The sequence below is a fragment of the Alloalcanivorax xenomutans genome, from assembly GCF_900217905.1.
Taxonomy (GTDB): Bacteria; Pseudomonadota; Gammaproteobacteria; order Pseudomonadales; family Alcanivoracaceae; genus Alloalcanivorax; species Alloalcanivorax xenomutans.
The window spans coordinates 112,424-170,094 of the sequence record NZ_OBMO01000010.1; the positions used below are offsets into that span (position 1 = coordinate 112,424).

Sequence of the window (57,671 nt, forward strand, 5' to 3'; positions counted from 1 at the left end):
GTCCTCATCGCTGGCCTCGATCAGACCGCTGGCGCGCAATCCCTGATAAATCTGCAACCCGCGCTCCATGCCATCTTGCACGAACTGCGTGTATTCGGCGCGCAACTCCGGATCCTGGTGGAGAAAATGCGGCAAATCCCGATGTAGAAACCGGCCCTGCCACATCGACTCCAGAATCCCCTGCAGGTAGTGCATCTTGTCCTGCCAGGTCAACGCTCCCTTGGGCGGCGGCAGCCATTCCCAGATTTGTTGGCGGTAACGTTGGAACAGCGCCGCCACGATCGCCGTCTTGTTGCGGAAGTGATAATACAGGTTGCCGGGACTGATCCCGAGGGCTTCGGCGATGTGGTTGGTGGTGACATTGCGCTCGCCATGGCGATTAAACAAGTCCAGGGCGGTGTCCAGAATGCGCGTTTTGGTGCCAGTCATACGGGGCCAATCCAGTCAAAGGGGAAACAGAGGGTTGACCTCTAGAGTAATTACTCTAAAAATCCCAATCAGTCCAATAACAATCCAGGAGGCGCATTATGGTCGCCGAAATCAAGGAGCTCAAAACCGATCAGGCGCGGATCACGCGCATGAACACCTTGTTCGAAGCCCAGCGGGCCGCTTTCCGTCGTCAGCCTTACCCTTCCGTGGAGGAACGCCGGGAAGCCATCCTGCGCCTCAAACCCATGTTGCTGGATCACCAGGATGAGATCATCGAAGCGCTGCGCCAGGATTTCGGCAACCGCGCCGCCGATGAAACCAAGCTGGCCGAGCTGCTCACCAGCGTCGAAGGCATCAAATACCACGCCAAGAAAGTCGCCAAATGGATGAAACCCAGCCGTCGTAAGGTCGGCGCGCCGCAATGGCCGGGCAAGGCCTGGGTGGAATATCAGCCGGTGGGCGTGGTCGGTGTGATCGTGCCCTGGAACTATCCGGTGTACCTGGCCATCGGTCCGCTACTGGCGGCGCTGGCGGCGGGCAACCGGGTGATGATCAAGATGAGCGAATCCACCCCGGCCACCGGGGCTCTGCTGCAGCGTCTGATCGCGGATACTTTTCCGGAGGATCAGGTGGCGGTGGTCAACGGCGAAGTGGATGTGGCGGCGGCGTTCTCGGCGCTGCCGTTCGATCATCTGCTGTTCACCGGTTCCACTTCCGTGGGCCGCCATATCCTGCGCGCCGCGGCGGAAAATCTGACACCGGTGACGTTGGAGCTGGGCGGCAAGAGCCCCTGCATCATCGGCGAGGATTTCCCGATGAACGAAGCGGTGGAGCGTATCGCCTTTGGAAAATGCCTGAACAGCGGCCAGACCTGTGTGGCGCCGGATTATATTCTTTGCCCCGAACAGCGGGTGGAGGAATTCGTCGAACAGTGGCGCGCGCAAATCGGCAAGCTGTATCCGACCATGGCGGAAAACCCGGACTATACCAGCATCATCAACGATCGTCAGTACCAGCGTCTGCAGGGATACCTGCGCGACGCGGAAGAAAGAGGCGCCCGTATCATCAGCATCAATCCCGCCAATGAGGGCCTCGGCGACAGCCGCAAGCTACCGCACACTCTGGTGCTGAATGTCACCGACGACATGAAAATCGCCCAGGACGAAATCTTCGGCCCCTTGATGTTGGTGATTCCGTATAAAGGGCTCGATCAGGCCCTGAACTACGTCAATGACCGTCCCCGCCCGCTGGCGTTGTATTACTTCGACTGGAACAGCGGCAATGCGCAATACGTGCTGCGCAATACCCACGCCGGCGGCGTCTGCCTCAACGACACCGTCAGTCACGTGGGTGTGGATGACATGCCGTTCGGCGGTGTCGGCCCCTCGGGGATGGGCCATTACCACGGCCACGAAGGCTTCCTGACCTTCTCCAAGGCCAAAGGGGTCTACCGCAAGGGCAAGTTCAACGGCACCAAGCATATCCTGCCGCCCTACGGCCGGGGCATGCACCGTTTCATCTATAAGTATCTGCTCAAATAGCCGGCCCGGCGGGCGTGACTTTTCGGTGACGCCCGTCCGGTCGTGATAACAAGCACAACAACACAATCAGGATGGAAAACGGGAATGGATCGTCGCGACTTTCTCAAACTCAGCGCCGGCGCCAGTGTCATGCTGACGGCGGGATCAAGCCTGGCCCTGCTGACCGGCTGCAGCCGCAACGACGGACCGGCCCATGGCTATCGACACCTGCGTTCCCAGGACGTCACCTTGCTCAGGCCGCTGGCCCGGGTGCTGCTGGCCCCGGCCCTGGCCGCGGCGGACGCCACCGCCGACCAGGCGCTGCTGGCTTTCGATGACCTTCTTGACGGCGGCATGCCCGGCACCCGTGGCGCGGTATTCGAGTTGCTCGATCTGCTGCAACTGGCCCCAGGGCGCTGGTATCTCACCGGCACCTGGAAACATTTCGCCGAGCAAACCGAAGAACAGCTCAGCGCGACCCTGGATCACTGGTCACGCAGTCAAAGCGAGTTGCCGCGAGCCGCCTTCCGCGGCCTCACCCAGCCGTTTCACATGGCCTGGTACGTGAAACCGGATGCCGCCCGCACCACCGGTTATCCCGGCCCGCCGAACAAGATCATCGGTTGAACCACGCCAGCCCACCTGAAAACAAAAAGCGTAAGGGTATCGCCATGCAGGATTTATCCGCTTTGCCGATCAGCGGCATCAAGGATCTCTGGAAAACCGGTATCGCCGAAGGCTGGCAGGCCTTGAATGGCCAGACCATCACGGAAGACCGCACACTGGAAGCCGATGTAATCATTGTCGGCACCGGGGCCGGCGGCGGTGTCAGCGCGGAAGTGCTCACTGAGCACGGCCTCAAGGTCATTCTGCTGGAAGCCGGCCAGTTGCGCAGCTCCGACGATTTCATTCTTGATGAGGGCAAGGCCTACCACGACCTCTATCAAGAGGGGGCAATGCGCGCCACCAAGGACGCCGGCATGACCATCCTGCAAGGCCGCACCGTGGGCGGCACCACCGTGGTCAACTGGACCAGCAGTTTCCGCACACCACGCCAGACCCTGGATTACTGGCGTGACCGTTTCGGCGTCAGCGACCTGGACCGGGAAGCGCTCAACCCCTGGTTCGACCGAATGGAGCAGCGCCTTAACATCAGCAAATGGGCCATGCCACCAAACGCCAACAATGCCGTGATCAAGAAAGGGTGCGAGAAACTGGGGTGGCACTGGGGCATCATTCCACGCAACGTCAGCGGCTGCTGGAATATTGGCTATTGCGGCATGGGCTGTCCCACCGACGCCAAGCAATCCATGCTGGTCACCACACTGCCGGCGGCAATGAAGAAAGGCGCCACCTTGCTCTACAGCACCCGCGCCGAGCGACTGCTGATGGAAGGCGATCAGGTCGTGGGGGTGGAAGCGCGGCCTTTGAATCAGGCCAAGGAGCCCACCGGCGCCACCCTGACCCTGAAAGCGCGGGCCGTGGTGGTTTCCGGCGGCGGCATTCAGAGCCCGGCGTTGCTGTTGCGCTCGGAGGCGCCGGATCCGGAAAAACGGATAGGCAAACGCACCTTCCTGCACCCCACCAGTTTCACTTTTGGTCGGTACCAAGAGGAAGTGGCCCCCTACTATGGCGCGCCCCAGTCCTTGTATTCCGACGAGTTCATCTTCAAATACGGCGTGGACGGCCCCGGCGGCTACAAGCTGGAGATGATGCCGCTGCATCCGGGGCTGGCCAGCGCGCTCATCGGTGGCACCGGCGAACAGGCACGGCAGCAGATCACCGGTTTGCCGCATCTGGCGGCCTCCATCGCGCTGGTCCGCGACGGCTTCCATGACAATAGCGAAGGCGGCTCGGTGGAATTACGTGACAACGGCGAGCCCGTGCTGGACTACCCGGTGAATGGGTATCTGCTGGAAGCGGTGAAACGATCCCATCTGACCCAGGTGGAAATGCAGTTCGCCGCCGGTGCCAAGGCAGTGCGGCCCGGTCATTCCCATGCTCCGTACTACCGCAACTGGGATGAGGCCCGGCAAGGCATCGAAACCCTGGAATACGCGCCTTTTATTACCTCGCTGGGCAGTGCTCATGTGATGGGCGGGTGCGCCATGGGCGACGACGAAAAACACTGTCTGGTAAACCACGACGGCAGCTACAAATATCTGGACAATCTCTACGTCATTGATGGCTCGGTGTTTCCCACCAGTCTCGGGGTCAATCCGCAATTAAGCATCTATGCAATCAGCGCGCGCAACGCCACCGCCCTGGCGGAAAAGCTCAGCGCCTGAAGGAGCCAACCACAAACGCGCTCAGGTGCCGCGTGATCGCGCGGCACTTTCCTCCAGCTTTCGCTGCTCCCGCGCCAGCAGATCACGCACCTCGGACAGCTCCGCCATGCGCCGCTCCACCGCTTCCCGTTTTTCCGCCATCAACGCCGCCCCCCGGGCACAATCAATACGATCGTCACGTAGCGCGTCCAGCACCTCGCGGATTTCCCTGAGGGAGAACCCCAGCTCTTTCAGTTGCCTCACCATGGCTACCCGCTCCACCGCCGGTTCCGGGTAATCACGGTAATTGTTACCACGGCGGTCCACTTCCCGCAGCAGCCCCTGTTTCTCGTAATAACGCAGCGTGTGGCGACTCACTCCGGTTCTTTGTTCCAGTTCCGCGATGCGCACCTTTCTCTCCGATCAATATTGACCTTAGAGCATACTCTACACTTTACAGTGGCGGGCCACTCATCAGGGAGAACCGTCATGACGCTACTGATCACCGGCGCCACCGGCTTTATCGGCCGTCACCTGTGCGCCCGGCTCACCGCCGGGGAGCAGCCCGTTCTGGCGCTGATGCGCCACCCGCAAGCCCTCGCCAAGCTCCGCGCCACCGTGGACCGGCTCGGAGGAAACAGCCACTACCTCGATGCTCTGCCCGGAGACCTGGATGCCCCCGATCTAGGCCTTACCGGCAGCCCGCCGCCACTGGACGCGGTGGTGCATCTGGGCGCCCGCTTCGGTTGGCGGTTACCAGCGGAAGCCGCACGCCGGACCAACGTTTCCGGCAGTCTGGCGGTGGCGCGGCTGGCGCGGCATCAGCATTGCCGGCTGGTCTTCATCAGCGGCTTCATGCTGGAAAACCAGCGCCACCTGAAACGCCTGGGAATTGACGGAGAGGATCCGGCGGCCATCGACTGGCAACGGGTGTACCGTCATGCCGGAGCCTATGAAGCCAGCAAAATGGAAGCGGCAATCACCGTGCGCTGGCGGCTGCGCAACGAGGACTGGGTGGAAGTACAGCCCGCCACGGTGGCGGGCCACAGCCTCAATGGCGATCTGGATCCGGCGCAACCCCTGCACGCTCTGATCGACAATCTGGCCCGGGGGCGACTGGCGGTGGTCCCCGGCGGGCCCGAACATTGGCTGCCGTTGATTCCGGTGGATACCCTGGCCGCGATCATCGATCACGCCATCCGGGATCCGGCGCCGCCACGGCGAATCCTTGGGCTGGACCCGGGCACGCCAAACCTGAAGCCGATGCTGAACCTGATCGCCGAAACCCTGGGATGCCGCGCCCCCGGACTCCATTTCCCCATTCCGCTGCTCGCTCACTTGCTGCGGTTGCCCGCCCTGGCTCGATTCGCCAACACCGAACCGGAAGCGCTCCATTTCATCCAGCCGGAGCGGTTCGATCTGAGTGACACCACGCCCTTCCTGGAACGCACCGGCGTGCGCCTCCCGCCAATGCCGCAAGTGCTTCGGGCCAGCGCCGGCCACTATCTGGAAAGTCACGGCCGGACATCGGAAAAACGGCAAGGTTCCCGGTAATGTGCGTGCGCGCATGGATCGCGTTATGCTTGGCGCCCCATTTCAAGGACAAAGCGAGCCGAACATGACCAATCGCGTTGTTTACCCGGGCACCTTCGATCCCATTACCAACGGCCATAAAGACCTTATCGAACGGGCCGCCGACATGTTCGATGAAGTGATCGTGGCGGTGGCCGCCAGTGAAAAGAAACGCCCCCTGTTCACGCTGGAGGAGCGCGTCGGGCTGGTGGAAGAATGCATTCAGGAACGCGATAACGTCCGTGTGGTAGGGTTTTCCCAGCTGCTGGCGCACTTCTGCCAGGACCAGGAAGCCAACATCCTGCTGCGGGGCCTGCGAGCGGTCAGTGACTTCGAATACGAATTCCAGCTCGCCAACATGAATCGCAAGCTGGCGCCGGAACTGGAGACCGTGTTCCTCACACCGGCCGAGCATTTGTCCTTTATTTCCAGCTCCCTGGTTCGGGAAATCGCGCTGCTGGATGGCGATGTCAGAGAGTTCGTGCCGGACAACGTGGCCATCGCGCTGGAGCGCCGCAAGAAAGAACTGGCCGGCGAGTAACACCGCCGGCCTGCTCGTTGGTGAAGATGCTTGGTGAAGAGAAGAGCCCACCGGTACGGATTGAATCAGGAGCCTCCTTATGACACCGCGTGCCTTGCTGCTGTCCCTGCTCGCCGGCTTGGCCTTGCTGTGCGGCACCACCGCCGCCGTGGCCGGCACCCCCGATAAAGCGGCCATCGCCAGTGCCCACCCTCTCGCCACCGAGGCCGGTTTTGAGGTGCTGGATCAGGGGGGTAACGCTTTTGACGCCGCCATCGCCGTGGCCGCCGCCTTGGCGGTAGTGGAACCTTACTCCGCCGGCATGGGCGGTGGCGGTTTCTGGTTGCTGCATCGCCAGAAGGATGGCTATGAAACCATGGTGGACGCCCGGGAAACCGCGCCCGCCGCTGCCACCGAAACGCTGTTTCAGGATGACCAGGGCAAAGTCGTGCGCGACCGAGCCATCAATGGTCCCCTGGCCGCCGGCATCCCCGGCCAGGCCGCGGCCTTCGTCCACCTGAGCGAGCGCTACGGGCGTCTGCCGTTGGCCCGGACCCTGGCCCCGGCGATCCGTCTGGCCCGCGATGGCTTCCCAGTGGAAGACCACTATCGGACCCTGGCCGGCTACCGCGTTGACGTCCTCAATCGCTACCCGGAAGCGGCCTCCATCTTTCTGCGCGACGGCAAGATTCCCGAGGCCGGCACGACGATCCGTCAGCCGGATCTGGCCAAGGTTCTGCAGGCCATCGCCGACCAGGGCTTCGACGGTTTCTACCGTGGCCCGCTGGCCAAGAAGATGGTTTCAGGGGTTCGCGAAGCCGGGGGTATCTGGACCCTGGAAGACTTGGAAAACTATCGGGTGAAAGAGCGCCCCCCCATCATTGGCGAGTACCGGGGAGCCCGTATCGTTTCCGCGCCGCCGCCTTCCTCCGGCGGGCTGGTGATGATGGAGACGCTCAATATCCTCAGCAATTTCAATGGCGGCGAGATTAGTAAGGACTTACTTCCTCATCTTGCGGTGGAAGCCATGCGGCGCGGATATCAGGATCGCGCCCGCTATATGGGTGATCCGGATTTTGTGGATATGCCTGTGGATAAGTTGGTGAGTAAGTCCTACGCCAAAGCGCGCGCCGCTGGCATTGAACTGGACAAAGCCACACCCAGCGCCAGCCTCGGTGATCCGGTGACGGTGGAGGAGGGCTTCCATACCACCCACCTGTCCGTACTCGATGGCGAAGGTAACCGGGTCGCCGCCACGCTCAGCATCAATCTGCCCTTCGGCAGCGCTTTCGTGCCCCCCGGCACCGGAGTCCTGCTCAACAATGAGATGGACGATTTTTCCGCCAAACCGGGCAGCCCCAACGCCTATGGCCTGGTCGGCAGCAAGGCCAACGCCATCGCTCCCGGCAAGCGCCCCCTCTCCTCGATGACGCCGACCTTCGTGGAAATGAAGGACGGCGTCGCCATTCTCGGGACCCCTGGTGGCAGCCGCATTATCTCCATGGTACTGCTCGGCGTGCTGGAAGCGGTGGATGGCAAACCGGTGGAAGACTGGGTCTCACGGGTTCGTTTTCACCATCAATACCTGCCTGACGAAGTGGAAGTGGAGCCGGACTTCCTGGACACCGCTGAGGCCCGTGGGCTGGCGTTACGCGGCCATACCCTGAAATCCACCGGCCGCCGCTACGGCAACATGCAGGCGATTTATTGGAATAAGCGTACCGGCGAGGTCACCGCCGCCAGTGATCCACGAGGCATTGGCGCCGCTCGGGTGCGAGCGCCGGATTCTTGAGACGGTCCGGCGCGTGACGGCACGGATCAACCGGGTAAGATAGGGTTGATCCGTCTCACAATGGGAGGCCTCGACGGTGGACCTGTTGATGCCGCTCGCACCGCATCCCCGGTTGCGGCGTTACATCAGCCATTACTGGCTTAGCCGGAACAGTAGTGCCGGTGACCACCGCATCCTGCCCGATGGCTGTGTGGATCTGGTCCTGGCCGCCGGTCACGACCTCACCGTCACCGCCTACGGTTCCACCACCGCCCCGGGAACCGCCCGCGTACAGGCCGGCCATCACTATCTCGGCATTCGTTTTCATCCGGGACAGCACCGTCATTTTCTGCCTCTGCCGGCGGCGGAACTGCGCGATCGCGCCCTCCCTTTGCCAGACAATCGAGGACTGATCGCGACATTAGGTTCCCAAGTTTTTACCCATCCGCACCCATGTCGGATCCTCGATCAGCTGCTACTGGACTGGCTGGGGCATTATCCGGCGGAGACCGACGCCCTGGATCGTTGGCTGCTCCACGCGCCCTGGAAGAGCGGTATCGCCCCTGTTTGTCATGCCTTCGGAGTGAGCAAGCGCCAACTACAAAGGCAATTTCAGCAGCGCCTGGGTATCAGTCCCGGGACCTTTCTGACCATCCGCCGCTGCCAATGGCTGATCCGAACCCTGACCCAAGAAGGCGTGCCGCCCCTGGCGGCGCTGGCCCAGGACGCCGGCTTCAGTGACCAGAGCCATATGACCCGTACCCTGAAACGGGTGATGGGCGTGACCCCCGCCGCCGCCATCTTGCCCGATCACGATGTCGCTTTTATTCAAGACGCGATGCGCGCCGCCCCCTAATCTGACACCTCCCGGAGCCTGTTCAGGGGCTCCTATCTGACGGAGATCGACGATGAAACTATGGTCAGGTCTGGTGGTGAAGGATCCCACGGCGGCACGGGACTTTTACGTGAGCCACTTCGGCAGCGAGGTTCTGTTCGACAGCGACTGGTTCGTTTTGTTGACCCTGGGGGGCGGCGAGCTAGGCTTCCTGAAGCCCGATCAGGCGGCACAAGCCCCCATGTTCCGGCAAACGGTAACCAGCGGCGCCTGGGTCGCCGTGGATGTGGACGATGTGGATGCGCAGTACCAACGATTCCGCGACGCCGGGGTCGACATCGAGGTGCCACTGCGGGACGAACCCTGGGGCGACCGTCACTTCGTCGTCCGTGATCCCAACGGTATCCCGGTGGATGTCGTGCGCCATGGATGATGGCGCCACCGCCACGGCGGGGAGTATCCTTGAGCGGAAATCGATGGCACGGTTGGTTCATGAAGTCTTTTTTTCCTACCCTGGCGATAGGTTTGTGTTTGCTGCTGATCGCTTGCGATGAGGGCCCCTCCCGGCCCGCGCCGCCGCCGCCTTTCTCCCACCCTCCGGGACCACCGGCGGTGGCCGGTGTACCCGTGGAAACACATCAGAGCACGGTGCGGCTGTTTCTGGACCATCTGGCCCGGAGGGAATCCGAAGCCGGCTGGGATCTACTCAGCCGGGAAAGCCGGGCGCTTTACCCCGACATCATGGCCTTCGCCCGTCAGACTTCGGAACTGGCGGAACTGGCCGCGGACCTGCTCGCCGACCCCGCCCTGACCTGGACCACCCGGGCCGTGGCGCCGGGAGCCCAGGTCGGGGTGACCACGGTGTCCGGCGAGACCCGGCGTGAGGGGATGACGGATAATGTGGCGTTCAGTTGGATCACCCGTTTCCAGCAAGGACGTCTGGCCATCGAGCTGCCGCCCCAGGCGGATGACACCCTCTACCGTTGGGAAAATCCCAGCGGCACCGGACCCGGCGGTCTTTACCAAAGCGACACCCCCCTAACCATAGCCTTTCCGGCAAACGAGGAGGGAGACGATAATGGCGTGGAAAGGGTGCACATCAGCCTGGACCAGCGTCTAAGCGTGGCGCCGATGACCGCGATGGAAAAAGAAGACGACACCATCCGCTACACTTTCGCTCCGGAATCCCTGGCGCCTGGCCCTCATGTGGCCACCGTGACCTGGTGCGATAGCGAACTGAAAATCTGGTACCAGAGCACCGCGGTCTTCGTCGTCACCGCCGCCCCGTCTCCAAGCTGACACGCTGCTGGAAATCGTGTCTATTCCTGCTCCCGATCCGCGCTGAGCAAGGACTGCAGCTCCTCACGTCCACGAGCGGACAGCTCGATCAGTTTCTCCAACTCATCGCGGTGGGCCACCTGTTCGCGCAGCAGCCGCTCGTCCACTTCGCGGAAGGTGCGCACCAGATCGATGGCGGTGGTCTCCGGCAGACCCAGCTGCGTCAGTACCGCCTGGCTGGCGCGCAGACTGGATTCCAGCGTTTCCCGCACCACATGCTGCACCCCCAGCGCCAGCAGGGAATAGGCATGATGGCGGTCCCGCGCCCGGGCAATCAGCGTTACCTTGGGAAAATGCTCGAGAATCAAATGAGCGGCGCGCAGTGAGTCCTCCACGCCATCCACCGCCAGCACCACCACCCGGGCGTGCCCGATACCGGCATGATGGAGCAGATCCAGCCGGGTAACGTCGCCGAAATACACTTGGTTGCCGTAGCGCCGCACAGTATCGATGTGCTCCGGATTGGTATCCAGCGCGGTGAACGGAATGTTCCGGCTCAGCAGAATACGGCCAATGATCTGGCCAAAGCGGCCAAATCCGGCCACCACCACCTGTGGCTCCTGATTGTCGGGCATCGGCTCCTCGGGCAGCGCGGCACTGGGCCGCTGTTCCGGCCAGAGCCGGGTAACCAGTTTCAAAAGCAAGGGGGTGGCGGCCATGGACAGCGCCACCACCAGGTTCAAACGGCCGATGTCGTCGCTGCCCAATAACCCCAGAGCACCGGCCTGAGTGAACAGCACGAAGGCGAATTCACCGCCTTGACTGAGTAGCAACCCGAACAGCAGCGCGCCACGCCAGCTGTTGCCGGAGACTTTGGCTATCACCATCAACACCAGGGTTTTCAGCGCCAGCAGCGCCACACCCCAGGCCAGGATGTCCAAGGGTGCCCGCACCAGCAGGCGCAGGTCCATGGTCATGCCGATGGCCATGAAGAACAGCCCCAGCAGCAGTCCCTTGAACGGCTGAATATCGGTATCGAGCTGCTCCCGATAGGGCGAGTTGGCCAGCAACATACCGGCCACGAAAGCCCCCAGCCCCATGGACAGGTGCAGCATTTCCATCAAGGCGGCGGCGCTCAGAACCAGCAGCAAAGCCGTGGCGGTCATCAATTCCCGGTTATGCAGCTTGGCCAGCCAGCCAAGCCAGGGATTCAGCAGATAACGCCCGGCCAGGACCATGCCGGCCAACGCCAGGAACCCGATCAGCAGGTTGGGTTTATCCGCGCCCTCGGCACCGCCGGCCAGGGCCGGCAGCAGCAGCAGCAGCGGGATCACCGCCAGATCCTGAAATAACAGAATGGAAAAAGCACCCCGCCCCTGGGGAGTGCCCAATTGCCGGGTCTCCACCAGCATTTGCACGGCAAAGGCGGTGGAGGACAACGCCAGGGTGGCGCCAATGGCGATAGCCGCGTTGGTGGGTTCACCCCACCACAGGAAAAAGCCGGTCAGCAGGGCGGCGCTGAACACCACCTGGCTCACCCCCATGCCCATCAGCTGGCGGCGCCGCGCCCAAAGCTGTTGTGGTGCCAGTTCGAGGCCTACCACGAACAGCATCAACACCACGCCCAGTTCGGCGAAATGCAGTACCTGATCCGCGCCCTGGATAGCGGCCAGGCCCATCGGCCCCACGATCACGCCGGCCACCAGATAACCGAGGATACTGCCCAGTCCCAGGCGCTGAAACAACGGCAACAGCAGCACCGCTGCGCCCAACAGCACTAACGCTTGTACGAAAAAACCTTCCATCGGCGGCTCCTCGGAATTGGCTATCGCGGCTCGTCAGTCCCAGCGGATCGGCGCTTCCGAGGAGCCGGGGGAGGGCGGCTGCCCGGCTGGCCCTTGCTCCCCCGATGCCACGACCCCCAACACCCGCACCCGGTCACCGGCCTGCACCGCGGCGGCGGCCCGGGTCACTCGCGCCAGCGCGTACCCTTCACGGGTCTCGATTACCCGCGCCCGGGTCAGCTCCGCCCCGGCCAGTTGAATCGGCAAACCGGTGTCCGGGTCCTTGATCTGCTCCCCTGGCCGGTACACCGACACCATCGCATCGGTTTCCAGCCGTCCCGCGCCCTGGCTCAGGTAGAGCATATCGCCGCTGACTTTCAGGACCCGCACCGGATACAGCACGTCCGTGGCGGCGCCACTCAAGGCACGGGCGATGCTGGGGTAAAGCCGGTCGGCCAGACGCTCGGGATGGCGGCGATCCTCGATGTTCTGTAGACGCGCCCAGGCCCGCACCGTGGCCTCGTCCTGCCGCCAGTCGAACAAGTCACTCCACAGCACTTCACCGGTGGCGGTATCCAGCATCCGGTAACGGATCCGCACACGGGGCTCGAACCCCTGGAAGTCGGCACCGTAAAAGCGACGTTGACGGTCGCCGATGCTGAAATCCTCAATGCGCCCCACCAGCAACACATCGGCGCCCTGCACCCGGCCCAGACGGGCCCATTCCGCCGGCTCCACGCTGCCACCGGACACCGTTACTCTTTCCTGTTCCAACACCGCCTGATGGGCCCGATCAAGCACCCGGAACCGGCCCGCCTGCGTGAACGCATCGACCAGATCGTCCCGCAGCCGGCCTTGCACCTCGGCGGCGCCGATGGTCACTTCACCCAATTGATATTCATTGGCACGGGTTTCGAAAGGCATCACCGCGATGGCGGGAAGGTGTCCACGCCCCGGACGCAAGGACTGATAACGCAGCACCCGGGCTTCCACGCTCGCTTTCCACAAAGCGTCGTCGACCCGATCTACCGACAGCACTTGATAGCTCCGCAAGCTGCCCAGGGTAGGCAACTGTGGATCCGCTACCGAGGTCTGGCTGCCGATCCAGGTGCTGACGTCGCCCTGACGCTGAATCAACCACTGGCCGACCTTGCGCCGAAACGACGGGTCCACCGCCAGCGCCACGCCACCGGCCTGACGCACCGCGCCGACCAGCGCTTCGGAGACCGCATGTTGCGGTGTTTCACCATAGCCCTCGGCGGTCACCTTGACGGTTTCGGTGGCACTCCAGACCAGGCTGCTCAATAACAGACCGAGCGTCACCAGGAGGATTCTATAAGACCGGATCACCATAACTGCCTCCGTGCCCATTGGGGCAGCCGGTTATAAACCAAACAGGCTGCGGCTGCGGGTCTTGCGGATTTCCTTCTCGCCGGACCATTCGATGATGCCGCTCTGGATATTCAGCAGTTTGAGCGTGAATTTGTAATACACGTCCTTGGTGCTGTTATCCCGTTTAACGATGGAGGACAGATTACCGTAGAGCATGAACTCGGCGCCGATCTGCCGCCCCATCTGGGCGGCGGTGGACTGATCCACCATGCCGGAGTCCTGTTGGTACTCCAGTTGCTGACGCACGCGGTCCACCACGGTCATGTCGACGAAACGGAACTTGCCGGAGTTGATCAGCCTGGACTGAATGGTGTCCGTAATGGATTCGGTGTCCACGTGCTCGCTGGTCTTGTTCTTGACCCGGTCCACGAACAGCACCGGGCGACGGTTGCGGGTGAGTTCCACCACCGGTGGGAACACCATCATGTCATCCACCATCTTGGTGGCGATCATCTGCAGGTCGGAGGAGCCGAAATCCGGAGTCACGGTCTCCCGCGCCTGGGGGTCGCCGTACTCCACTTTCGAGGCACAACCGCTCGCCAGCAGCGCCACTCCCAGCATTATCGCCATCACTACGCGCATCTTCGCTTCTCCTCGCGGACATCCATTGGGGTCGGGGCGTTATTCACGCACCCAGATTTCAAAGCGCACGGCACTGGGGTTGGGCGCCACCGCCTGCACATTGGCCTGACTGCGGCCGGCCATCACCAACTGGCGCCAGGGTTGGGATTGCGGCGCCAGTTCAAAGCCTTGCTGGTCGAACCATTTGATCTTGTACTGGAAATCCAGTTCAAACTTCCAGCCGTTTTCCAGCGTGGCCTGCATGTACAGCAGGTCATTGACCCGCTTGCGCCGCACTTCCTCCACCGACAAGCGGCTGGCCAGCAGGCTGTTATTGGAGTACAGCTGCAAATGCTCGCCGTCATCCGCCACTTCCAGGCGCGACATATTACTGGCCGAACATGCCGTCAGCAGCAGCACTGCCAACATCGGCGCGACGCGGCAAAGAAAACGGGTCATAAGGGTCCCTCCTGAACGGGTAGCACTCGGGTGACCAGACGCCCGGCGCGTTCGGTCACGTGAATCAAGGTTAAACCGCGCTCCATCACCGGTACGGTCACGCTAGCATCGCCCCCCGGGCTGCTCAACAGAACCTGCTGCTCCCCCACGGGCACGCTGATACGGCCAGCCTGGACGTAGGCCGGCAAGCCCAGCCAGCTGCGCCGGTCAGCCTGCTCGCTGATCAGGTTGAACAGCTGTGTGAGAAAGGCGCCGGCGCCGCCAAAGTCGTCGTTGGCTTTCTTCTGCAGATTATACTTGCCGGTGGCGCGCAGCACCTGACGAATCAGCATTCCCGGCGCCTGCTCCCGCAGATTTCGTGCCGCCAGGGCGCCGACATCCGCCAGTACCCGGGTTTGCGCGCTTTGCTCTCCAACGTGAAACGTCAGCGGCCGGGCTGCGGACCAGGACGTCACTGAGTAAGAAGGAAACGCCACCAGAAACAATCCATGCGGGGTGGGAATGGGCAGGCTCACTTCCTGCCGCGCCGGTACCTCGCCTTGTTCGTAGAGCACCGCCACGGTGCCAATGCCGCGCTGGCGATAGCCGTCCAGGGCCCGGGAAACCCGCTGCACGTCGGCCTTGAGCCAATCCGCCCGGGGATGCAGCTCCAGCGCCTTCTTATAGTCCACCAAGGCGTCGTTGTATTCTCCGTGGGCTTCCCAGAACAGCGCCGAGAGATAGAAGGTCCAGGCGTTCTGGAAGCTGCTTTTCACCGCGCCGGCGGCGAGATCCAGACCTTCGAAGTAACCTTGGTACTGGGACAGATCCAGGACGCTGGCGGCGTCCTCATCGGCCTTGGCCAGCTCTTTCTCACGGCGCTGTTCGGCCATGCGTTGCGCTTGCGCGGCCCGGCGCAATTCCACCGCGGTGCCGGTGACATCGCCGGCGGCCCAGTAGTTCAGCGCCTGATAGCTGTAAGTGAAAATACGCTCGTAATCCGGCGCCCGATAGGGCAGAGCGTTGTCGTTGATCAGCAGAGCGCCGGTCTGCGATGCCAGGCCGGTCACGCGGATCAGCGCCTGGGCATCGGTGTGCTCATAGTGGTTGATGACATCGGCGAACACCGTCCGGCTGGCGGCGTCGTTGCCCAGACGCTGCTGCAATAGCCCAAGTTCCTGCAAATAAAGCACCCCGTCCCGGCCCTTGCCGGCGCGTTCGAGGTGTTGAACGATGGAGGCGTCGCGGCCAGGAGCGGGATGGACCCAGGATTGGGCCTGGCTCGGATAAGGCTGGAACAAGGACCCCATGGCACAGCCGGCGAGCCAGAACGGCAACACCAGCATCAAGCAGAGTGTTTTGCTTTCCCAACCACGGCCTGCTTCCATGACAGCCCTGAAAGCCAGAGGACCCGCCACCGGACATGGCGGGCCCGATCGGTTTAGAACAGCACCCGGGTGCGGATGGTGCCTTCGATGGTCCGCAGCTTCTCCAGGGCCAACTGGCTGTAGCCCTTGTTCACGTCGATCACGACGTAACCGATATCTTCGTTGGTCTGCAGGTACTGGCCACAGATGTTGATATCGTTCTCGGAGAAAATGGTATTGATCTGGCTGAGAATGCCCGGGATATTCTGGTGAATATGCAGCAAGCGATGCATATCCGGGTGGGCCGGCAGGGCCACTTCCGGGAAGTTCACCGCGCTCAGGGTGGAGCCGTTATCCGAGTAACGGATCAGTTTCTCGGACACCTCGGTGCCAATGTTTTCCTGGGCTTCATGGGTGGAACCGCCGATGTGCGGCGTGAGGATGACGTTATCGAAATCCCGTAGCGGGCTGATGAATTCGTCATCGTTGCCCTTCGGTTCCTCCGGGAAAACGTCGATCGCCGCCCCCAGCAGGTGACCGTCCCTGAGGGCGGCGGTCAGCGCTTCGATGTCCACTACCTTGCCGCGAGCATAGTTGATCAGATAGCTCTTCGGCTTCATCGCCCGGATCTGCTCTTCCTTGATCATCCAGCGGGTAGCCGGGGTGTCCGGCACGTGCAGGCTGGTCACGTCACACATGCCCAGCAGGTCGTGGAGGCTCTGCACCTGGGTGGCGTTACCCAGCGGCAGCTTCGGCACCACGTCGTAGAAGTACACTTTCATACCCATGGATTCGGCCAGCACCGACACCTGGGCACCGATGTTGCCGTAGCCGACGATCCCCAGCTTCTTGCCGCGAATCTCATAGCTGTCCTTGGCGGATTTCAGCCAGCCGCCACGGTGAGCCACCGCGTTCTTCTCCGGAATGCCCCGCATCAGGTTGATGGTGTGGGCGATCACCAGCTCCGCCACCGAGCGGGTATTGGAGTAGGGCGCGTTGAACACCGGAATGCCGCGTTTCAGCGCCGCCTTGAGATCCACCTGGTTGGTGCCGATACAGAAACAGCCCACGCCGATCAGCTTCTCCGCCGCCGCGAACACTTCTTCGGTGAGCTGGGTGCGGGAGCGGATCCCCACGAAATGGGCGTCCTTGATAGCGTCGGTCAAATCGCTGCCGGTCAGGGCCTTGGGCAGTAGCTCCACGTTGTGGTAGCCGTTCGCCTTCAGATTATCCACCGCGTTCTGGTGGATGCCCTCGAGCAGGAGGATACGGATCTTGTCCTTCTCAAGAGAGGTATGGGCCATGGGTGGTCTCTATAGCGGGCTAAATGGGCGCGTATGGTATCATAGCGCGCCCCGGATGAGAGCCACCCGGACCGGTTGCCTTTTTCAAGTTGAGTTGAGGACTGTTGGAGTCGCCATGACCGCTTTAGCCCATGCCGCCCTGGAACACCTGACCGAACTGCTCGGTGCCCGCTGCCTGACCGACCAGGACAGCGCTCAGCGCTACGGGGTGGACTGGACCAAAGTCTGGGCCCCGGCCCCCAGCGCCGTACTGCTGCCGGAAACCATTGACGAAGTGCAGCAGATCGTCGAAATCGCCAATGAGCACGGTCTGCACCTGGTGCCCTCCGGCGGCCGTACCGGCCTTTCCGCTGGCGCCGTGGCGGCGTCCGGCGAGCTGGTGGTGGCCTTTGACCGGATGAACAAGGTGCTGGACTTCAACGCTTATGATCGTTCCGTCACGGTCCAGCCCGGTGTGATCACCCAGCAGCTTCAGGAGTACGCCGAGCAGCAGGGCCTGTTCTATCCGGTGGATTTCGCCTCCGCCGGCTCCAGCCAGATCGGCGGCAACATCAATACCAATGCCGGCGGTATCAAGGTGATCCGCTACGGCATGACCCGGGACTGGATCACCGGCCTGAAGGTGGTCACCGGCAAAGGCGAGCTGCTGGAGCTCAATAAAGGACTGATCAAAAACGCCACCGGTTATGACTTCCGCCACTTGTTCATCGGCTCGGAAGGCACCTTGGGCTTCGTCGTGGAAGCCACCGTGAAGCTGGCCCGCCAGCCCAAAAATCTGACCGCCCTGGTACTGGGCGTACCCGGCTTCCAGGAAGTGATGAAGGTGTTGCACGCCTTCCAGTCCGAACTGGACCTCACCGCCTTCGAGTTCTTCTCCGACAAGGCCATGGCTCATGTGCTGGCGCACGGCGTCTCCCGCCCCTTCGATACCGATTGCCCGTTTTATTGCCTGCTGGAATTCGAGCAGGTCTCCGAACAAACCGCCGACCAGGCAATGGCGGTGTTCGAGCGCTGTGTGGAACAGGGTTGGGTGCTGGATGGCGTGATGAGCCAGTCGCTGCAGCAGCTGGATCAGCTGTGGCAGTTGCGCGAACGGATTTCCGAATCCATCGCGCCGCACACCCCGTACAAGAACGACATCTCGGTAACCATCGACAAGGTGCCGGAGTTCGTCGAGGCGGTGGACAAGGTGGTCCAGGACGCCTATCCGGATTTCGAGATCGTCTGGTTCGGCCACATCGGCGACGGCAACATGCACCTGAATATCCTGAAACCGGAGGCGCTGCCGAAGGAAGATTTCTTCGAGAAATGTAACAACGTCTCCAAGTGGGTGTTTGAAATCGTGGAGCGCTACAACGGCTCCATTTCCGCGGAGCATGGTGTCGGCATGACCAAGAAGCCCTACCTGGGCTACTCCCGCGGCCCCGAGGAAATCGCTTATATGAAGGCGGTGAAACAGGTCTTCGATCCGAACAACGTGATGAACCCAGGCAAGCTGTTCGACCTCTAACCGGTCGATCGTCAGCCCTTTTTTCAGGATTATCGTGATGACGCCAAACTATCTTCACCGTTGGATCGACGGCTCGACCATGGATATGCCGGTGGGCAAAGTGGTGTGCGTGGGCCGTAACTACGCCGAACACGCCCGCGAACTGGGTAACGAGGTACCGGAACAACCCTTGCTGTTCATGAAACCCGCCTCCGCCCTGGTGAGCCTGCATGAACCGGTGGTGCTGCCCAAAGGGCAGGGGGAAGTCCATCATGAAGTGGAAATGGTGGTCATGGTCGGCGAGACACTCAGTGGCGAGACCGATCCCGACCGGGTCCGCTACGCCATCGCCGCCTATGGCGTGGGTCTTGATCTGACCTTGCGGGACCTGCAAAACACGCTGAAGGCCAAAGGGCATCCTTGGGAACGCGCCAAGGCCTTCGACGGCGCCGCTCCGGTGTCCGGCTTCGTCGATGCCCGTGGTATCTCCGTGCGCCAGAATCTGGAAGTATCACTGGAAATCAACGGCGAGACCCGTCAGCACGGCCACACCGGACAAATGCTGTTTCCCACCTTTGAGCTGATCGCCCACATCAGCCAGACCTTCCGGCTGGATCCTGGTGACCTCATTTTTACCGGCACCCCCAGCGGCGTGGCGGCACTGAATACCGGCGACAAGCTGACCGCTCGGCTGGGCAATATCATTCAGGTGTTCTCGGAAATCGCTTAGCGCGCCAAGGCTGGCCGGCGCCAGGCGCCGGCCGGACGGATCATTAGTCGCCGATATCCTCGTCGTCCTTTTGATCCTTGTTGTGCTTCACTTCGGACCCATCGTCGCAGGTAGGTGGATTCTGGAAAGTGCTGGTGACGTCCAGCAGGCCAAGATGCTGAATGGTGCGGCGTCCGAGAAGCACCGGATACAGCATCTCGCTACGGTCACGAAGACTGAACTGCTCTTCGTACACGGTATCACCCATACAGATTTTCATCAGTACCACCGGACGCTCATCCTTGCCGCCGGCGCCACGCACGGTGAGATCCCGGAACAGTGGCTTTTCGTATCGGCGCTCCACCTTCTTGCCGCTGTCCGCGTCTTCCACATCCACCGTGAACCGCACCCAATCCTCACCGTCCTTGGTGAAATTTTCGATATCGGTGGCCTGCATGGAGGACGTCAAAGCGCCACTGTCCAGTTTGGCTTTCATCTCCACATCCCAGGACTCAATGGTGGTTTTCTCCACCCATCCAAACACCTTTTTCCCATCCTGGTCCGCCTGTGCCGTGACGGTGAAAACCAAAGCCACCGTCATGATCAGGGCAGCGCTGGAAATTCGTCTCATTGATCGGCTCCTTTTGGATCTCTATGGCGTTGTCCGGAAATAGACCCGTGATGAATCACTTCGTTCCCTCATGGCCGTTCGCGCAATGCCACCACCGCGTTTCTCATGGCCTCGGCATCAACGGCCTCCGGCGCCACCGGTTCGCCGACGGCAAGTTTGACCCTTGACCAGAAGCGCCGCGGCATGCGAGTGAGGGCCGCGCCACCTTTATGACTGAAGAAACTGCCCCACAAACCGGATAATGCCATGGGCACCACCGGTACCGGGGTTTCCTTAACGATTTTTTCCATTCCGCTCTTGAATTCACCCACTTCGCCATCCGGTGTCAAGCGGCCTTCCGGGAAAATGCACACTACCTGACCATCCGCCAGTTCTTCACGTACCCGGCGGAAGGCCTGCTCATAAATGTCCGGATGTTTTTCCTTGGAAGCAATGGGAATGGTCTTGCCAGTGCGGAAAATATAATTCAGCAAAGGCATGTCGTAGATCGGCTTCGCCATCACGAAACGGATCGGCCGGCGAACCGCTCCGGCCAGCAACAGCGCATCCGTATAACTGATGTGATTGCATACCAGCAAACAAGGCCCTTCCTCGGGAATGTTTTCCAGCCCCTTGTGTTTCACCCGGTAGATGGTGTTGGTCAGCATCCATACCAGAAGGCGGATAAGGAACTCGGGCACCACGGTATAAATGTAGAGCGCCACCACCACATTGGCCAAGGCCAGCGCCAGGAAAAACTGCGGCACGGTCAGATCCAGAACTCCGACCAGAAGGATACCCGCCGCGGCCGACGCCACCATGAGCAAGGCATTAAGAATGTTATTGGCGGCGATAATACGAGCCAGATGCTTCGGATTGGAACGGTGCTGCACGAAGGCAAACAAGGGCACAATATAGAAACCGCCAAAGATACCGACGCCAAGCAAATCAGCCATGATTCGATAGCCACCGGGCTGTTGCAAAAATTCCGCGATGGATAGCTGGCCGCTCAGATTCAATGAGGCATAAGAGAAAAACAAATCAATGCCGAACACGCTGATACCAATGGAGCCCAACGGAACCAGCCCCAGCTCCACCCGCTTTCCGGATGCTTTCTCACAGAAAAATGAGCCCAGGCCAATGCCGATGGAAAAGGTGGCCAACAACAACGCGTACAGCCCCTCGGTCCCCATCAGGTAGTCATCCACATACACCTTCAACTGCGTGGTGTAGGCGGCACCAAGGAACCAGAACCAGGAAATACCCAGCACCGACATCCATACCGATTTCACCTCCCGGGCGTAACCGACAATGTGCCAGGTTTCCTTCCACAAATTCCAGTTCAGACGCAGGCCCGGGTCCGCCGCCGGCGCTTTGGGAATACCCAGGGAGCAAAGAAAACCCAGCACCGCCAGACCGATCACCGCGGTGCTGATCACCAGCGGCGTATTACCGCCCATTTTCAGCATCACACCGGATACCGAGCCCAGCAGAATCGCCAGAAAGGTGCCCATTTCCACCAGTGCGTTACCTCTCACCAGCTCTTCGTTGGGCAGATGCTGAGGGATGATCGAGTACTTGATCGGCCCGAAAAAAGTGGATTGCAACCCCATGAAGAACAGCAGCACCAACAGGCCGTAAACCGCGTCGAAGTAAAACCCCAGCGCGGCGCAGCTCATGATCACGATCTCCGCGAATTTGATCCAGCGGATCAGACGGGCGCGATCAAACTTGTCGGCGATCTGACCGGCCAGGGCGGAGAACAGAAAGAACGGGACGATGAACAACGCCAGCGCCACATTATTCAGAGTATTGACTTCCGCTCCCACGACCACGCCGGAGGCGATCAGAAGTATCAGCCCCTGACGAAAGACATTGTCGTTGAAAGCGCCAAGAAACTGGGTACCGAAAAAAGGCCCGAACCGGCGTTTGAACAATAAGGAAAACACGCTCTTTCCCATTTATTTTTCTCCTTCCCTGGCGCATGACGACAGATAGTGGTCGAGCAGCGACTCCAGCATCGCTTCCGGTGCCACGTCGCCGGCCACATTCAGTTTGTTTTCCACATGCAGCAAACAAATTCCGTGCACGCTTCCCCACAGTGTTCTTGCCATTACCTGCCTTTGCCGTTGATCCGCCGCCGGCACCCAGTCCTTCAACTGAACTTCCACTTGCTCGAACATGTGCCGGGTACGATCGACATACCAGTCCGGCACCGGGGCCTGGTTCGCCATGCGATGGCTGAACACCAACTGCCACAGGGCGGTGTGCTCCCGGGCCAGGCGCAAGTATTCAAACGCCATGGCTTTCAGTACCGCCATCGGATCACCATGGCCGGCGGCCCGGTCAATACGGGCATTCAGCGCATCCAGAGTCTGGGCATTCAGATGCAGAATCAGATCATCCAGATTGACGAACAGGTGGTAAAGCATGCCAGGGGTATAGCCGAGCTTCCCGGCGATCTGGCGAACACTGAAATTATCCACCCCTTCCCGTTCCACCAGATCCGCCAGCGCCTCGATGGCCATGGCCCTGAGTTCTTCCTTGCTGTGCTGATTACGCCTCGCCATTTCACCACTTCCCCTTAAACGCCGTTCAGTTGGACCAGGATGCAACATTAATGAACGGCGTTCAATACCGTGGTGCGATTACCTCTCCCCGCCTTCTTCTGGTGGCGCCCCCGGCCGACGGCCTATGGGGCGCGCCGGGTTGCCCGCCACCACGCTCCAGGGGGGCACATCCCGGGTTACCACCGCCCCCATCGCTACCACCGCGTGGTCACCAACGGTAACACCATCGACGATGCCGCAGCGGGCACCCAGCCAAACATCCCTGCCAATACGAATCCCCCGGGATGTCACCGGCTGCTCACGGATCAGGCCGCCGGCTTCCCTGCCATGATTGAAGGCATAAAGAGTGGCGTAGGCGGCAATGCGGGAGTGATCGCCGATTTCGATACCGGCGGCCCCGCCTTCCAGGGTGGCATGATGGTTAATGCTGACATGGGCCCCGAGCCGGATCGGTCCATGCAGCACTGAGAGCCTGTTTACGATCTATTCACCGCCGCGCCGGAGTGCATTTTTTCGTCAGAGCGTGATTTCGATTGTGCAGTGTAGCCCGTCTACATAAACAAGCGTAATCACGCCCTGGCGGAAAAAGGGGCCCGGCCCTTCGGGTTGCGCTGGAAAAGCCGCCAGAGGACGCTGTGGCCTTTGACTTTGGAACCACCAGAGCCTGCAGCCCCCAACGCCCTCTGGCGGCTTTTCCAGCAGCAACGCGGTGGCGAATAGATCGTAAACAGGCTCTGAGTCGGCGGCGATGTGGCTGTGATCGCCGACACGAATATCGCGGCCCGGCTCGGCGAACAGGCGCGCCTGCGGTGCGACAAAACAGTGCTCCCCGAAGCGCACCGTTTCGAGGCGCTCCAGTTCCTCTTGCACCTTTTTCTGCCAGGGCTCCGCCCAAGCCCGGTGCCGCGGCTTGAGCCGGGGATACAGCCAGGGCATATACGCCAGGCGCAGTTTGTGTTGTTCGCGGTAGGAATCGCTCATGGCCTTGGTGAAGAAGCACGGAGGACCGGCATCCTACACCAAGCGCCCGCCGCTGACCGCCAGCTTGCCTAGGCGGCGCAAAGATCCTGTACCAGTTGTCCGAATCGGCTCAATACTTCATTGGCACCAGGGCATTCCCGGACTTCGGACATGGCGTCCGCGGCACGCTGGTCACTGATACTCCGTCCACGCAAGGCTTGCAGGTAGGCCCTGGTAATATCGGCGTTGAATTCCGGATGAAACTGACAACCCCACACCCGTTGCCGATAGCGGAACGCTTGGCAGGCGTCATGGCCATTACTGGCCAGCACCGACACTTCCGGCGGCGCCACCAGCACCGATTGCTGATGCACCATCTGCCCCCAGGGCTGCTCGCAAAGTCCGGCGAACAGGGGATCCCTGGCCGCTTCCGATGCCATTCTCAACGCCACCGTGCCCACCTCCATGCCCTGTGGGTGATCTCCCACCTCACCACCGAGCAGTTTCGCCAGCAGCTGATGGCCAAAACAGATCCCCAACACCGGCAGCGCCGCCGGATGGGTGATGACGTCATCCAGCCAATCGGTCAGGCGCACCATCCAGGGCGCCTGCTCCGTGACCATGGCATGGGAGCCGGTAATAACCACCGCCGCGATACGGTCCGGCGACGGTAACGGCACCGGCTCGCGCACATCGCATACCTGCACGGCACAGCGATCACCGAGACCCCGCGCGATCCAGTCCTCGAAGTCCCCGTAATGCTCGATCAATTCGGGGTAGGTGCTGCCGGCCTTTATAATCAACACCGGTTTCATGGGAGCCTCCTTCACCAGTCCCTGGGTTGCGTTCCCCAGTGCCTCAGCAAAGCTCATACCAGCTCTGACGCCACCGTTGTAAAAGTTTTCAATTTAGGGCCTGTTCCCCCTATTTGCATCCAGCAGGCGGGATGCAAATAGGGGGAACAGGCCCTAGGCCGGATTTTCACCCGTCCGCCAGCTGCCGGTGACGCGGACAGCTGATCAGATGGTCGTTCACCAAGCCGGCGGCCTGCATGAAGGCGTACATAATGGTGGGGCCGACGAAACGAAAGCCTTTTTTCTTCAGTTCCCGGCTCATGGCTTCGGCGGTGGGGGTAACCGCCGGCACGTCGGACAGCGACCGGTGGCGGTTTACCCGGGGTGTGCCATCAACAAAGCCCCACAGCAGGGCATCCAGGGTCTGGCCTGCCTCACGCAGGTCCAGATACGCCTGGGCATTACTCACCGCCGCCTTCATTTTCAACCGGTTGCGGATCAGTCCCGCATCCTGCAGCAGTTGTTCCAGCTTACGGTCGTCATAGCGGGCGATCTTTTCCGGGTCGAAGTCATCCAGGGCGCGCCGGTAGTTCTCGCGCTTGCGCAACACCGTGATCCAACTGAGGCCGGCCTGCGCGCCTTCCAGAAGCAGGAATTCAAACAATCGGCGATCATCGTGTTCCGGTACCCCCCACTCCTGATCGTGGTAGGCCACGTACAGGGGGTCGGTACCGCACCAGGGGCATCGTTCCATGGGCGATCTCGGTGAAAGACGGGAATGTCGGGTTCCGGGCCACGGTATCACCGGCCCCTGGGGAACGCTATACTTGCGGTCTTCGTTTCACGAGCCCGTCTCTCTCCCTCCCGAACACGGGGCCAGCGCCACCGTGGAGGGCATGGCATCGCCGCCAGGAGCACGGGCTCGCACCGGTGCACCAGCGGAATAACAGGAAGCGACATGGCGGATCAACCGCAAGCGGACGTGATGACCTTTCAGGGCCTGATCCTGGCCCTGCAACAGTATTGGGCCGAGCAAGGCTGCGTGGTCGTGCAGCCTTTGGATATGGAAGTGGGCGCGGGGACTTTCCACCCCTCCACCTTCCTGCGCGCCATCGGCCCGGAAAACTGGAACAGCGCCTATGTGCAGCCGTCCCGGCGGCCCACCGACGGCCGTTACGGGGAAAACCCCAATCGGCTGCAGCACTATTACCAGTTCCAGGTGGTCCTCAAACCGTCCCCGGACAACATCCAGGAATTGTATCTGGGCTCCCTGCGCCTGCTCGGCTTCGATCCGCTGGTGCATGATATCCGCTTCGTCGAGGACAACTGGGAATCCCCCACGCTTGGCGCCTGGGGGTTGGGCTGGGAAGTGTGGCTCAATGGCATGGAAGTGACTCAGTTCACCTACTTCCAGCAGGTCGGTGGCATCGACTGCTACCCGGTCACCGGTGAGATCACCTATGGCCTGGAGCGCCTGGCCATGTACATTCAGGGCGTGGATTCGGTGTACGACCTGGTCTGGTCCGATGGTCCTTTCGGCAAGGTCAGTTACGGCGACGTTTATCTGCAAAACGAAGTGGAGATGTCCACCTTCAACTTCGAGCACGCCAACGTCGAGGAACTGTTCAAACAGTTCGACCTGTTTGAAGCCGAATCCACCAAGCTGATCGGCGCGGGTCTGCCGCTGCCCGCCTACGAGTACGCTCTCAAGGCTTCTCATACTTTTAACCTGCTGGACGCGCGCAAGGCCATCTCGGTGACCGAACGTCAGCGCTTCATTCTGCGTGTACGCACCCTGGCCCGGGCCGTGGCCCAGGCCTACTTCGACGCCCGCCGTAAACTGGGCTTCCCCATGGCCGATCCAGCCATCCGTGAGGAAGTGGAAGCGGAGCTGGCAAAGCAGGATGAGAAGGCGGCAGGAAACGCGGCCGCCGGGAAAGGCAATAAAAAGAAGGGGAAGAAATAATGTCCCGGGATTTACTGATCGAGCTGGGCACCGAGGAACTGCCCCCGAAGGCGCTGCCGACCCTGAGCGCGGCGCTCACCGAGGAGTTCGTACGGCAACTGGACGAGGCCGGGCTGCAACACGGTGAGGTGGAAAGCTTCGCCGCGCCACGCCGGCTGGCGGTGCTGGTCCGTGACCTGGACGAAAAACAGGCCGACCGTGATATCGAGCGTCAGGGCCCGGCGGTACAGGCGGCATTCGATGCCGAAGGCAATCCGACCAAGGCCGCCCAGGGCTTCGCCGCTTCCCTGGGGCTGACCGTGGACCAGTTGGACCGCCAGGACACCGGCAAAGGGGAACGCCTGATTGCCCGTATCACCGAAGAGGGCAAGGCCACCACCGAGCTGGTTCCGGCATTCTTCGCCCAGGCGATCCAGAAGCTGCCGATTCCCAAGCGCATGCGCTGGGGCAGCCGCAAAGTACAGTTCGTGCGCCCGGCACATTGGCTGGTGGCATTGTTCGGCGACGAGGTCGTACCGTTCGAACTGCTGGATCTGCAATCCGGCCGCACCAGCTATGGCCACCGCTTCCACGCGCCGGGAGCCATTGAGCTGAGCCAGGCCGGTGAATACGCCGGGCGCCTGGAAAATGAAGGGCATGTGATCGCCGATTTCGACCGCCGCAAGGCGATGATCGAAGAGCAGACGATCACCGCGGGCAAGCAGGCCGGCGGTACCGCGCGGATCAATCCCGATTTGCTTGACGAAGTAACCGCCCTGGTGGAATGGCCGGTGGCGCTGACCGGCGGCTTTGATGAGGACTTCCTGCGCGTGCCCCAGGAAGCGCTGATCAGCGCCATGGAAGAGCACCAGAAATATTTTTCCGTGCTCGACGCCGATGGCAAGCTGATGCCGAAATTCATCACCATCAGCAACATCGAGTCCAAGGACCCGGCCCAGGTGATCGCCGGTAACGAGAAGGTGATTCGGCCGCGGCTGGCCGACGCCGCCTTCTTCTATGATAACGACTGCAAGAAGACCCTGGCGCAACACGCCGAGGGACTGGCCCAGGTGGTGTTCCAGCAGCAGCTGGGGACGGTGGCCGACAAGTGCCAGCGTATCGGGGCCCTGGCGGCCGTGATCGCCGAACAAACCGGCGGCGACAGCGCGCACGCCAGACTGGCGGGGGAACTCAGCAAGGCCGACCTCAATAGCGAAATGGTGTACGAGTTCGACACCATGCAGGGCATCATGGGCTATTACCTTGCCCAGTGTGAAGGCCAGCCCGAGGACGTGGCCGAAGCGCTGTACGAGCAATACCTGCCCCGTTTCGCCGGCGACAAGCTGCCACAAAGCAAGACCGGCATGGCGGTTTCCCTGGCCGACAAGATCGATACGCTGGTGGGGATCTTCGGTATCGGCCAGAAGCCCAGCGGTACCAAGGACCCCTATGCACTGCGGCGGGCCACTCTCGGTGTGCTGCGCATCATCATCGAAAACCAGCTGGAACTGGATCTGCGCGACCTGCTGGATCAGGCCGCCACCCAGCTTGGTGATCGCATCGACGCCGCTCAGGTCGACGAAGCCTTCGATTTTATTAAGGGCCGTTACCGCGCCATGTATCAGGAACAGGGCATCGCCACACCGGTGATCCTGTCGGTGCTGGCCATCGAGGACGCCTGCCGCAAACCGCTGGATTTCGATCGCCGGGTGAAAGCCGTGGCCGCGTTCCAGCAGCGGGAGGAAGCTCAGGCTCTGGCCGCGGCCAACAAGCGGGTCTCCAATATTCTGGCCAAGCTGGAACAAGCCCCGCCGGAAGAAATCGATGGCGCACTGTTGGAAGACGAAGCGGAACAGGAACTCACCAATCTGGTGGTGGCCGCCTACGAACAGTCCGAGCCGCTGCTGGAGCAGGGCGACTACCAAGCGGTGCTGGAACTGCTGGCGGAGCTGCGTGCCCCGGTGGACGCCTTCTTCGAAAGCGTGATGGTGATGGCCGAGGACCCGGCGGTTCGTGACAACCGCCTGGCCCTGCTGAGTTTCCTGCGCGATCTGTTCCTTAACGTGGCCGATATCAGCCTGTTGCAGGAGTAGGCGCGGCGTTGCCCAGATAGGCGTTGGCGAGATCCACGTTCGCGCGGATCTCGTCAGCCGTCCCTTGCGCCACCACACGTCCACCTTCGATCACGTAGGCGCGATCCGCCAAAGCCAATGCCAGTGCCGCCATCTGATCCACCAGCAAGATGGTCATGTCCTCCCGGCGCAGCTGATCCAGCACCTCGAACAACTCGGCGATGATTTTCGGCGCCAGTCCGAGGGACGGCTCATCCAATAGCAACACCCTTGGCTTTGCCATCAAACCCCGGGCCAGCGCCAGCATTTGCTGCTCCCCTCCGGAGAGCAGCCCGGCACGCTGATGTTGGCGCTCGCGCAGACGAGGGAACCGCTCCAGCATACCTTGCACGCGGGCTTCACGGTCCTCAGCGTGAAGGAAGCCGCCAAGGCGAATGTTATCCAGCACCGACAACTCGGGGAAAACCTGTCGGCCTTCTGGCACCAACACCACCCCCCGGCCGGCAATTTTCTCCGCCGGCATGGTGTTGAGCACCTCGCCTCTGAGATGCACGCCGCCGCTCTGGGCAGGATGCAAACCGCTGAGCACCCGCATCAAGGTGGATTTGCCGGCGCCGTTGGCCCCCAACAACGCCACCATTTCACCCTGGCGGATTTTGAGATTGATGCCGTGTAACACCGGCTCGGCGCCGTATCCCGCTACCAGACGGCTGACGCCGAGCAGCTCGGGACCTTGTGGAGGATGGCGGCTTGCCGAGGCCGGCAGATCCCCGCTGTCACCGAGATAGGCTTTGCGGACTTCCGGATTGGCCTGCACCTCGGCGGCGGCGCCCGCGGCCAACAAGGTACCGGTATCCAGAACAATGATCTGGTCGGATACCGACATCACCAGCTCCATGTCGTGCTCCACCACCAGGACCGCGATACCGGCGGCCGCGACCGCTTTGAGCAGGTCCCCCAACCGGTCGGTATCTTCCCGCGACAAACCGGCGGCGGGCTCATCCAGTAACAGCACTTCCGGATCCAGCGCCAATGCCCGGGCGATTTCCACCAGGCGCCGGTCCACATGCGGCAGTTGTGAAGCGGGCAGGGCGGGATCGCCGAGATAGCCACAGAACGACAGCAGGGCGCGTGCCCGCTGGCGTACCATCCGGGAACGGAAAGGCCCGCCAGCGAGCACCGTTCCCAAATGACCCCGGCAGGCTGCCAAAGCGACGTTGTCCTCCACTGAGAGTGAATCGAACAGCTGCGACGTTTGGTAGGTTCTTGCCACCCCACGGCGGGCGATGCGCCACGCCCCCTCGGTTTGCAGAGCGGCATCGGTCAGAGAAAAGCCACCGTCCGTGGGCCGGTAAAACCCGCTGAGCATATTCAACACCGTGGTTTTGCCGGCGCCATTGGGGCCAATCAGACTGCTCACCGCCGCCGCCGGCAAATCCATATTCAGGCCGCTGACCGCTTTGACGCCGCCGAAGGTCATGCTCAGCCCCCGCACTTTCAAACCATGACGAGGGCGCGCATCCAGCACGGGGGCGGCATCATCACTGGGAAGCGGGCTGGTGGCGCCGTTCCCGGCACGCCGGCCCATCCAGGCCGTCAGCCAGCCCATCAAACCATTGGGCGCCACCAACAAGACCACCAGCAACAGGCCACCAAAGAACAGCAAGCGATGGGACTCCAGGGACGCCAGCAGTTCCGGCAGCACCCCGAGAATAATGGCGCCAATCACCGGCCCGGCGATGAACCCCGCGCCACCAATGATCACCACCAGTACGAACAGAATGGATTGCATGAAACTGAAAGTATCCGGCGTTACAAAGCCGGACAGAGGCGCGAACAGCCCTCCGGCCAACCCGGCCATCAGCGCCGACAGCGCGAAGGCCATGGTTTTTGCCGCCAGTGGATTGATACCGACGGATTCCGCCGCCACCTCGCTGTCCTTGACCGCCCGCATGGCCGCGCCCCAGGTGCCGCGGGCAATCAGAGCATAAACCAGCAACATCGCCGCCGCCGTCAGCACGGCGAGCACAGCAATGTTCTGCTCGGGGCTCCAGGCCTGATGAAGCGAGGGCGCCATAACCCCCATGATGCCGTTCTGACCACCGGTGACATGTTCCATTTCAATGACGGCGTGCTGAACGATAAAGCTGAAGGCGATGGTGATCATCGCCAGATAAGGCCCCTTGGCCCGTAATGCCGGCAACGCCACCAGAGCCCCGGCAATGCCGGAAAACAGCGCTCCCGCCAGCCAGGCCGGCCAGAACGACCAGCCCGCCTGTGTGGTGAGCACCGCCACTGTGTAGGCGCCAATGGCGTAGAACCCCACGTGACCAAAGGAAATCTGTCCACTCAAACCCAACAGAATGTTCAGGCCGACGCCGACAATGGTGATCAGCGCCACATTGGCCAGCACGAACACGTAATAGCTGTTCAAGGAGAAAGTGCACACCAGGGCCACCGCCACCAGGGCAGCCAGCATAATCAAGTGCGGGTACTTCATACTTTCTTCACCGCGGCGCGCCCGAACAAGCCGTTGGGACGCAGCGCCAACGCCACGATCACCAAGGCAAAGGTAATGATGTGGGTGTAGCCGGATCCCAGCGTCACCGTGATCAGGCTCTCCGCCACACCGAACAACAGCCCGGCCATCACCACGCCCCAAGGGCTGGTGATGCCGCCGAGAATGGCCACTGAAAAGGCCTTCAACCCGAACAAGGTGCCCATGTCGGAATTCACATTGGCAAGGGGCGCGATCAGCATACCCGCCACCCCCGCCAGCAAGGTGGACAGGGCGAACGCGCCGGCAATAGCCCGGCCAATGGGAATCCCCATCAGACGCGCCGCATCCTTGTTCTGTTCAGTGGCCAGCAGCGCCGTGCCCCAACGGGTATGGCGCGCCACCCAGTGCAGCACCAGCGCCAGCGACAGTCCCACCACTGGAATGATCAATTGCAACGGATACACCGCCAGATTCACCCCCGCCACCTCCAGCGGCGTAATCGCCAGTGAGGAGGGCAGGCTGCGCGGTTCACGACCGAAGGTGTGCATGACCAGGTTATCCAGCACGATGCCCAAAGCCACGGTGGACATCAGCCAGGCATCGGAGCCGCGCCGGGTAAACGGCCGTACCGCGAGAAACTCCACCACCAGACCGTAGAGCGCGCAGCACAGCAGCGCCATTGCCACCGCCGGCACCAGCGGCCATTGCAGGGTCTGGGAAAAAGTGAAGCACAACACCGCGCCGAGCATCATGGAGCTGCCCTGAGCGAAGTTGACCGTCCCCGATACCGCATAGGTGATGTAAAAACCCAGCGCCATAAGGCCATACATGCTGCCCATGCCAAGGCCGCTGATCAGAGCCGATACCAGCTGAATATCCATGTTCGTTCCTTGCTTACCGCGACAACGCCACCGGAACGATCCGGTTGTCGATGAACCGGGCCCAGACGTAGTCATCAGCGCTCAAGGCATCGTGCACTTCAGGGGAGAAAGGTTGCTGGTAGTTCTTGATCAGGCCTTGGTACTGCTTGATCTTGAAGAAACCTTCCCGGATCGCTTCCCCTTCGGTGGAACCGGCCTCATTGATGGCCAGAGCGGCCAGATGCAGGGCGTCGTAGGCATTGGCCACCCCCACCGCCGGAGTAATGTCTTCCGGACCACTGATATCCGGATACTTCGCTTTCAGAGCGGCGATGACTTTTTCTCCCACTGGGGATTGCTCGCCGAAGAAACTGTAGGTCTGGATGAAATGCACTTCCTCTGAACCCGGCCCCGCCAGTTCGGTGAAGCGGCCACCGGCGGGCCCCCAGTGAGACACCACCGGCACTTCCCAGCCCATGCGGCGCAGGGATTTCACCACCTGAGCGGAAGGTCCGACGTTGCCGACCAGGCAGATGGTATCGACACCGGCGTCACGCAAACGGGTCAGCTGTGGCACCAGATCCACTTGATCGCCATCGAATTTCTCGCTGGCCGCCGGTTCCAGACCTTTATCCTTGAGCGCGGCCACCAGCCCTTTTTGATTGGACTCTCCCCAGGGATTGTTCACCATCATCAGGCCGAATTTCCGCGCGCCGAAATTTTTCTGCGCGTACTCCACCATGGCGATGTCAACGATCTCGTCCATCGCCGAAACCCGGAACACAAAATTGGGATTCGCACCGTTTTTGGTGATAGGCGTACCCGCGGCCCAGGGTCCCACAAAGGGCATTTTGGCCTGGTTGACCAAAGGCACGATGGCCATGGATACCGGGGTGTCCAGGCCACCGAACAAGACCGCCACCTTCTCCTTATGAATCAGTTCACGCGCCGCCACCACGCCTTTGGCGGGATTGGCCTCATCATCCCGGCGCACCAACATCAACGGTCGGCCATCGAGCACACCACCGGCGGCATTGATCTCATCAATCGCCACCTGCAAACCACGGGTGATCGATTCACCGGCCTGGGCGGACTGTCCGGACAAAGCGGTGATCAACCCGATCTTTACCGGCTCACTCGCCAAAGTACCACCGGCCATCAGGCACAGTACCAATGCGGCCCATTTCTTTACTGCACGAAGCATGGCTTCCCCCTTTTGCTGAGTTAGGGCTGTTCCGCCCGACACCGGTAACAACGCAAAGGGCATGCCATTTTACTCGCCGCTCAGGTTGGGCATGCATATTGCTTTATTTTTTGTCGTCACCTAAGTCATTAATTGACGACAAAAAACAAGGAAGAATGGCGACGATACATGAGGCCCGAAGCGGCCGACATCGTGTCATTCAAGCCGTCGAATTACCGCTGAACACAGGCCATGCCTGCGCAAAAAGAGGGAGAAAATATGACCGACGCACCAAACTGGGACAAAGAGATTCAGCATCTCGATCTTTCCGATCCTGCCGGGCTCGTGGACGCCTACCTGATTATCCTGATGAAACCGGATCCGGACAGCGCCCGACGCTTCGTTTCCCCGGAACTGAGCATTCGCTTCACCGGCAACCGCCCGATGACCGACCCAATGGACACCACCGCCTTCAACAAAGGACGTTATGCCTGGGTAAAAAAACGCTTTGAAGCCACCGAGGTGATGAGCGGCGGTACGTTACAGTACGCGGTGGTTTACAACCGGGGCACGCTCTATGGGGAATGGCCGGATGGCACCCCGTTCGAAAATAATCGCTACGTGGACCGGTATGTGATTCGCGATGGGCTGATTACCGAGATGGATGTCTGGAACGACAGCGCCGAATGGCTGCTGGTACGTGCCGGCCTGGCGGAACTTTAGAACGGGACACCACCATGGATTCTGTCTTCGCTCCGCTGTCCCACCATGGTCGCTTTCCTTATTCGGCCATCACCCAACGCTGTGATTTCCACTGGCCCGGAGGAAAACGGCTGGCCGTGTACATCGGGTTCAATGTCGAGCATTTCGCTTTCGGAGAAGGGCTCGGCGCCAAACTCGGGGCAGCTTTCAACGAGCCGGACGTGCTCAACTACTCCTGGCGCGAGTACGGCAACCGGGTGGGTGCCTGGCGCTGCCTGGAACTGTTCGATCAGTTGGAAATGCCCACCGGCCTGATCGCCAACACTGCCCTGTACGATCATTGCCCCGAGCTGCTGCAGGCTTTCCAGCGTCGGGGCGATGAGGTCATCGCCCACGGCCACAGTAACGCCTATCACCAAGGCACCTTGAATGAACAGCAGGAAGCGGCACTGTTGTTGCATTGTCGGCGGCGCATCGGGAAAGAATCCGGCCAGCTCCCCACTGGCTGGCTGTCGCCGTGGATCGGGGAGTCGCATCTAACGCCGGATCTGTTGAGGGAAACCGGGTACCGCTACACCCTGAATTGGAGTCACGATGATCAGCCCGTGGCGATGCGCACCCGTAACGGCGGGCGCCTTTGGGCGGTGCCGTATCCGCAAGAGGTCAATGACATTCCAATGATCATCGCCCGCAAACTGGACGGCAGCGCGTTCGCTCAAATGATCATCGACCAGTTCGACGAGATGCTTCGGCAGTCCGGCCATCAACCACTGGTAATGGGTATCGCACTGCACCCTTATTTGGTCGGGCAGCCCTACCGACTGCGCCATCTGCGCCGGGCCCTGGAACATATACAGTGCCATCGCGAGGCGATCTGGATGACCACGCCGGGGCGAATCTGCGATCATATGGACACGATCATGCCCCCGGACCAGGAAAGGGATCAGGAAAGGGAATGAGTTCGACCTCCACCAAATCAAACGGCCGCGGGCGTCCCAAGGTACGGCCGCCGGTACTCGGTGACCGCAAGCCAACGGCTCGGGCCTCCGCGGCGGAAAAGGAACAGGACATCTACGACGCCATCGTCGCCAGTGTCATGGGGCAAAGATTGAAACCCGGCACCAAGCTGCCGGAACTGGCACTGTGCGAACTATTCGGAGTCGGCCGGTCACTGGTGCAGAAGGTACTGCAAAGGCTGGCCCACGACCACGTGGTACAGCTTCGCCCCAATCGTGGCGCCATTGTTGCCATGCCGTCACCGGAAGAAGTAGGCCAGTTGTTCGAGGCCCGCCGTGCCCTGGAAGCCTCGGTGCTACCATTAGTGGCTGAGCGCGCGACCCGTACCGACTATGCCTCTCTGCGGCGGCAACTGCGTGAAGAGCACAAGGCCATGCATCGTTACGCACAGACCCAATGGGCGGGTCTTGCCAGTGCCTTCCATCTACGCCTGGGGGAACTGTCCGGCAACCCGATCCTCTATCGCTATCTCTCGGAGATCATTTCCCGCTGTTCGCTGGTGGTGGCGTTATTTCAGCCTCCGGGCAACGCCACCTGCGAGCATGAGGAGCATGTGCGGGTAGTGGATTACCTGGAACAGGGCAATGTCCGCGCCGCACAAAGGGAAATGAAGCGACATCTCATCGATCTGGAACACCATATTCGTCTGGTGGAAGAAAGCACGGATCAGAGTCTGGCGGACATACTCGGCCTGGCCACGGAGTAATCCTCCTTCACATACCTTGTCGCTACGCCGGGAGCTTTCTACACTGGGGCCCTTTTATGGGTAGGCCTCAATGACCAACAAGTTAATCATTCTCGACCGGGACGGCGTTATCAATGAAGATTCCGACGCCTACATCAAAGCTCCCGGAGAGTGGATTCCGATCGCCGGCAGTGCCGAGGCCATTGCTCGTCTGAATCGCGCCGGCTATCGCGTGGTGGTCGCCACCAACCAATCCGGGGTAGCGCGAGGCTATTACGATTTGATCACCCTGGAGGCCATTCATCAGCGCATGACGGCCTATCTGGCCGGCCTCGGCGCCCATTTGGACGGCATCTACTTTTGTCCCCATGGTCCCAATGACGGCTGCGATTGCCGCAAGCCGCTTCCCGGCCTGATCGACCAAATTGTTGCCGATTATGGCGATGTCACCTCGGTGCCTCTGGTCGGTGATAGCCTTAGGGACCTGCAGGCCGGAGTGACCCGTGGCTGCCAACCGGTACTGGTGCTCACCGGCAAGGGGCGCAGCACCCAGACAAAAGGCCTGCCTCCAGAGCTGGGCAAGGTGGAGGTTTACGACTCACTGGCCCACTTCGTCGACCATTTTCTCAAGGACACCGAATGAGCGGATTTCCGCGTAATGCCCGGGTAACCTGGAATATCCGGGTACGCAGCTTGTTGTTTTTCCTGCTCTATAACCTCGCCGGTATTATTCACAGCGTTATCTGTGTATTGATCGGCCCGTTCCTGTCTTTCAAGAAAAGGCATGTCCTAGTTAACCTCTGGACCCGATTCGCCATGTGGCTGCTGCAGTGGCTCAACGGCGTACGCTTCAAGGTTGAGGGACGGGAGCATCTGCAAGGCCAGGCAGCGGTAATTATCAGCAACCACCAGAGCAGCTGGGAAACGTTTTACCTGCAACTGTTGGTGGGGCCCCAGGCCACGGTATTGAAAAGAGAGCTGCTGTGGCTTCCCTTTTTTGGCTGGGCTTTGGCATTGCTAAAACCCATCAAAATAGATCGGGGAAAGGGCAGGGCGGCTCTGAAGGCGGTCGTGCAACAAGGAGAAGACCGTCTGCACTCCAACATACCGGTGGTTATTTATCCCGAGGGGTCACGGCAGCCACCGGGACGGATCGGACATTTCAATAGTGGCGGCGCTCTTTTGGCCAGCCGCTCAGGTTTTCCGGTGATCGCGATCAGCCATAATAGCGGTGATTGCTGGCCGGCCCGCTCCTGGCTGCGTTTACCCGGCACTATTACTCTGCGAGTGAGTCCGCCAATGGATACTCGCAATAAAGACGCTAAAACCGTTACCCGGGAGGTAAAACACTGGATTGTGACGAATTACCCGGGAGAATTGGACAAAATGGATAACGATTAATTGCGTTTCAATTGTAGAGTATTTAAAGTCCTGGCTGAGCTGATTTAACCAAGAAGGAACGCCAAGAATGACTATTAATATCGACGACCTTTCCGTCGCTGAATTGGAAAAGCTGATCAAGCAGGCGGAAAGAAAACTGGAAAAGAAACGCCGGGAAGCGGTGAAAAACGCTCAGGCGGAAATCGAGAAGATCGCCAAGGATCTCGGCGTTTCCGTTGAAGATCTTCTCGACGAGAAAACCACTGGTCGCAAGAAGGCCGCTCGCAAGACGACCACCCGCAAGAAAACCAAGGCGGCCGTTCGTAAGCCAGCCAAGATCAAATACCGTAACCCGGCGGACAGCTCTCAGACCTGGACTGGCCGCGGCAAGCGGCCTGTATGGCTACGAGAGGCGTTGGAAAAAGGCGGCAAGCTGGAAGACTACGAAGTCTGATTTATCACCAGCAGGCACCTTCTGACACGGCAAGGGCTCCCATTGGGAGCCCTTTTCGTTGCTGTACACGAACGAGGGGGCATCAGCCCCGCTGGTCAGATATCCAGGTTGGATACGTACAAAGCGTTGGACTCGATGAATTGACGCCGGGGGTCCACATCATCGCCCATCAGGGTAGTAAAGATCTGATCCGCCGCGATGGCATCTTCCACGGTTACCTGCAGCATGCGACGGGATTCCGGGTCCATGGTGGTTTCCCACAATTGATCAGCGTTCATTTCACCCAGACCTTTATAGCGCTGTACGTTAATACCGCGGCGGGCCTGTTGCATCAGCCATAGCATGGCCTCGGCGAAATCCCGGATCGGACGGCTCACCTCGCCCCTGACCACCTTGGCATCATCGGCCAGCAAGCCCTCCAGTGTTTCCCCCAGCCGAGCGATGCTTTGATAGTCCGGCGACTCCAGAAAATCCAGAGTGACTTGATATTCGCGGACTATGCCGTGAGCGAGTACTCGCACACGTGGCAAAAACAGGCCCCGCTCCATATCTTTCTCGGCGCTGATAGTGAACTTCTGGATGTTATTTCCGAGATTGGCCAGGCGCTCCTGCAATTTAGCGCACCAGTCCACCATGAAAGCCTCATCTTCCAGCTTGCCTTCATCGATGCTGGGCAGATAAATCATCTCCTCCAGCACCTGAGCCGGGAATACCCGTGATTGACGCTCGACGAGCTTCATGACTTTCCGGTATTCGCCAATCAGGTTGGACAGAGGCTCCCCACTGATCGGCGGTGCCTCGTTACCGGGGTAGAGCGCGGCCTTATCCAGAGCCAGAGTAGTCAGATACTCATCCAGTGCGGGGTCGTCCTTGATATAGGTTTCTTGCTTACCCTTTTTCACCTTATACAGAGGAGGCTGAGCAATATAAATGTGGCCGCGGACAATCAGTTCCGGCATTTGACGGAAGAAGAACGTCAAAAGCAGGGTACGGATGTGAGAACCGTCCACGTCCGCATCCGTCATGATGATAATGCGATGATAGCGAAGTTTATCCGCATCATACTCATCCCGGCCGATACCACAGCCCAATGCCGTAATCAGCGTCGCCACCTCCTGGGAGGAGAGCATCTTATCAAAGCGGGCCTTCTCCACGTTCAGGATCTTACCCTTCAACGGCAAGATAGCCTGATACTTACGGTCCCGACCCTGTTTGGCGGATCCGCCCGCGGAATCACCCTCCACGATATACAGCTCCGACAGGGCAGGGTCTTTCTCTTGGCAATCCGCCAGTTTCCCAGGCAATCCGGCGATATCCAGCGCCCCTTTACGGCGTGTCATTTCCCGGGCCTTGCGTGCGGCATCCCGCGCCCGAGCCGCATCGATAATCTTTTGAACAATGTTCTTGGATTCGACCGGATGTTCCAGTAGAAAGTCCTGGAAACGCTCCGTCATGGTCTGCTCGACGGCGCTTTTCACCTCCGAGGACACCAGTTTGTCCTTGGTTTGGCTGGAAAATTTTGGATCTGGCACCTTCACCGAGATAATCGCGGTTAGTCCTTCCCGGGCATCGTCTCCGGACGGGTTGGCTTTCTCCCGCTTCAGGAAGCCTTCTTTCTCCATGTAGTTATTCAGAGTCCGGGTCAAAGCCGCCCGAAATCCGGCCAGGTGAGTACCGCCATCCCGCTGTGGAATATTGTTGGTGTAGCAGAAGATGTTCTCCTGATAGGAGTCATTCCACTGCATTGCCACCTCTACGCTGATGCCGTCTTCACGATCCACCTGGAAGTGGAACACCTGATTCAGCGAATTCTTGTTCTGGTTCAGATAGGTAACAAAGGCACTTAGTCCGCCTTCATACTCAAACACATCCTCATCACCACTGCGTTCATCCACAAGATGGATGCGGACACCGGAATTCAGGAAGCTCAGCTCCCTCAGGCGTTTGGCCAGGATATCGTAGTGGAATTGGATATTGTTGAAGGTGCCGGAAGATGGCCGAAAGCGGATAGCGGTCCCACTGCTTTCCGTGGTTCCAACGACTTCCAGAGGCTTCTCCGGAACTCCGTCATGGTAAACCTGCTCGTGAACCTTGCCGTGGCGGCGGATGGTCAGCTTAAGAGTTTCAGAGAGGGCATTGACCACGGAAACCCCCACGCCATGTAAGCCACCAGAAACCTTGTAGGAGTTATCGTCGAACTTCCCTCCGGCATGCAGCACCGTCATGATCACCTGCGCAGCACTGATTCCTTCTTCCGGGTGGAGATCCACGGGAATACCACGACCGTTATCTGTAACGGAAACGGATTCATCAGGATGGATGGTGACTTTGATCTCGCTACAGTAGCCCGCCAGGGCTTCATCGATGGAGTTATCCACGACCTCGAAGACCATATGATGCAAGCCGGTGCCGTCATCCGTATCGCCAATATACATGCCGGGCCGCTTGCGAACGGCATCCAGGCCCTTGAGAACCTTGATGCTGGATGAATCGTAGCTGTTTTCCGCCATTTTCTTCCCTTACGAGTCGTTCGATATCCGCTGAATCCGTCCATGTTCCACGTGGAACATTCGGGCGGCAGCACCGCTGTTTTCAACGGTGGCGCGCCCTAAATGGTCCGCGTCCACCGCCGTGATCAATGTCTGATGGTTCCCCATGGTCAAAAAGCGCAACAGGGTGTCCCTATGAGTCTGATCCAGCTCAGAGCCCAGATCATCCACAAGCAGAGTGCAGACCTTGTTTGCTTCAGAGATCATGGGGAGCTGAGAGAGTACCAGGGCATAAGACAAAATTTTTGCCTGCCCACGGGAGACACGATCCCGGGCCACCACACCATCTTTCGTGATTCTGACATCCGCCCGATGGAAGCCCGCATGGGTAAAACCTCGACGTCGGTCTTCTTCCTCGGTCCGAATCAGCGCCTGGAGATAATCTTCACCAGGGCGCAAACCAGTATGCAGCTCCAAATTAACTTTGAGATCAGGAGATAACTTCTCCAGAATCTTTCGCCACTCTGCTTTCAGCCGAGCCAGATACGGTCTGCGCAACCCTTCAATAGTAGCAGAACTGGCTGCCAGTTTCTGGTCCCAATAGCGCAGCTCCCTTTGCGACGCCTGTCCTGTCCTAAGTAACGCATTGCGTTGCCTGAGTAAGGCATTCGCTTCTTTCCAGGCCGCGAGAAAAGAATGTTCCACGTGGAACATTCCCCAATCCAGAAAACGCCGGCGGACAGAAGAGGCGCCAAATATCAAATCCACGGACTGAGGGTGTAATGCCAGAACAGGAAGCAGGGTAGCTACATCACTCAAGGCGGAGGGTGTCTGGCCGTTGAGCTTTAAGGACTCAATGCCGGATAAGGCTCTTCTGACCCCCAATCTATCCTGCTTTCCAGATGGCTGATCAATCACAGCGAACAAGGTAGCCGCGGGCGCACCATCCCGAACCAGACGAGACAGTCTCCCCCCACGAAAAGACCGCCCCCCACTACCGATAAAATAGATGGCTTCCAGCAGGCTGGTCTTGCCGCTACCATTGGCGCCCAAAATGAGATTCAGCCCTGGAGAGGGCAAAAAATCCGCCTGATGATAATTTCGAAAGTCTGAGAGACGAAGTTCGGTGAGCATAAGGGGGAGGGGGAAGGGGGCCTCGACGTGCTCGAGGCCCTGCTGCCGGCGTCAGAGGCGCATCGGCATGACGACGTATACCGCCGCTTTATCTTCCGGATCGGTAATCAAGGCACTGCTATTGCTGTCTCCCAGCTCAAGATCCGCCTGAGGACCATTCAGAGTGGTCAACACATCCAGCAGATAGCTGACATTAAAACCGATCTCCAATGGGGAGCCATTGAAATCAACGGACACTTCCTCTTCCGCTTCTTCCTGCTCCGGGTTGTTCGCTACCACCCTCAAACTCCCCTCGGACAATTGCACCCGAACCCCACGATATTTTTCATTGGAGAGAATCGCCACACGGGCCAGGGCCTGCCGCAGAGTTTCGCGATCCGCGAGAATCCGGCGTTGACCGTCTTTCGGGATGACCCGCTCGTATTCAGGGAACTTACCGTCCACCAATTTGGACGTGAAAGTGATTGCGCCAGCGACAATACGAACATGATTGCGCCCGAGGGTCAGGCGCACCATCTCGCCAGCATCCGCCAGAATACGAGACAACTCCATAACCCCTTTACGCGGCAGAATCACGGAGGCTTCCTGATCCGGCCCCTCCAGCTCCGCGTCGCATAAGGCCAGACGATGGCCGTCGGTGGCTACCGCACGCAGTGCTCCTGGGCGCAACTCGAACAGCATACCATTCAGGTAATAACGCACATCCTGCTGTGCCATGGAAAAGGCGGTACGATCAATTAAGCCGCGCAAAACACCCGGCGCGATATCAAATCCGGACGCGGCCTTATCCTCTTCCTGACTGGGAAACTCGGAGGCGGGCAAAGTAGACAGAGAAAACCGGCTACGGCCGGATTTCACCAGCATTCGTTCGCCATCCACCTCAAAACGAATCTCCGCCTCCGCCGGCAAACTCTTGACAATATCAACCAATTTGCGAGCTGGGACCGTAGTCTCGCCGCCCTGGTTTTCCCCCTCCAGCGGCAGGCGAGCCACCAGCTCCAATTCCAGGTCGGTGCCCGTCAGCGCCAGCCAGCCATCGCTGACTTCCACCAGCACATTGGACAGCACGGGCAGCGTCTGCCGCTTCTCAACTACCGCCGCTACCTGCTGCAGCGGCTTAAGCACCTGTTCACGGTTGATCGAAAATTTCATGTCCCTTTCCCGTCATCGATGAGCCGACCCCAGCGCCGTCAAGACGTGAGAGTTCTCAGCAAATTTTGGTAATCTTCCTCAATTTCGGGACTAGTTTCCCGAAGTTCATTCACTTTTCGGCAGGCATGCAACACCGTGGTGTGATCACGCCCACCAAAACTGGCGCCAATCTCAGGTAAACTGTGGCTGGTCAATTCCTTCGACAATGCCATGGCGATCTGCCTCGGCCGCGCCACTGAACGAGTCCGGCGTGGTGAGTGCAGATCCGGAATCTTGATCTTGTAGTACTCAGCCACAGTACGCTGAATGTTATCGATACTGATCTGTCGCGCCTGCAGCGCAATCAGATCCTTCAAGGCTTCCTTGATCAAACCGATATCAATCTGCGCCCCGGTAAACCGCACATGGGCAATGACCCGGCGCAGGGCGCCTTCCAGTTCCCGTACATTGGAACGAATACGCTGGGCGATAAAGAAGGCCGCGTCATTAGGCAGCTCAATACGGGCCTCTTCCGCCTTCTTCTTCAAGATCGCCACCCGGGTTTCCAACTCCGGCGGCTCCAGCGGCTGAGATAACCCCCAGCCGAACCGGCTCTTGAGACGTTCCTCCAGACCATCCACTTCCTTGGGAAACTTGTCGCAAGTCAGGATGATCTGCTGCCCATTCTCCAACAGAGCGTTGAAGGTATGGAAGAACTCTTCCTGGGACTGCTCTTTTCCTGCAAAAAACTGAATATCATCAATCAGGAGCGCGTCCACGGATCGGTAGAACCGCTTGAATTCATTGATGGTCTTGTTTCGCAGCGCGGAAATCATATCCGCGACAAAGCGCTCGGAATGCAGATAAACCACCTTGGCGTTGGGATTACGCCGCAACAACTCGTTGCCCACCGCATGCATCAGGTGCGTCTTGCCCAGCCCCACGCCACCGTAGAGCAGCAAGGGGTTGTAACCATGGCTGGCCGGGTTCTCCGCCACCTGCTGGGCGGCGGCGCAGGCCATGCGATTGGACTTACCCTCAACGAAGGTCGGAAAGGTGAAGCCGGTATTGAGGTTACTACGGTGCTTGGCCGCCAACCCCACATCAGAGGGGGGAGCCGGTGGCGGCGCCGGACGCGTTTCCGTCGTTTGAGCTACTGCCGCGGGGCGAGGCTCGGGCGCCTGGCGCTTGGGGATAATCTCGGTCACCCGGGAACTACCAACCTCAAGACGCAACTGGGGCAGGGGGCCTTGTTCCATCTCCCCCATGACCTCGCCGATACGCTCCATATACTTGTCGCGGACCCAATCCACCACGAAACGATTAGGCGCGAACAGCGTCATCTCCGCGCCATCGGCGGATACCGACACCTGCAAAGGGCGAATCCACATATTGAACTGCTGTGACGGCAACTCGTCCTCAAGTCGCGTCAAACAGCGATTCCAAAGCGTTTTGGACACATCCCCGCCTTGCCAGAAACCGTGAATTTGAACGGGCCATTCTATACCTCTGAGCGTGTAACTATCCACAGCACGGCAGGTCTTTTTTCGCTTATCTTTTTCTGTGGATAACTAGGTCCGCAACCCTGTTGGCAGGGGGGCGTATAAGTATGGGGATAACCGGTTGAACTGATTTCTCCCACAGTTCCGGACAGCTTGTCCCAGCTTAGTCACCAGGAGTTACACACAGTTATACGTCGGTTACTCACATCACAACACACTGATCTACTTACACTTTTCCGGCTTATCCCCAGAATTGGCTTTGCCTATAAGAACTACTATCACTAAATAAGAAAATAAATATTTAAAGATATTGATAAGCTAACCCTCCCATCCGGCAAAGCGCTTGACAGAGAGACAAGCCAGGGCTAACATCCGCGCCCTCTTAAGACTTCCACAGCGGGGATGCCGCCATGAAACGCACATTCCAGCCGAGCAATCTGAAGCGTAAGCGTAACCACGGCTTCCGCGCTCGCATGGCTACCAAAAACGGACGTAAGGTACTGGCCGCTCGTCGCGCCAAAGGCCGCAAGCGGTTGGCTGTATAAGCCAATCGCTGTTTCTTCTGGTGGCATCACCGGGGTATCAGACACGGTGAGCCCATCAGTACCTCTCCCCAGTAACTCCTCTTCCCGATTCGGGTTTTCCCGCGATCTACGCCTGCTTGACGGCAAGGCCTTTCAGACTGTGTTCGATCAAGCCGATTGGCGCATTGGCCAGCAATGTTTTCTGCTATTGGCTCGGGAAACCGATCAACCCTTGCCACGTCTGGGCCTGGTGATCGCCAAACGTCGCATTCGGCGTGCGGTGGACCGTGGTGCCGTGAAACGCCGGATCCGCGAACAGTTTCGTTTGCGCCAGCACGAACTGACCGGCCTGGATATCGTGGTATTGATGCGCGGACCCCTGCCAGCCGGAAAGGAAAACTGGACCCCTCAGTTGGCGCGGCTGTTCGACAAGCTGCTTGCCAAGCGTAGGCAAGACTGAGAAACTGCCCCCCGCTTTTCCGCCAGCCGAATACAAAGCTATGGATATCCCCCGAGCCCTTGTCATTACGGGCATTGCCGTTGTCTCCTACCTGATGATTCAGGCCTGGCAGCGAGACTACGCCGCCCCGGACACCGTCGAGCCGCAAATCAGCGAGCAAGTGGCGGGCAATAATGCCGATAGCAACGCCAATACCACGGGCAACGACCTGGTGCCCGATCCGCAGGAGCATACCGACCCGACGGCATCCTCCATTCCCGGCGGAGAAGTAAGCGACAGCATTCCGGACAACAAAGCACAAAACGGTGGTGCCATTCATGTCACCACCGATGTGTTGAACCTGGAAATCAACCCCCGTGGTGGCGACATCGTGCGCTTGAGCCTGCCGGCTTATCCTCGCCACGCCGACACGCCGGATCAGCCCTTTGTGCTGCTGGAGAACACCTCCTCCCGCACCTATGTGGCTCAGACTGGTCTGATCGGTGCCAATGGCACCGATTCCGCTTCCGGCCGTCCGGTGTGGAGCAGCGCCGAACAGAGCTACCAGATGGGCGATGCCCATGAGCTGAACGTGGATCTGACACTGACCCAGGACAACGGCGCCAAGATCACCAAGCGCTACACGTTCGAGCGCGGCAGTTACCTGGTGCGGGTAACCCACATTGTCGAGAACAATAGTGGAGAAACCTGGAGCGGCCAGCTCTACGGCCAGATCAAGCGTGATGGCGGCGATGATCCGGGCCTGTCCAAGCAAGGGTTCGCGCCCATGCCCACCTATCTGGGCGCCGCCTACTGGTCCAGCGAAAAGCCGTACAACAAGCTGAAATTCGGCGATATGGAAGAATCCGCCCTGCGTACCACGCAGGAAGGCGGCTGGATCGCCATGGTTCAGCACTATTTCCTGTCCGCCTGGATCCCTGATCCGCAACTGCAGCAGACCTATTCCACGGTGTACCAGAAGAACCGTGACCAATACCTGTTGCGGTTCGTATCCCAGGGACAGAAAGTGGCTCCCGGCGAAACCGGGCAGATGTACGCTGAGTTCTACGCTGGCCCGAAAATCCAGGATCACCTGGAGGCCATCAGCCCCGGGCTGAACATGACCGTGGACTACGGCTGGCTGTGGTTCCTGTCCCAGCCGATCTTCGCCCTGCTGGTGTTCCTGCAAAGCGGCAAGCTTTCCATCTTCGGTCTGAATATGGATTTGGGCGTCGGCGTGGGGAACTGGGGTGTGGCGATCATCCTGCTGACCTTCATCATCAAGGCGCTGTTCTTCAAACTCAGTGCCGCCAGCTACCGCTCCATGGCCAAGATGCGGAAGGTGGCTCCGGAGATGCAGCGTATCCGCGAAGAGCACAAGAGCGACAAGCAGAAGCAGCAAATGGAGACCATGAAGCTGTTCCAGCGGGAGAAGATCAATCCGCTCGGCGGCTGCTTGCCGATTCTGGTGCAAATGCCGGTGTTCATTGCCCTGTACTATGTACTGCTGGAATCCGTGGAGCTGCGTCAGGCGCCGTTCTTCCTGTGGATCCAGGATTTGTCGGTCATGGACCCGTACTTCGTCTTGCCGATTCTGATGGGCGCGTCCATGTTCCTGCAGACCCGTCTGAATCCGACGCCGGCGGACCCCACCCAGGCCCAGGTAATGAAATGGATGCCGGTGATCTTCTCGGTGTTCATGCTGTGGTTCCCGGCGGGTCTGGTACTCTACTGGCTGACCAATAACCTGCTGTCCATCGGCCAGCAATACATCATTACCCGCCGAATCGAGCGGGAGTGATGACAGAGGGGGCCGTTGGCCCCCTCTGTGATTCCGGTTCCGGGTAAGCTCATCATGTCCGCCACTGATTCCGATACCATCGTCGCCATCGCCACCGCCCCCGGCCGTGGCGGTGTCGGCGTGGTGCGGCTTTCCGGTGATCGCGCGCTGGACATCGCCGCCGGCGTGGTCGGTGATCGGCCATTACAGCCGCGCCAGGCTCATTTCCGTCGTTTTCGTGATGAGCGGGGAGAGGTCATCGATGAGGGACTGGTGTTGTCGTTCCCCGGCCCCGGCTCCTTCACCGGCGAGGATGTGGTGGAATTCCAGGGGCATGGCGGCCCGGTGGTGCTGGATATGCTGGTCCGCGCTTGCCTTTACCACGGCGCCCGTCAGGCCCGGCCCGGTGAATTCTCCCAGCGGGCGTTCTTGAACGACAAACTGGATCTGGCTCAGGCGGAAGCCATCGCTGATCTGGTCGATGCCGGCACCCAGGCGTCGGCCCGCGCTGCTCTGCGCTCCCTTCAGGGGGCGTTCTCCGAGGAAGTGAATCGGTTGGTGGAGCAGTTGATCCAACTGCGCATCTATGTGGAAGCCGCCATCGATTTTCCCGAGGAGGAGATCGACTTTCTCTCCGATGGGCGGGTGGCCGCTGACCTGCGGGCATTGTTGGCGCAAGTGAACCGGGTACTCGCCACTGCCCGCCAGGGGCGCCTAGTCCGTGAAGGGCTGACCCTGGTCATCGCCGGGCGGCCCAATGCCGGCAAATCCTCCCTGATGAACCGCTTGGCCGGTTTCGACGCCGCCATCGTTACCGAAGTGCCCGGAACCACTCGGGACGTGCTGCGTGAATCGATCCAGATCGATGGCCTGCCATTGAATGTGATCGATACCGCCGGCCTGCGTGAAAGTCCTGACCGGGTGGAGCAAGAGGGGATTCGCCGGGCATACGAGGAGATGCGCAAGGCGGACCGGCTGCTGGTGGTGGTGGATTCGCAAACCGGAACCGAATCCCTGAAGGAGCCCGCCTTGTTACTGCCGGACAGCCAGAAACAGCTGGAAAATCTGGAACTGCCGGTCACCATTGTGCTCAACAAGGCCGATCTTAGCGGGCTGGCGCCTGGTCCCCTGGACGGCCACCCGGACACCTTCGTGATTTCCGCCGCCTCGGGAGAGGGGCTGGATGCGTTGCGCGACCACCTCAAGGCCGTGGCCGGCTACCAGAGTACCGACGAAAGCCCGTTTTCCGCGCGCCGCCGCCACATCACCGCCCTGGAGCAGGCCCTGGCCGCGCTCGATAAAGGCCAGCGCCAACTGGGTGATCACGCCGCCGGCGAACTGCTTGCCGAGGACCTGCGCGCGGCACAGAAGGCCCTTGAAGACATCACCGGGGCCTTTACCGCCGACGATCTTCTGGGGCGGATTTTCTCGTCGTTCTGCATCGGCAAATAGCCTGGCTCAATCCTGCTCCATCCAGCGGGCCAGCTCCCGCAGTTCCGCCCGGTCCCGCTCCAAGGCTAATGCCTGCTCCGCCCGCGCCAGTGCCAAGCGGGCATGAAGCCGGGCGCTGGCGCGAAAGGAGCCGCCGTAAGAGGCCAAGACCTCGAAGGCCTTCTGCAGGCGAATCTGCACTTCCAATAAGGCCGCGCCGTCCCGGGCGATGGGGTTGAACAGATCGTCGAAAAATTCCCTTTCGTCGAGCAAGGGAACCCGGATCCGGGGCCAGCGCACGGTATCATCCGCTTCACCACGTTGGGTATGCCAGTGATGGAGAACCCGCACCGCCCGTCCGATCACATCAATGGCGGTGCCGGGGTCATTGACCGCTGGGGACAACGCCCGCGACGCAATTTCTGAAAGTACCACCAGGCCGAAGCGGGGATCCTGGTCGAAGGATCGTTCGTCATCCACGGTGAAATGCTCCCGCACGGAAGAGGTGTCGTCGTCGGTGGCGCCGATCAGCCAGGCAACGGGCCGGGCCGGATGCACAAAACCGCCCGGAAGGGCGGTCAGGTAAATCTCGGCATCGTTCTGTTCCGCCCACTGGGCGAGCGCTTCCACGTCCACATGTTGAATGTAACCCACCAATGTCGGGTAGACGGGAAGAGCCTGGTCCGGAATCGGCTGGTCGGGGGAGAAAGGTTTGCCGCCCAGGGCCGGGTTGGCGGCACGCTGAATAATGGCCGCGCAAGTGGCCTGTTCCACCCGGTCGGTGGTTTCACCCACCCGGCCGAGGCGCGACAGATGTTCAATCCAGCGCAGAATAGTGACGACGATAATAACGATCACCACCAGCGTGACCAGAAACAGAATCACCCGGCCGCCTTCGCCGTAGGCACCGGTGCTGAGGGCCACCAACCCGACCAGACTGAACAGGAAGGAACCAATGAAAGTGGCCAAGACGTTCTGAGTGGTGGTGTCCTGCATCAGCAACCGCGTGGCCCGGGGAGTCACGTTGGTGGTGGCGGCGCTGTAGGCACTGACCATGACACTGAGGGAAAAGGTGGTGACCGCCAGCATGCTGGAAGCCAGCACATTGAGAATGGTGTCCACGGCTTCCGCGCCAATGCTCACCGGTATATCCGGTGGCAGCCAGCGCTGGCCGATAATGGCCAGCAAAGAAGTGGCCACGGCGAGAATGGCGAACGCGGTGGCCCGTACCCAGAGGGCGCGGGAGAACTGGACCAGCAGCCACTGCCATTTTGAAAACATCCTTGCACTCCTTGCCCTGACGATGGCTTCAGAATACCTCAGAGACGCGGGGTAGTGGGGGTCGTTATTGGTATCCGGTCGGCGCTATGATCGGATCTTTCGTTTGCATGGGAGAACACGATGACAATAACGAACTTCAGCAAGCCCCAGCACGACCGCTATTTTGAAGATTACCAGGTGGGCACCACCTATGACCTGGGCTCCATTGAGGTGGAGGAGGAAGAAGTGCTTTCTTTCGCCCGCCGCTTCGACCCCCAGAAGATGCACACCGATCCCGAGGCCGCCGCGGCCGGCCCCTTCCAGGGGCTGATCGCCAGTGGCTGGCACACCCTCAGCCTGATGATGCGGCTGATGGTGGATAACTATGTTTCCACCGTGGCGGGGCTGGCTTCCCCCGGGGTGGATGAGGTGCGTTGGCACAAACCAGTACGCCCCGGTGACCGGCTGTCCATGCGCGCCACCGTCCTTGAGGCGCGCCCGTCCCGCTCCAAACCCGATCGCGGCCTCATTTACTCGTTGATGGAAGGCGTCAATCAGCATGGCGAAGTGGTGGCCAGTTTCAAAGGCATGGGGCTGATTCTCAAGCGGCCGGTTTGAGGCGGTATCGGCCATGACTATGGCCGGAATTGCCCGCGCTCCCCTGGACGTCCAACCGGGCCTTGCCGATACTGACCTTTCACTTCCCGGCTGAGGAGAACGGTCATGAACGACACACGGGTGGAGAAGGATTCCCTGGGCGAAGTGGCGGTACCAAAGGCGGCGTTGTGGGGCGCGCAGACGCAGCGCGCGGTGAATAATTTCCCAATCAGCGGCCGGCGGCTGCCGTTCCGTTTCATTCAGGCGGTGGCCCGGATCAAGCGTTGCGCGGCCTCGGTGAACGTGGATCTGGAGCTGCTGTCCGAGGAGCGGGGTGACGCTATCCGTTCGGTCTGCGAAGCGCTGATCAACGGCGAGCATCGGGATCAGTTCCCGGTGGACGTGTTCCAGACCGGTTCCGGTACCAGCACCAACATGAACGTCAATGAGGTGGTGGCCCATCTGTGCCAGACCCAGGGCGTCGACGTGCATCCCAACGATCACGTCAATCTCGGCCAGAGCAGCAATGACACCATTCCCACCGCCATTCACGTGTCGTCGGCGATGGCCGTTAACGAGCAATTGATGCCCGCCCTCGAGCATTTGATCACCACGCTGGGGTCGAAGGCCGGGGAGGGCAAGGATTTGGTCAAAACCGGCCGCACTCACCTGATGGACGCCATGCCGGTGACGGTGGAACAGGAGTTGCGCACCTGGGTGCTGCAACTGCAGGCGGCCAGCCAGCGTCTGGCTGGCGCCCGGGACGAATTGCATGCCTTGCCGCAGGGCGGTACCGCGGTGGGGACCGGTATCAACGCCCATGCTGAGTTTGCCGAGCGCTTCGTCGATGCGTTATCCGATGAAACCGGACATCCGTTTACCGCCATGCCGTACCCGGCCGTGGCGCAGAGCGCCGTGGATGCACCACTGGCACTGTCGTCGGCATTGCGCGGTCTGGCGGTGGTGTTGATGAAAATCAGTAATGACCTGCGCTGGATGAACTCCGGTCCGATTCATGGTTTGGCGGAAATTCAGTTGCCGGCCACCCAGCCGGGGTCGTCGATCATGCCAGGGAAGGTCAATCCGGTGATCTGTGAGTCCGCCACCATGGTCGCCGCTCAGGTGATCGGTCTGGATCAGGCCAATACGGTGGCGGCGCAGAGCGGTAATTTTCAGTTGAATGTCATGTTGCCGCTGGTGGCCGCCAACCTCCTGGATATGGTGGAGTGGCTGGCCAACAGCTGCCGGAATCTGGCGGATCAGGCTATCGCCGGGCTGACTTACAACCGTGAGCATCTGGCCGAGGGCGTGGGGCGCAATCCGATCCTGGTCACCGCTCTGAACCCGGTGATCGGCTATGAGAAGGCGGCGGCCATCGCCAAACAGGCGTTCGCCAGCGGCCGGCCGGTGATCGATGTGGCGGCGGAGCAGACCGACCTGTCGGTGGAGGAACTCACCGCTTTACTCGACCCGCTCAAACTGACGCATCCGGCGGCCTCTGACTCTTGAGTCAGCCGCCGCTCGTGACCTCGACGATCAGCTGTGACAGGCTTGGCGCCGGGCTTTTGTGACCACCTCCGCTGGTGGTCACCCTCCGGGCCGTTGCCAAGGCAACGTCAAGAATCGCTCCCGGCGATTTTATGTGGGGAGGCCAGGCGTGGCGCCGGTGTCCGGATTCGCCACTGTGACAATAAAAATGTGATGGAGAGTAGTAACCGATGAGCAACGATCTGACCATCCAGCGTACCGCGGAAGCCGTGGAGTCACCGCTCTTGATCAACAGTATCCTGGAGGCCGGCGTTCGCAACGCACCCAATCAGGAAATCGTCTACGCCGACCAGCGGCGGATGACCTATCGGGAAATGGGGGAGCGGGTTGCTCGTCTCGCCAGCGCCTTGCAACAGCAAGGAGTGAAACCCGGTGATACCGTGGCGGTGATGGACTGGGACACCCATCGCTATCTGGAAGCGTTCTTCGCCGTGCCGATGATGGGCGCGGTCCTGCACACCGTGAACGTGCGTCTGAGCCCGGAGCAGATTCTCTACACCATCAACCACGCCGAGGATGATGTGATTCTGGTGAACCGGGAATTCCTGCCGGTGCTGGATCAGATCAAGGACCGCATCGAGACGGTCAAGACTTACATTCTGCTGGATGACGAAGGCGGCGACACCGACACCGCCATTGATCTGGCCGGTGAGTACGAGGCTCTGGTGGCCCAGGCTTCCGCCCAATTCGATTTCCCGGAGCTGGATGAGAATACCCGTGCCACCACCTTCTACACCACGGGGACTACGGGGCTGCCCAAGGGCGTGTACTTCTCCCACCGGCAACTGGTGCTGCACACCTTTGCCGGCCGTGCCGCTCTGACCGGCACCGGTCACGGCCGTTTCAATCAGAACGACGTGTACATGCCGATCACGCCGATGTTCCACGTGCACGCCTGGGGCGTGCCGTTCGTCGCCACTTTGCTCGGCGTGAAGCAGGTTTATCCAGGCCGCTATGTGCCGGAAACCCTGCTCAAGCTGCTGATCACTGAAAAGGTGACCTTCTCCCACTGCGTGCCCACCATCATTCAGATGCTGTTGCAATCGGAAGCGGTGAAGAACATCGATCTGAGTGGCTGGAAGGTGATCATTGGCGGTTCCGCGCTGCCCAAGCCCTTGGCCAAGGGAGCCCTGGAACGTGGTATCGACATTTACAGCGGTTACGGCATGAGCGAGACCTGTCCGCTGATCTCCCTGGCTCTGCTGACGCCGGAGCTGGAACAGGCCGATCTGGAAACCCAGGCGGATTACCGCACCCGCACTGGCCGTCCGGTTCCCATGGTGCAGTGGCGCATTGTCGACGGTGACATGAACGATGTGCCCCACGACGGCAAGTCGCAGGGTGAGCTGGTGCTGCGCGCCCCCTGGCTGACCCAGGGGTACCTGAAGGACGAGTCCAATTCCCAAGAGTTGTGGCGCGGTGGCTGGATGCACACCGGGGATATCGGGGTGATCGACGCCGATGGTTGGCTGAAAATCACCGACCGCATCAAGGACGTCATCAAGACCGGCGGCGAGTGGGTATCCTCCCTGGATCTGGAGAGCCTGATTCTTCAGCACGATGCCGTGCGTGAGTGCGCGGTGGTGGGCGTGCCGGACGAGAAATGGGGTGAACGCCCGGTGGCGCTGGTGGTCAAGGGCGCCGAAGTGGAAGCGCAGGCGATCATCGACATGGTGGCCGATTATGCCGAGAAGGGTGTGATCAGCCGCTATGGCATCCCGGATCGCGTGGTGTTCGTGGAGGAGCTGCCACGCACCTCCGTGGGCAAACTGGACAAGAAAAAGATGCGCGCGGAGCTGGTCTGACCCTCCGGCCGGCGGGAGCCCTCCCGCCGGCTTGCCCTTCCCCCTGTCACATAATGACTGCACAATGCAGTGTCATACTCCGTGGTCTGTTGTATCAAATGTAAGTGCCTTTGAACCCTGGGCGGGTTCCCGGGTCCGATCCACGGAATAACGCTCAAGCCTTGGACGGCGTAGAGACCTTAAACGGGCTCTAAGAGCGATCATTACGGAATACAGAACAATCCTTTCTTACCGGCCCGTGGCAGTGCCGGTACCTTCGGTTGCCTGATTTTTTTATGGGAGCCGGCCCGGTCACGGTTCTCTCCGTGACGGCGTTGTTGCTCGGAGAACAAGATGGTGCGTGTGGGCGCCTTTGTGGTGGTGATAGTCGTGGCGGCGGTTGCGCTGTTCTGGTGGTGGCGGGCTGAAGAGCCGGCGGCCACCGGAGCCCGGCCGGCGACCACGGTCAATGTGATTTCGGCTCTGGTACGTCCCCTGACGGAAAAAGTGGAAGTGGTGGGCAACGCCCGTGCCACCCGCGCCGTGGTACTGTCCGCGGAGGTGGAAGGCCGGGTGATGCAAGTGCATTTTCAGGAAGGGCAGGCCGTTGACGCCGGAGACCTGCTGGTGGAGCTGGATGACCGCCAGGCGAAAGGCGAGCGGGACCGGTTGCGCGCTGAATACCAGCGGGCGCTGTCCGATTACCAGCGTGCTTCCCGTCTGATCGACAGCCGTGCCATTTCCCAGGCCGAGGTGGACAACCTCAAGAACGGCATGGAAGCGGCCCGGGCGGCTTTGCGGGTGGCCCAGGCCACCTATGAAAAGCATAAGATCCGCGCGCCTTTCGAAGGCGTGGTGGGGTTGCGCCAGGTCGACCCCGGTGCTTATCTGCAGCCGGGTACGCCGGTGGTCACCCTGGATAGCGTGCGCAATCTGGAAGTGACCTTCGAGGTGCCGGAGCGCTATCTGGCCCGGGTGAAGCCGGGGCTGGTATTGATGGTGTCCAGCGACAGCTATCCGGAGCGCCTTTTCCAGGGCAAGGTCACGTTGCTGGACTCCCGCGTCAACGCCGCCAGCCGGACGCTGTCGGTGAAAGGCAGTCTGGACAACAGTGATGGGCTGCTGCGGCCGGGGCAACTGCTGCAAATCGATATCCTGCTCAGCCAGCATCAGGCCTTGCTGGTACCGGAACAGGCGATTGTCGCCCAGGGCGCCCAGAATTTCGTGTTCGTGGTAGCCGAGAACAACACAGCTTTGCGGTTGCCGGTGGAGCTGGGTGGGCGCCGGGACGGCTGGGTCGAAGTGGTCCAGGGCCTCGGCGATGACGACGCGGTAATCGTTAACGGGCACAGCCGGCTTGGCAGCGGCGCGCCGGTGAAGGTGGTCGAGGATGAAGGGGCGCTGCTGCCGTCTCAGCGGGTTCTGCTGGAGACCAGTGCCTGATGATCCTCAGCGATGTCTCCATCAAGCGTCCGGTGTTCGCCACCGTGATCAGTCTGCTGATCGTGGTGTTCGGCATCAGCGCCTTGATGAAGCTGCCGGTGCGGGAATATCCGGATATCGATCCCCCCGAGGTATCGGTGGCGGTGGAATACCCGGGAGCGGCGCCGGAGGTCATTGATACCCAGATCATCCAGGTCATCGAAGGGGCCATCGCCGGCGTGGAAGGGGTCCGCCGCATTGAATCCCGTTCCCGCCGGGGGGCCGCCCGCACCTCGGTGGAGTTCAACCTGGACCGGGATCTGGATGTCGCCGCCAACGATGTCCGCGACGCGGTGTCGCGGGTGCTCAATCGTTTGCCGGAGGAAGCGGAAGCGCCGGTTATCGCCAAGACCGACGCTGATGCCCGGCCCATCATGTGGGTCACACTCAGTAGCGACAGTCTGGCGCCGCAGGAACTGACCGATTTCGCTGAACGCTCGCTGGTGGACCGTTTCGCCGTTCTGGGCGGGGTTTCCGAAGTCATTATCGGCGGTGAACGCCGCTATGCCATGCGCGTATGGCTGGATCGTCAGCGCATGGCCGCCAACGATGTCACTGTCACCGACATCTATAACGCTTTGCGCGCCAACAACGTGGAATTACCGGCCGGCCGCCTGGATTCCGACAGCCGCAGTTTTACCGTTCGCGCCGACAGCCGGCTTGGCTCGGTGGAAGAGTTCAACCGCATGGTGGTGCATCGCCAGGGCAATTATCTGTTGCGGCTGGGGGATGTGGCGCGGGTGGCGCTGGGCGTGGAAAACGACGACACCGTGTTGCGAGCCAACGGCCAGACCGCCATCGGGCTCGGGGTGGTGCGCCAGTCCAAGGCCAATACCGTCACCGTGTCCAACAATGTCCGCGAAGAAATCGAGGCGGTGCGCAATAACCTGCCCGATGACATCCGCCTGGACGTGAATCACGACGAATCCCTGTTTATCCGCGCGTCCATCAAGGAAGTGCTGGTGACCCTGGCGATGAGCGTGACGCTGGTGATCCTGGTCATTTTTGTTTTCCTGGGCAATCTGCGCGCCACACTGATCCCGGCGGTCACGATTCCGGTATCCATCGTGGGAGCGTTCATTGGTCTGGGGATTCTCGGATTTTCCATCAACGTGCTGACGTTGCTGGCGCTGATTCTGGCCATCGGTCTGGTGGTGGACGATGCCATCGTCATGCTCGAGAACATCCAGAGGCGTATCGACGAAGGTGAAAGTCGTCTGGTGGCCGCTTTCTTGGGGGCTCGGCAGGTGGCCTTCGCGGTCATTGCCACTACCGCCACTCTGGTGGCGGTCTTTGTACCGATCTCTTTCATGGGGGGCGATGTCGGACGTCTGTTTGGCGAGTTCGGTTTTACCCTGGCGGTGGCGGTGATCATTTCCAGCATAGTGGCGTTGTCCCTGGCTCCGATGCTGTGCTCCCGCTGGTTGCACGCGCACACCCCTGAGCAGGAAAAGCAGGAACAGAACAACCTGCTCAACCGGGCGCTGAATGGACTCAACCAGGCCTACGGGACGAGATTGGCTAAGACTCTGCGGCGACCCGCTCCCATTGTGGTGATCTCGGTGCTGATCTGCGTGGCCGCGGGGGGGGTATTCAGCCAGCTGTCCCGGGAACTGGCCCCCACCGAGGATCGGGGTGTGTTCATCGTGTCGGCGAACGCCCCGCAGGGATCCAGTACCGCATACGCCAGTCACCATATTCAGAAAGTGGAGGAAAGGCTGCTTCCTTTGATCGAGGACGGGGTGGCGGTTCGGGTGTTATCCATTGTCGGTTTTCGCGGGCAGACCGAGCGTGGTTTCAGCATCGTGCGTCTGGAGCAGTGGGAAGATCGGGACCGGAGACAGCAAGACATCGTTAACGACATTCGCGGCGAAGTCACCACCGTGCCCGGTCTGCGCGTATTTGCCGTTAATCCACCGGGATTGGGGCAAAGCGGTTTCGATCAGGAGCTGGAGGTGGTGATCGGGGGGCAGGATTACGAATCCGTGGTGGGCTGGAGCGAGACCCTGCGCGCCGCCATGGCCGCCAATCCCAATCTGTTGAGCGTGGACACCGATTACGAGGAAACCCAGCCCCAGGTGGAAGTGGTGATCGACCGGGACCGGGCGGCGGACTTCGGCATTTCCGCCGCCGAAGTGGGCCAGACCCTGCAAGCCATGTTCGCCACCCTGACGGCCTCGACTTATATCGACCGGGGCCGTGAATACGATGTCCTATTGGAAGCGCGGGAGCAGGATGCCCGCATTCCGGACGACATCAACTCGATTTACGTACGCACCGCCAGCGGTGATCTGGTGCCCTTGTCCAGCCTGGTGGAGCTGCGCACCCTGGGGGCGGCGCCGGAACTGAGAAGACTGGACCGTCTGCCGGCGGTAACGCTTTCCGCGAATCTGGCCCCGGGCTATGACCTGGGCCGCGCGTTGGATTTCATCGAGCAGACGGTGCGGGAAACCCTGCCGCTGGAAGCGCGTTTGAGCTACAAAGGCGTTGCCCAGGAATTCACCGAGGCTTCCGCGGCGATTCTGATAACGTTCCTGCTGGCTCTGGTAATCGTCTTCCTGGTGCTGGCGGCGCAATTCGAAAGCTGGATCCATCCGCTGATCATTATGCTGACGGTGCCCCTGGCGATCGCCGGCGCCATTCTGGCGTTGCGTGTGACCGGCAACAGCCTGAATATCTACAGTCAGATCGGTATGGTGATGCTGGTGGGACTGATGGCCAAGAATGGTATTCTTATCGTCGAATTCGCCAATCAGCTGCGCGACCAGGGGCTGGCGGTACGTGAGGCGGTCTATCAAGGTGCTATTCTACGCTTCCGGCCCGTATTGATGACGGGTATTTCCACCATCTTTGGCGCGGTCCCCCTGGTGCTGGCCACCGGTGCCGGAGCGGAAAGCCGCATGACCATAGGGGTGGTGATTCTCGGTGGCCTGTTGTTCGCCACTGTGCTGACCCTGTTCATTATTCCCGTGCTCTATCTGTGGCTGGCCCCCTACGCCCGCCCGGCGGACGCGGTGGCTCAGCAGCTGGCGTCGCAAATGCGGCGGGAAACGGATCGCTGATCCGGCCCCGTCCCGCACCGGATATCTCCAGGTAACCCGCATGGATTATCAACTGGTTCGCTCCAAGCGACGTACACTGGCTTTACGAGTGGCGGCCGATGGCCAGGTCGAAGTCCGCGCGCCGTTACGTCTCGGCCGCCGGCACATCGATGACTTCGTGCACGAACACCGGGACTGGATCCGGCGCCAGCAGGCCTATTGGCGCGCCCGGCCTCGCCAGCATTGGCGGGAAGGTGATACCGTGCCGCACCTGGGCCGCCCGGTGCGGTTGCGGGTTACCCATGCGGCCAGACCCCGGGTGGAGCTGGAAGGGGATATTCTGACCGTGGCGGTGCCGCCGCCGGCGTTGGAGGAGACGGTCAGGGAAGCCGTGGAAGCCTGGTGGCGGCGACAGGCGCGCGACCAGTTCCAGCACAGTATCGAACGGCAATTCCACTGGTTCGCGGCCCGTGGCCATGAATTACCGGTATTGAGGATCAAGAAAATGCGCACTCGCTGGGGATCTTTGTCCCAGCGGGGGTACATCAACCTGAACCTGGC

52 protein-coding genes (2 of these 52 running past the window's edge) are annotated in these 57,671 nt (G+C 60.5%); 29 read left to right on the top strand and 23 right to left on the bottom strand.

The features are described 5' to 3' along the window. Window positions 1-429, bottom strand: partial view of a TetR/AcrR family transcriptional regulator gene (locus tag CRO06_RS09750; RefSeq protein ID WP_022997433.1) — the 5' portion only. Its footprint begins 276 nt before the window's first position; 429 of the gene's 705 nt are visible here — the first part of the coding sequence; the start codon lies at window positions 427-429; its stop codon lies beyond the left edge, outside the window. 98 nt (window positions 430-527) lie between these two features. Here CRO06_RS09750 and CRO06_RS09755 point away from each other — a divergent pair, with 98 nt between their 5' ends. The 3 genes from CRO06_RS09755 (at window position 528) to CRO06_RS09765 (ending at window position 4,237) form a co-directional block, all read left to right on the top strand. Beyond that, window positions 528-1,970 carry a coniferyl aldehyde dehydrogenase gene (locus CRO06_RS09755; protein ID WP_097058340.1) on the top strand — a complete coding sequence of 481 codons (1,443 nt, stop codon included), beginning with the start codon at window positions 528-530 and terminating at the stop codon, window positions 1,968-1,970. 84 nt (window positions 1,971-2,054) lie between these two features. After that, window positions 2,055-2,576 carry a twin-arginine translocation signal domain-containing protein gene (locus CRO06_RS09760; protein WP_097058341.1) on the top strand — a complete coding sequence of 174 codons (522 nt, stop codon included), beginning with the start codon at window positions 2,055-2,057 and terminating at the stop codon, window positions 2,574-2,576. 44 nt (window positions 2,577-2,620) lie between these two features. Next, window positions 2,621-4,237, top strand: a complete 1,617-nt coding sequence (locus tag CRO06_RS09765) for a GMC family oxidoreductase (RefSeq protein ID WP_097058342.1) — start codon at window positions 2,621-2,623, stop codon at window positions 4,235-4,237. Between the two features lie 21 nt (window positions 4,238-4,258). Here CRO06_RS09765 and CRO06_RS09770 read toward each other — a convergent pair whose 3' ends face one another. Next, window positions 4,259-4,627, bottom strand: coding sequence for a MerR family transcriptional regulator (locus CRO06_RS09770; RefSeq protein WP_097058343.1), 369 nt, complete (start codon window positions 4,625-4,627; stop codon window positions 4,259-4,261). A gap of 78 nt (window positions 4,628-4,705) precedes the next feature. Between CRO06_RS09770 and CRO06_RS09775 the strand changes: the two genes are divergently transcribed. From CRO06_RS09775 to CRO06_RS09800, 6 genes are all read left to right on the top strand, one after another. Beyond that, window positions 4,706-5,770, top strand: a complete 1,065-nt coding sequence (locus tag CRO06_RS09775) for an SDR family oxidoreductase (protein ID WP_097058344.1) — start codon at window positions 4,706-4,708, stop codon at window positions 5,768-5,770. Between the two features lie 64 nt (window positions 5,771-5,834). Then, window positions 5,835-6,329, top strand: a complete 495-nt coding sequence (coaD, locus tag CRO06_RS09780; protein ID WP_026948814.1) for a pantetheine-phosphate adenylyltransferase — start codon at window positions 5,835-5,837, stop codon at window positions 6,327-6,329. 79 nt (window positions 6,330-6,408) lie between these two features. Then, the gene (gene ggt / locus CRO06_RS09785; RefSeq protein WP_022997426.1) at window positions 6,409-8,100 is read left to right on the top strand and encodes a gamma-glutamyltransferase; all 1,692 of its coding nucleotides are present in this window, start codon (window positions 6,409-6,411) and stop codon (window positions 8,098-8,100) included. Window positions 8,101-8,188: 88 nt separating this feature from the next. Further along, the gene (locus CRO06_RS09790) at window positions 8,189-8,935 is read left to right on the top strand and encodes a helix-turn-helix domain-containing protein (RefSeq protein ID WP_143247738.1); all 747 of its coding nucleotides are present in this window, start codon (window positions 8,189-8,191) and stop codon (window positions 8,933-8,935) included. A gap of 52 nt (window positions 8,936-8,987) precedes the next feature. Further along, window positions 8,988-9,347, top strand: a complete 360-nt coding sequence (locus CRO06_RS09795) for a VOC family protein (protein WP_022997424.1) — start codon at window positions 8,988-8,990, stop codon at window positions 9,345-9,347. A gap of 59 nt (window positions 9,348-9,406) precedes the next feature. Beyond that, on the top strand, window positions 9,407-10,213 hold the full coding sequence (locus CRO06_RS09800; RefSeq protein WP_022997423.1) for a hypothetical protein: 807 nt from the start codon (window positions 9,407-9,409) through the stop codon (window positions 10,211-10,213). 20 nt (window positions 10,214-10,233) lie between these two features. Here the strand turns inward: CRO06_RS09800 and CRO06_RS09805 are convergent, their stop codons facing one another. From CRO06_RS09805 to serA, 6 genes are read right to left on the bottom strand one after another with little or no spacing between them, the layout of a single operon-like run. Then, window positions 10,234-11,997, bottom strand: coding sequence for a monovalent cation:proton antiporter-2 (CPA2) family protein (locus CRO06_RS09805; protein WP_022997422.1), 1,764 nt, complete (start codon window positions 11,995-11,997; stop codon window positions 10,234-10,236). 33 nt (window positions 11,998-12,030) lie between these two features. Further along, window positions 12,031-13,329: a CsgG/HfaB family protein gene (locus CRO06_RS09810; RefSeq protein WP_055100263.1), complete on the bottom strand. Its 1,299-nt coding sequence runs from the start codon at window positions 13,327-13,329 to the stop codon at window positions 12,031-12,033. Between the two features lie 30 nt (window positions 13,330-13,359). After that, window positions 13,360-13,950 (bottom strand): penicillin-binding protein activator LpoB, encoded by a 591-nt coding sequence (lpoB, locus tag CRO06_RS09815; protein WP_022997420.1) that lies wholly within the window; start codon window positions 13,948-13,950, stop codon window positions 13,360-13,362. 39 nt (window positions 13,951-13,989) lie between these two features. Continuing rightward, a complete protein-coding gene (locus CRO06_RS09820) occupies window positions 13,990-14,388 on the bottom strand; it encodes a YcfL family putative periplasmic lipoprotein (RefSeq protein ID WP_022997419.1) in 399 nt (132 codons plus the stop codon). Continuing rightward, on the bottom strand, window positions 14,385-15,755 hold the full coding sequence (locus CRO06_RS09825) for a COG3014 family protein (RefSeq protein WP_097058345.1): 1,371 nt from the start codon (window positions 15,753-15,755) through the stop codon (window positions 14,385-14,387). The genes CRO06_RS09820 and CRO06_RS09825 overlap by 4 nt, the downstream gene beginning before the upstream one ends. 53 nt (window positions 15,756-15,808) lie before the next feature. Next, window positions 15,809-17,038, bottom strand: coding sequence for a phosphoglycerate dehydrogenase (gene serA, locus CRO06_RS09830; RefSeq protein WP_022997417.1), 1,230 nt, complete (start codon window positions 17,036-17,038; stop codon window positions 15,809-15,811). A gap of 115 nt (window positions 17,039-17,153) precedes the next feature. Here serA and CRO06_RS09835 point away from each other — a divergent pair, with 115 nt between their 5' ends. Together CRO06_RS09835 and CRO06_RS09840 are read left to right on the top strand one after the other, a co-directional pair. Beyond that, a complete protein-coding gene (locus CRO06_RS09835; protein WP_022997416.1) occupies window positions 17,154-18,548 on the top strand; it encodes an FAD-binding oxidoreductase in 1,395 nt (464 codons plus the stop codon). Window positions 18,549-18,585: 37 nt separating this feature from the next. Further along, on the top strand, window positions 18,586-19,257 hold the full coding sequence (locus CRO06_RS09840; RefSeq protein ID WP_022997415.1) for a fumarylacetoacetate hydrolase family protein: 672 nt from the start codon (window positions 18,586-18,588) through the stop codon (window positions 19,255-19,257). A gap of 43 nt (window positions 19,258-19,300) precedes the next feature. On the opposite strand, the gene rloA3 is transcribed toward CRO06_RS09840, so the two are convergent. From rloA3 to CRO06_RS09875, 7 genes are all read right to left on the bottom strand, one after another. Beyond that, window positions 19,301-19,867 carry a retropepsin-like aspartic peptidase RloA3 gene (gene rloA3, locus CRO06_RS09845; protein ID WP_022997414.1) on the bottom strand — a complete coding sequence of 189 codons (567 nt, stop codon included), beginning with the start codon at window positions 19,865-19,867 and terminating at the stop codon, window positions 19,301-19,303. 68 nt (window positions 19,868-19,935) lie between these two features. Then, entirely contained in the window at window positions 19,936-21,807 is a 1,872-nt protein-coding gene (locus tag CRO06_RS09850) for an MFS transporter (RefSeq protein WP_055100267.1), read from the bottom strand. Continuing rightward, complete coding sequence (locus CRO06_RS09855) at window positions 21,808-22,416, bottom strand: TetR/AcrR family transcriptional regulator (protein WP_022997412.1); 609 nt, start codon at window positions 22,414-22,416, stop codon at window positions 21,808-21,810. 78 nt (window positions 22,417-22,494) lie between these two features. After that, window positions 22,495-22,881: an acyltransferase gene (locus tag CRO06_RS09860; protein ID WP_244168499.1), complete on the bottom strand. Its 387-nt coding sequence runs from the start codon at window positions 22,879-22,881 to the stop codon at window positions 22,495-22,497. Between the two features lie 51 nt (window positions 22,882-22,932). Next, window positions 22,933-23,397: a hypothetical protein gene (locus CRO06_RS20400; protein ID WP_244902809.1), complete on the bottom strand. Its 465-nt coding sequence runs from the start codon at window positions 23,395-23,397 to the stop codon at window positions 22,933-22,935. Window positions 23,398-23,465: 68 nt separating this feature from the next. Further along, window positions 23,466-24,191, bottom strand: a complete 726-nt coding sequence (locus CRO06_RS09870; protein ID WP_022997410.1) for a glutamine amidotransferase — start codon at window positions 24,189-24,191, stop codon at window positions 23,466-23,468. A 166-nt stretch (window positions 24,192-24,357) separates the two neighbouring features. Further along, the gene (locus tag CRO06_RS09875; RefSeq protein ID WP_022997409.1) at window positions 24,358-24,924 is read right to left on the bottom strand and encodes a DNA-3-methyladenine glycosylase I; all 567 of its coding nucleotides are present in this window, start codon (window positions 24,922-24,924) and stop codon (window positions 24,358-24,360) included. A gap of 204 nt (window positions 24,925-25,128) precedes the next feature. Between CRO06_RS09875 and glyQ the strand changes: the two genes are divergently transcribed. Next, window positions 25,129-26,136, top strand: a complete 1,008-nt coding sequence (glyQ, locus tag CRO06_RS09880; protein ID WP_022997408.1) for a glycine--tRNA ligase subunit alpha — start codon at window positions 25,129-25,131, stop codon at window positions 26,134-26,136. Continuing rightward, a complete protein-coding gene (gene glyS / locus CRO06_RS09885) occupies window positions 26,136-28,208 on the top strand; it encodes a glycine--tRNA ligase subunit beta (protein ID WP_097058346.1) in 2,073 nt (690 codons plus the stop codon). Before glyQ ends, glyS begins: the two co-directional genes overlap by 1 nt. Here glyS and CRO06_RS09890 read toward each other — a convergent pair. The 3 genes from CRO06_RS09890 to CRO06_RS09900 are packed head-to-tail and all read right to left on the bottom strand — an operon-like array spanning window position 28,189 to window position 32,751. After that, entirely contained in the window at window positions 28,189-30,687 is a 2,499-nt protein-coding gene (locus CRO06_RS09890) for a branched-chain amino acid ABC transporter ATP-binding protein/permease (RefSeq protein ID WP_097058347.1), read from the bottom strand. The two genes, glyS and CRO06_RS09890, sit on opposite strands and share 20 nt — an antisense overlap. After that, the gene (locus CRO06_RS09895) at window positions 30,684-31,568 is read right to left on the bottom strand and encodes a branched-chain amino acid ABC transporter permease (RefSeq protein ID WP_022997405.1); all 885 of its coding nucleotides are present in this window, start codon (window positions 31,566-31,568) and stop codon (window positions 30,684-30,686) included. Before CRO06_RS09895 ends, CRO06_RS09890 begins: the two co-directional genes overlap by 4 nt. A gap of 13 nt (window positions 31,569-31,581) precedes the next feature. Beyond that, window positions 31,582-32,751 (bottom strand): ABC transporter substrate-binding protein, encoded by a 1,170-nt coding sequence (locus CRO06_RS09900; RefSeq protein WP_022997404.1) that lies wholly within the window; start codon window positions 32,749-32,751, stop codon window positions 31,582-31,584. 258 nt (window positions 32,752-33,009) lie between these two features. Between CRO06_RS09900 and CRO06_RS09905 the strand changes: the two genes are divergently transcribed. From CRO06_RS09905 to CRO06_RS09930, 6 genes are all read left to right on the top strand, one after another. After that, window positions 33,010-33,453: a nuclear transport factor 2-like protein gene (locus CRO06_RS09905; protein WP_022997403.1), complete on the top strand. Its 444-nt coding sequence runs from the start codon at window positions 33,010-33,012 to the stop codon at window positions 33,451-33,453. 14 nt (window positions 33,454-33,467) lie between these two features. Continuing rightward, entirely contained in the window at window positions 33,468-34,391 is a 924-nt protein-coding gene (locus CRO06_RS09910; protein ID WP_097058348.1) for a polysaccharide deacetylase family protein, read from the top strand. Further along, entirely contained in the window at window positions 34,388-35,155 is a 768-nt protein-coding gene (locus CRO06_RS09915) for a GntR family transcriptional regulator (protein ID WP_022997401.1), read from the top strand. The genes CRO06_RS09910 and CRO06_RS09915 overlap by 4 nt, the downstream gene beginning before the upstream one ends. A gap of 70 nt (window positions 35,156-35,225) precedes the next feature. Further along, entirely contained in the window at window positions 35,226-35,777 is a 552-nt protein-coding gene (gene gmhB, locus CRO06_RS09920; RefSeq protein ID WP_022997400.1) for a D-glycero-beta-D-manno-heptose 1,7-bisphosphate 7-phosphatase, read from the top strand. Then, the gene (locus CRO06_RS09925; RefSeq protein WP_097058349.1) at window positions 35,774-36,535 is read left to right on the top strand and encodes a lysophospholipid acyltransferase family protein; all 762 of its coding nucleotides are present in this window, start codon (window positions 35,774-35,776) and stop codon (window positions 36,533-36,535) included. Before gmhB ends, CRO06_RS09925 begins: the two co-directional genes overlap by 4 nt. 67 nt (window positions 36,536-36,602) lie before the next feature. Then, entirely contained in the window at window positions 36,603-36,968 is a 366-nt protein-coding gene (locus CRO06_RS09930) for an H-NS histone family protein (protein WP_022997398.1), read from the top strand. A gap of 95 nt (window positions 36,969-37,063) precedes the next feature. Here CRO06_RS09930 and gyrB read toward each other — a convergent pair whose 3' ends face one another. From gyrB to dnaA, 4 genes are read right to left on the bottom strand one after another with little or no spacing between them, the layout of a single operon-like run. Further along, on the bottom strand, window positions 37,064-39,478 hold the full coding sequence (gyrB, locus tag CRO06_RS09935; protein WP_097058350.1) for a DNA topoisomerase (ATP-hydrolyzing) subunit B: 2,415 nt from the start codon (window positions 39,476-39,478) through the stop codon (window positions 37,064-37,066). Between the two features lie 9 nt (window positions 39,479-39,487). Next, complete coding sequence (gene recF, locus CRO06_RS09940; RefSeq protein WP_097058351.1) at window positions 39,488-40,591, bottom strand: DNA replication/repair protein RecF; 1,104 nt, start codon at window positions 40,589-40,591, stop codon at window positions 39,488-39,490. A 51-nt stretch (window positions 40,592-40,642) separates the two neighbouring features. Beyond that, the gene (gene dnaN, locus CRO06_RS09945; protein WP_022997395.1) at window positions 40,643-41,743 is read right to left on the bottom strand and encodes a DNA polymerase III subunit beta; all 1,101 of its coding nucleotides are present in this window, start codon (window positions 41,741-41,743) and stop codon (window positions 40,643-40,645) included. A 38-nt stretch (window positions 41,744-41,781) separates the two neighbouring features. After that, window positions 41,782-43,182 (bottom strand): chromosomal replication initiator protein DnaA, encoded by a 1,401-nt coding sequence (gene dnaA / locus CRO06_RS09950; protein ID WP_026948801.1) that lies wholly within the window; start codon window positions 43,180-43,182, stop codon window positions 41,782-41,784. Window positions 43,183-43,634: 452 nt separating this feature from the next. On the opposite strand from dnaA, the gene rpmH reads away from it, so the two are divergent. The 4 genes from rpmH to mnmE are packed head-to-tail and all read left to right on the top strand — an operon-like array spanning window position 43,635 to window position 47,419. Next, window positions 43,635-43,769, top strand: coding sequence for a 50S ribosomal protein L34 (gene rpmH / locus CRO06_RS09955; protein WP_022997393.1), 135 nt, complete (start codon window positions 43,635-43,637; stop codon window positions 43,767-43,769). Between the two features lie 46 nt (window positions 43,770-43,815). Then, window positions 43,816-44,208: a ribonuclease P protein component gene (gene rnpA, locus CRO06_RS09960; RefSeq protein WP_055100278.1), complete on the top strand. Its 393-nt coding sequence runs from the start codon at window positions 43,816-43,818 to the stop codon at window positions 44,206-44,208. Window positions 44,209-44,248: 40 nt separating this feature from the next. Then, window positions 44,249-45,988 carry a membrane protein insertase YidC gene (gene yidC / locus CRO06_RS09965; RefSeq protein WP_026948799.1) on the top strand — a complete coding sequence of 580 codons (1,740 nt, stop codon included), beginning with the start codon at window positions 44,249-44,251 and terminating at the stop codon, window positions 45,986-45,988. 54 nt (window positions 45,989-46,042) lie between these two features. Continuing rightward, window positions 46,043-47,419 carry a tRNA uridine-5-carboxymethylaminomethyl(34) synthesis GTPase MnmE gene (gene mnmE, locus CRO06_RS09970; RefSeq protein ID WP_026948798.1) on the top strand — a complete coding sequence of 459 codons (1,377 nt, stop codon included), beginning with the start codon at window positions 46,043-46,045 and terminating at the stop codon, window positions 47,417-47,419. Between the two features lie 6 nt (window positions 47,420-47,425). Here the strand turns inward: mnmE and CRO06_RS09975 are convergent, their stop codons facing one another. Beyond that, complete coding sequence (locus CRO06_RS09975) at window positions 47,426-48,679, bottom strand: DUF2254 domain-containing protein (protein WP_022997389.1); 1,254 nt, start codon at window positions 48,677-48,679, stop codon at window positions 47,426-47,428. 120 nt (window positions 48,680-48,799) lie between these two features. On the opposite strand from CRO06_RS09975, the gene CRO06_RS09980 reads away from it, so the two are divergent. From CRO06_RS09980 to CRO06_RS10005, 6 genes are all read left to right on the top strand, one after another. After that, window positions 48,800-49,276, top strand: a complete 477-nt coding sequence (locus CRO06_RS09980; protein ID WP_022997388.1) for a MaoC family dehydratase — start codon at window positions 48,800-48,802, stop codon at window positions 49,274-49,276. A 105-nt stretch (window positions 49,277-49,381) separates the two neighbouring features. Beyond that, window positions 49,382-50,764 (top strand): class II fumarate hydratase, encoded by a 1,383-nt coding sequence (locus CRO06_RS09985; RefSeq protein WP_022997387.1) that lies wholly within the window; start codon window positions 49,382-49,384, stop codon window positions 50,762-50,764. Window positions 50,765-50,973: 209 nt separating this feature from the next. Next, entirely contained in the window at window positions 50,974-52,608 is a 1,635-nt protein-coding gene (locus CRO06_RS09990) for a fatty acid--CoA ligase (protein ID WP_022997386.1), read from the top strand. A gap of 333 nt (window positions 52,609-52,941) precedes the next feature. Beyond that, window positions 52,942-54,030: an efflux RND transporter periplasmic adaptor subunit gene (locus tag CRO06_RS09995; protein ID WP_097058352.1), complete on the top strand. Its 1,089-nt coding sequence runs from the start codon at window positions 52,942-52,944 to the stop codon at window positions 54,028-54,030. After that, a complete protein-coding gene (locus CRO06_RS10000; RefSeq protein WP_097058353.1) occupies window positions 54,030-57,131 on the top strand; it encodes an efflux RND transporter permease subunit in 3,102 nt (1,033 codons plus the stop codon). The genes CRO06_RS09995 and CRO06_RS10000 overlap by 1 nt, the downstream gene beginning before the upstream one ends. Before the next feature lie 40 nt (window positions 57,132-57,171). Then, window positions 57,172-57,671, top strand: the 5' portion of a protein-coding gene (locus CRO06_RS10005) for a M48 family metallopeptidase (protein ID WP_022997383.1). Its footprint extends 163 nt past the window's final position; only the first 500 of its 663 coding nucleotides appear in the window; it begins with the start codon at window positions 57,172-57,174; the stop codon falls past the right edge of the window.

Coding starts and splice junctions, on each gene's coding strand:
- lpoB (WP_022997420.1), bottom strand. CDS start 13,950: ATGCGCGTAGTGATGGCGATAATGCTGGGAGTGGCGCTGCTGGCGAGC.
- mnmE (WP_026948798.1), top strand. CDS start 46,043: ATGTCCGCCACTGATTCCGATACCATCGTCGCCATCGCCACCGCCCCC.
- CRO06_RS09790 (WP_143247738.1), top strand. CDS start 8,189: ATGCCGCTCGCACCGCATCCCCGGTTGCGGCGTTACATCAGCCATTAC.
- coaD (WP_026948814.1), top strand. CDS start 5,835: ATGACCAATCGCGTTGTTTACCCGGGCACCTTCGATCCCATTACCAAC.
- CRO06_RS10000 (WP_097058353.1), top strand. CDS start 54,030: ATGATCCTCAGCGATGTCTCCATCAAGCGTCCGGTGTTCGCCACCGTG.
- CRO06_RS09975 (WP_022997389.1), bottom strand. CDS start 48,679: ATGTTTTCAAAATGGCAGTGGCTGCTGGTCCAGTTCTCCCGCGCCCTC.
- rloA3 (WP_022997414.1), bottom strand. CDS start 19,867: ATGAGACGAATTTCCAGCGCTGCCCTGATCATGACGGTGGCTTTGGTT.
- CRO06_RS09825 (WP_097058345.1), bottom strand. CDS start 15,755: ATGGAAGCAGGCCGTGGTTGGGAAAGCAAAACACTCTGCTTGATGCTG.
- CRO06_RS09930 (WP_022997398.1), top strand. CDS start 36,603: ATGACTATTAATATCGACGACCTTTCCGTCGCTGAATTGGAAAAGCTG.
- CRO06_RS09755 (WP_097058340.1), top strand. CDS start 528: ATGGTCGCCGAAATCAAGGAGCTCAAAACCGATCAGGCGCGGATCACG.
- CRO06_RS09980 (WP_022997388.1), top strand. CDS start 48,800: ATGACAATAACGAACTTCAGCAAGCCCCAGCACGACCGCTATTTTGAA.
- CRO06_RS09795 (WP_022997424.1), top strand. CDS start 8,988: ATGAAACTATGGTCAGGTCTGGTGGTGAAGGATCCCACGGCGGCACGG.
- CRO06_RS09910 (WP_097058348.1), top strand. CDS start 33,468: ATGGATTCTGTCTTCGCTCCGCTGTCCCACCATGGTCGCTTTCCTTAT.
- CRO06_RS09760 (WP_097058341.1), top strand. CDS start 2,055: ATGGATCGTCGCGACTTTCTCAAACTCAGCGCCGGCGCCAGTGTCATG.
- recF (WP_097058351.1), bottom strand. CDS start 40,591: ATGCTCACCGAACTTCGTCTCTCAGACTTTCGAAATTATCATCAGGCG.
- CRO06_RS20400 (WP_244902809.1), bottom strand. CDS start 23,397: ATGAGCGATTCCTACCGCGAACAACACAAACTGCGCCTGGCGTATATG.
- CRO06_RS09810 (WP_055100263.1), bottom strand. CDS start 13,329: ATGGTGATCCGGTCTTATAGAATCCTCCTGGTGACGCTCGGTCTGTTA.
- CRO06_RS09840 (WP_022997415.1), top strand. CDS start 18,586: ATGACGCCAAACTATCTTCACCGTTGGATCGACGGCTCGACCATGGAT.
- CRO06_RS09925 (WP_097058349.1), top strand. CDS start 35,774: ATGAGCGGATTTCCGCGTAATGCCCGGGTAACCTGGAATATCCGGGTA.
- yidC (WP_026948799.1), top strand. CDS start 44,249: ATGGATATCCCCCGAGCCCTTGTCATTACGGGCATTGCCGTTGTCTCC.
- CRO06_RS09995 (WP_097058352.1), top strand. CDS start 52,942: ATGGTGCGTGTGGGCGCCTTTGTGGTGGTGATAGTCGTGGCGGCGGTT.
- gyrB (WP_097058350.1), bottom strand. CDS start 39,478: ATGGCGGAAAACAGCTACGATTCATCCAGCATCAAGGTTCTCAAGGGC.
- CRO06_RS09765 (WP_097058342.1), top strand. CDS start 2,621: ATGCAGGATTTATCCGCTTTGCCGATCAGCGGCATCAAGGATCTCTGG.
- CRO06_RS09820 (WP_022997419.1), bottom strand. CDS start 14,388: ATGACCCGTTTTCTTTGCCGCGTCGCGCCGATGTTGGCAGTGCTGCTG.
- CRO06_RS09775 (WP_097058344.1), top strand. CDS start 4,706: ATGACGCTACTGATCACCGGCGCCACCGGCTTTATCGGCCGTCACCTG.
- rpmH (WP_022997393.1), top strand. CDS start 43,635: ATGAAACGCACATTCCAGCCGAGCAATCTGAAGCGTAAGCGTAACCAC.
- CRO06_RS09850 (WP_055100267.1), bottom strand. CDS start 21,807: ATGGGAAAGAGCGTGTTTTCCTTATTGTTCAAACGCCGGTTCGGGCCT.
- CRO06_RS09875 (WP_022997409.1), bottom strand. CDS start 24,924: ATGGAACGATGCCCCTGGTGCGGTACCGACCCCCTGTACGTGGCCTAC.
- CRO06_RS09805 (WP_022997422.1), bottom strand. CDS start 11,997: ATGGAAGGTTTTTTCGTACAAGCGTTAGTGCTGTTGGGCGCAGCGGTG.
- CRO06_RS09800 (WP_022997423.1), top strand. CDS start 9,407: ATGAAGTCTTTTTTTCCTACCCTGGCGATAGGTTTGTGTTTGCTGCTG.
- CRO06_RS09855 (WP_022997412.1), bottom strand. CDS start 22,416: ATGGCGAGGCGTAATCAGCACAGCAAGGAAGAACTCAGGGCCATGGCC.
- CRO06_RS09990 (WP_022997386.1), top strand. CDS start 50,974: ATGAGCAACGATCTGACCATCCAGCGTACCGCGGAAGCCGTGGAGTCA.
- CRO06_RS09870 (WP_022997410.1), bottom strand. CDS start 24,191: ATGAAACCGGTGTTGATTATAAAGGCCGGCAGCACCTACCCCGAATTG.
- gmhB (WP_022997400.1), top strand. CDS start 35,226: ATGACCAACAAGTTAATCATTCTCGACCGGGACGGCGTTATCAATGAA.
- CRO06_RS09890 (WP_097058347.1), bottom strand. CDS start 30,687: ATGAAGTACCCGCACTTGATTATGCTGGCTGCCCTGGTGGCGGTGGCC.
- dnaN (WP_022997395.1), bottom strand. CDS start 41,743: ATGAAATTTTCGATCAACCGTGAACAGGTGCTTAAGCCGCTGCAGCAG.
- ggt (WP_022997426.1), top strand. CDS start 6,409: ATGACACCGCGTGCCTTGCTGCTGTCCCTGCTCGCCGGCTTGGCCTTG.
- glyQ (WP_022997408.1), top strand. CDS start 25,129: ATGGCGGATCAACCGCAAGCGGACGTGATGACCTTTCAGGGCCTGATC.
- CRO06_RS09900 (WP_022997404.1), bottom strand. CDS start 32,751: ATGCTTCGTGCAGTAAAGAAATGGGCCGCATTGGTACTGTGCCTGATG.
- CRO06_RS09895 (WP_022997405.1), bottom strand. CDS start 31,568: ATGGATATTCAGCTGGTATCGGCTCTGATCAGCGGCCTTGGCATGGGC.
- CRO06_RS09915 (WP_022997401.1), top strand. CDS start 34,388: ATGAGTTCGACCTCCACCAAATCAAACGGCCGCGGGCGTCCCAAGGTA.
- CRO06_RS09905 (WP_022997403.1), top strand. CDS start 33,010: ATGACCGACGCACCAAACTGGGACAAAGAGATTCAGCATCTCGATCTT.
- CRO06_RS09985 (WP_022997387.1), top strand. CDS start 49,382: ATGAACGACACACGGGTGGAGAAGGATTCCCTGGGCGAAGTGGCGGTA.
- glyS (WP_097058346.1), top strand. CDS start 26,136: ATGTCCCGGGATTTACTGATCGAGCTGGGCACCGAGGAACTGCCCCCG.
- CRO06_RS09835 (WP_022997416.1), top strand. CDS start 17,154: ATGACCGCTTTAGCCCATGCCGCCCTGGAACACCTGACCGAACTGCTC.
- serA (WP_022997417.1), bottom strand. CDS start 17,038: ATGGCCCATACCTCTCTTGAGAAGGACAAGATCCGTATCCTCCTGCTC.